The following is a 56,032-nucleotide window of genomic DNA, read 5'->3' as shown; positions in this document are numbered from 1 at the left end:
CAGCACTTCCTGCGGCACGAAGCCGGCATTCTTGAGGATGCGGTTGGCCATCCTCTGCTCGGGCGACTGGAAGGGTTCGTCGTCGAACACGAGCGGCTTGCCCGCCCCCGGCAGGCGATCGAAGTCGCCGCGCCTGATCGCGTCGGCGATGCGCTGCTCGGCAAGGATGTCGAAGATCGAGGCCATGTCGGTCGCCCGTTGGTCACGCCGCGGCACGGCGGCGGCGCTCCCTCCGATGATAGCCGACCGGCACCTCCCGTCAGGGCAGGATGAAGCTGCTCGGCTCCTGCACGCTGCGCGCCGCGTCGTGCCCCGCCGCGATGCGGAAGGTGATCGGACGCACGCCCGACAGCGGCGTGCCGGCGGGCGCGGACAGGGTCAGCGACACCGGGCGCACGCTGCCCGCCGCCACCGCGAACGTGCGCTCGCCGACGACCTCGATGCCCGGCACGCCGCTGACTTCGACGACGAACTCGCGCGCGGCGTCGTCGAGGTTCTTCAGCTTCAGCGTATAGGCGTTCTCGATCCGTCCGGCGGAGGTCTCGCGCAGCAGGGCGCCGCGGTCGCGCAGCACGTCGACCTGCAGCAGCGAACGCTGGCCCAACGACCACACCCCGAACGCGACGACCGCCAGCACCAGGCAGCCATACACGGCGAGGCGCGTCCTCCCGCCCGCCGCCGCCCCGGCCAGTTCGCGCTCCGACGCGAAGCGGATCAGGCCCGTCGGCGTGCCAACGCGCGTCATCACCGTGTCGCAGGCATCGATGCACAGGCCGCAGTTGATGCAGCCGAGCTGCAGCCCTTCGCGGATGTCGACGCCGGTCGGACACACTTCCACGCAGATGCCGCAGTCGATGCAGTCGCCGCCGCCCTCGGCCCGGCCGCGCGCCTGCCGCGGTTCGCCGCGGCGGAGGTCGTAGCTGACGGTCGCGGTGTTGCGGTCGAACATCACGCCCTGGAAGCGCGAGTACGGGCACATGTGCTGGCACACGGCCTCGCGTGCGAAGCCCGCCTGCACGTACAGGAAGAGGCCGTAGAAGATCAGCCAGAAGCTCTCCCACGGGCCGGTGGCGCCGACGGCGAGCGCCGGCAGCAGCTCGCGGATCGGTGTGAAGTAGCCGACGAAGGTGATCGCCGTCCACGCCGCGATCAGCAGCCACAGGCCGTGCTTGACGCCCTTGAGCGCAAACTTGCGAACGCCCGGCGGGCTTTGGTCGAGCCGCAGGCGGTCGAGGTGGTCGCCCTCGACCTTGGCCTCGACCCACGTGAAGATCGTCGTGTACACCGTCTGCGGACAGGCGAAGCCGCAGAACAGACGCCCCGCGAGCGCGGTGACGAGGAACAGCGCCGTCGCCGCGAGGATCAGCGCCAGCGCGAGCAGCAGCGCGTCCTGCGGCCACAGCACGAGGCCGAAGAGGTAGAACTTCTCGTGCTCGATGTCGAAGAGAACGGCCTGCCGCAGCACGCCGCTACCTTCCCACGTGAGCCAGCAGCCGCCGTAGAAGACGATCTGCGTGAGCCACACCATCGTCCAGCGCAGCGTGTTGAAGCGGCCCGCGACGGCCCGCGCGTGGATCTTCCCCTTCCTGCGGTACAACTCCAGCTTCGCCTCACGCACCTTGCTGACGGACTTGCCCATTCCTGCCTTCCTCCGGATGCGGGCCGGGGGAGACAATCTCCCCGGTCGACGCCGGAGGCGAGTACATCACCGGGCGACCGACAGGAACAGTTCCAGAAAAGCACATTTCAGACAGGAACAGATTTCATCCCGCTCAGGAAACAGGCGCTGATCTGTGCCGATCCGAAACACGATCGGCTGTATCTGTGATCACCGGCCGGATCGGATGACAATGAGCAGATTGCACAATGGGCGCACAGCCATGACGACGATTGCGATTCCCGCTCCCCCGCCACGGCAGGACGCCGCGCTGGCCGGGCGGGTCCCCGGCAACAGCGGCATCTGGGTAGGCATCAGCTGCGAATTCGTCGAGTTCGCCGTGCTCTTCATTGTCTATTTCGTCGCCCGCGCGCACTTTCCCGACGCCTTCGAGCACGGGTCGGAGCGCCTGTCGCGGGTCTCCGGCACCGTCATCACCTTGCTGATGGTGACGAGCAGCTTCTTCATTGCCGCGTCGGTCGTGACGATGCGCGCCGGCCAGCGCCGGCGCTCGCTGTGGTGGCTCGTCGCCGGGCTGGTCGTGGCGCTCGGCTACCCGGTCGCGAAGTTCCTCGAGATCCGCTGGAACCTCGCGCACGGCATCGACGGCGAGGCAGGCATCTTCTTCACCGTCTACTACTACCTGACGATCAACCACCTGGTGCATGCGACCTGGGGCATCCTCGGCATGCTGTGGGTGCTCGCGCGCCACGTCGCCGGCGCGTATTCGGCCGAGGAGCACAGCGGACTGGAGGCGCTGGCGAGCTACTGGCACGCCACCGACATCATCTGGCTGGTCCTCTTCCCCTTCTTCTACGTGCTGGCGTAAACGATGAGCCCGACCGAGCAAAAACCCGCCACCGCGCTGGCCCCGCTGACCGCGGCATGGCTGATCCTCGTCGCGCTGACCCTGCTGAGCCTCGGCCTTGGAAAGTGGTTCCACGGCGCCGCGTGGCTGCCTGTCGTGGTCGCGGCCATCGTGTGGGCGAAGGGCATGCTCATTGCACAGCGCTTCATCGAGGCCGAACTCGCCCATCCCTTCATCCGCCGCGTGGTGAAGGGCTTCGTCGCCTTCGCGCCGCTCGCGCTGGTGCTGATCGCCTTCTTCGGGCGCGAGTTCGCACGCTGGGCGACCTTATAGCTGCTGTGCGATGAGCCGGCCCAGCGTCGCCATCGCCGCCTGCTGGCGCTCCGAATCGGGGTGACCGAAGTTGAGTCGCAGCCAGTGGCCGAATTCGCGCTTCGCCGAGAAGATCGGCCCCGGCGCGATGCTGATGCCGTGCGCGAGCGCCTGCTGGTGCAGCAGCAGCGTGTCGACCTGGCGCGGCAGCTCCAGCCACACGAAATAGCCCCCCTGCGGCCGCGCGAGCCGCGTGCCGGGCGGGAAATGCCGCTCGATCGCGGCGGTCAGCGCGACCTCCTGTTCGGCCAGCTTGCGCCGCAACTGGCGCAGGTGGTTCTCGTAGCCGCCGTGCTTCAGGTAGTCCGCCAGCGCGATCTGCACCGGCACCGTCGTCGCGAGACTGGTCGCGAGCTTCAGGCGCTGGATGCGGCCGGCGTAGCGCCCCGCCGCGACCCAGCCGACGCGGTAGCCGGGCGCGAGGCATTTCGAGAACGAGGACACGTGCATCACCAGGCCGTCCGCATCCACCGCCTTCGTGCATAGCGGCGCCTGCCGGCCGAAGTACAGCTCGGCATACACGTCGTCCTCGATCAGCGGCACCTCGAAGCGACGCAGCAACTCGACGAGGTCCTTGCGGCGCTCGTCCGGCACGAGGCTGCCGGTCGGGTTGGCGAAGTTCAGCATCACGAGGCAGGCCTTCACCGGATGGTGGCGCAGCGCGTCCTCCAGCGCCGGCAGGCTCACGCCTTCGCGCGGGTGGGTCGGGATCTCGATGACCTTGAGCCCCAGGCGCTCGCTCGCCTGCAGTCCGGCATAGAAGGTCGGCGATTCGATCGCGATCAGGTCGCCGGGGCGCGTGACGGCCTGCAGGCACAGGTTGAGTCCCTCCATCGCGCCCGAGGTGATGACGATCTCCTGCGGCGACACCGGCGCACCGTGCGCGAGGTAGCGCAGCGCGAGCTGCCGGCGCAGCTCCTCGTTGCCCGGCGGCAGGTCGGTCACCGTCGCGAGCGGATCGAGCCGGCGTGCGGCATTCGCGAGGAAGCGCCCGAGCCTGTCGAGCGGATACAGGTAGGGGCTGGGGAAGCTCGACCCCAGCGGCACGATCGCGGGGTCGCGCACGCTGTCGAGGATCTGGAAGATGAAGTCGCTGACCTCGAGCTGCGTCGAACCGCCGAGCGGGCGCGTCATGTCCGGCTCGGGCAGGTTGCGGCCGAGGCGCGCGCGTACGAAGTAACCCGACTTCGGCCGCGCCTCGATCAGGCCGCGCCCTTCCAGCAGGTAATAGGCCTGCGTGACGGTGATCGGGCTGACCTTGTGCGTGCGGCAGGCCTGGCGCACCGACGGCAGCCGGTCGCCGGCGCGCAGCACGCCGTCGGCGATGAGCTTTTCCGTCTGCTCGGCGAGGTCCTGGTAGCGGCTCATGGGGACGATGTTAGCAGGGGCACATCGCCCGCGGCCGGCGCCGAAAGCGGGCCGAAAGGGCGCCCCCGTATCGTTCGTGCCACCGGATCCCGCCGGCGCCCCCTGTCGCGCGATGCCGTTCTTGGCGACAATGGCCGCCTTCAGCCTCATCATCCGTGCCAGATAAGGAGAACGAGCAGTGCTCGAAACCCTGATGACCGCCACCTTCTGGGTGTCGGTATTGCAGATCATCGCGATCGACATCCTGCTCGGCGGCGACAACGCCGTCGTGATCGCGCTCGCCTGTCGCAAGCTGCCCGAGCACCAGCGCAACAAGGGCATCGCGTGGGGCGTCGTCGGCGCGATCGCGCTGCGCATCGTGCTGATCTTCTTTGCGCTGCAGCTGCTGGCGCTGCCCTTCCTGAAAGTCGTCGGCGCGCTGCTGCTGCTGTGGATCGGCGTCAAGCTGATGCAGCCCGAGGACGACGACGGCCACGGCAACATCGAGGGCTCGACGCATCTGCTCGGCGCGATCAAGACCATCGTCGTCGCCGACGCGGTGATGAGCCTCGACAACGTGATCGCGGTCGCGGGTGCGGCCAAGGGTGACCTCGGCTTGGTCGTCTTCGGCATCGTCGTGAGCATCCCGATCATCGTGTGGGGCAGCAAGTTCGTGCTGAAGCTGATGGATCGCTTCCCGGTCGTGATCACGCTGGGCGCGGCGTTGCTCGGCTGGATCGCCGGTGGCATGCTGGTCGGTGACGTGGTCATGAAACCCTATGTGGAAGGGCTGCCGGGCTGGCTGCACTACGTGACCTCGGTCGCGGGCGCAGCGTTCGTCGTCGGCGTGGGCGCGTGGCTCGCGCGACGCCGGGGCGGCGAAGCGGCGCCACTCGTCGAACTCGCGGTCGAAGAGACCGGCGACGCATCCCGACGCAACTGACCGTGCTGACAAGGAGATCGTGATGCTCAAGGTACTCGTACCCCTCGACGGCTCGGACAACGCCAACCGCGCACTCGAACACCTCATGAAGCTGCGCGCGCTCGGCGGCGAGCTCGACATCCACCTGCTCAACGTGCAGATCCCCGTGGACGGCCACGCCCGCAGCTTCGTCAGCCACGACGACCTCGAGACCTGGCACCGCGAGGAAGGCCTCGCCGCATTGGCCAGCGCACGGGCGGCGCTCGACGCGGCCGGCATGCCCTACACGCACCACATCGCGATCGGCCATGTCGCCGACACCATCGTCCGCTACGCGAGCGAGCACCGCTTCGACAAGATCGTCATGGGCACGCACGGCCGCGGCGCGCTGCTGCAGGCCCTGCTTGGCTCCGTCGCCCATGCCGTGCTGGAGCGTTCGCCGGTCCCCGTGACCCTCGTGAAGCCCCTCCCGCCGGGCTGAGCCGCCGCCCCTCGCCCCCCCCACGCTGCGACCGCCGTCGCAGTGGTCTAGAGTGGGGTAGCAGCGCCGTGCCGCATCGCACGGCGACAAGCACAGGAGGGGACATCATGGCGGAACTCGACAAGGAAGCGGTCGTTGCGGCGCTGGACCGTATCCTCGAGGCGGAATTGGCCGGAGTCGTGCGCTACACGCATTATTCCTTCCTCGTATTCGGCTTCGGGCGCATCCCGATCGTGTCGTGGCTGAACACGCAGGCGGAAGAATCGCTGCAACACGCGCGCATGGCCGGCGAATGGATCACCACGCTGGGCGCTCACCCCTCGCTCGCGATCGGACCGCTGCTCGACTCGCACCAGCACGACATCGGCGCGATGCTGCGCGAATCGCTCGAATCGGAGCGCAGCGCCCTGAAGCTCTATGACGAACTGCTCGCCCTGGTCGCGGACCGCTCGGTGGCGCTCGAGGAATATGCGCGCCAGATGGTCCAGACCGAGGAACTGCATCTCGCGGAAGTCGACAAGATGCTGCGCAAGCCGGGCGACCTGTCGGCCTTCGCGCCGGCACGACCGACCTAGGATCCGGAGCCGCGCCCGGCATAGGGCGGCAAGGAACTGAGGCGCCCATCCTCGACCGGCCCGCCGACGGTGAAGTGGTAGAGGCTTTGCCATTCGCCGCCGGCGAGGCCCAGCAGCTCGTGCATCGTGTCGTCGAAGAAGCAGCCGATGCCGGTGCCGCGCAGCCCCGCCGCCTCGGCCTCCAGGTACAGCACGTGGCCGAGCATGCCGCATTCGCGGAAGAGCTGCGCGTAGCGCCATGGCTCGCGCGCGACGATCCCCGTGCGGGCGAGCATGCCGAGCGCGAAACACGAATCGGCCGCGATCTCCTGATGGCAGCTGACGAGCTGCGCCGTTTCACGCAGGTCGTAGGGGATCAGCAGGTAGAGCGGCAGGGGCGCCGGACCGGCCTTGTGCCACAGCCAGTCCGCGCGCATCGCCCCGCGCAGCCCGGCGAGCGCGGCCGGATCGCGCACCAGCACGTAGAGCCCCGGCTCCAGCCCGTCGACGCGATGCACGAAGAACGCCGGATGCACCTGCGGCGGCCACGGCCAGGCCGACCACGGCGGCACGTCCGCACGCGGCAGCAGCGCATCGAGCACGGCGAAGAAGGCATCGGCAGCCATCGTCGTCACGCCGTCGAAGGCGACCGCGCTGCGGCGCCGGCGCGCGAGCGTCGCGACCGGCAGGTCCAGCACCGGCGCGGCGGGCAGAGGCAGCGCCGCGGGTGCCGGCGCATCCGCCGCGGCCGTACGCGGCTTGCGCGCGGCAGCGTCGACGACGGCGATGTCCGGCCAGTCGACATGCGCCGAACTCAGGCGGTTGGCGCGTCCGTGCCAGTCGGCCTGCGCCGCGAACGCGAGCAGCGCATCGACATCGATCCCGTCCCCCGCCGCGCCGAGCTGCAGTAGCACCTCGGGCGCCTCGCGCTCGGCACCATCGCAGTCCGCTGCGCGATCGAGCCCCGCGAGGCGCGCGATATCGTCGTCGCCGACGCGGTCGAGCACCCGCGCCGGCCAGCCGAGCGCCGCGGCGGCAAGCGTCAGCGCGGCCACCGCATGACCGCAATCGTGCTGGCAGTAGCGCCACGCGCGCATGCCGTACTTCCACGCCTCGCGCCAGTGGATCGAGCTCAGCGCGACCAGCACCCCCTGCCCGCCGAAGGCTGCATCCCATCCCTCGCGCGGCGCCGCACGCTGCTCCAGCACGTGCTCGCGGCTCAGGTAATGGTGCACGCCCGCCGGGATGCCGGGCAGCGCCGGCGCGATCAGGTAGCCCTCGGTCGGATGCAGGTTGCCGCTCGACGGGTTGCAGCGCAGCGCCCAGCGTGCACCGCCGAACTCCTTCCATGCCGACAACGCGAGCGAGAGCTCGAACAGGATGCCCAGATGCGCGAGATCGAAGGGCGCGGGCGGCGGCAATTCGCCGCGGCGCAAGGCGGCGTAGCGCGTCGCGAGGCCGTCCGCCGCGAGCGGCAGGAGCGCGCGCGCGGCACCGTTCCAATGGCGCCACGGGTCCGGCTGGTTCGCCCAGTCGAGCCGTCCCGGCCCCGGCGCGTAGCGGTCCGGCCGATGCTTGCTATGCTCATGGTAGGCCCGCACGGCGGCGACCTTCCCGCTGTCCGTCGACACTGCTGCCGGCTCGTGCGCCATCCCGCCCCCCTCGCAGTTCATCGCGCCACCGCCTCAGCACAGGAGTCCGACAGCGATGAAAAGATCGATCCTCGTCTTCGTCCTCGGCGGCCTGCTCGGCACCGCCGCCGGCTTCGCGCTGGGCATCTTCGTCTATCCCTTCATCTTCCTCGCCGACATCACCGCCGCCGAGCGCATCGACGACCCGTCGGCGCTGCGCCTCGTCGCGCGCGGGACCTTCATCCACGCCAACCCCTCCGACCCGATCCACTACGGCCGCGGTGGCGTGCGCGTGTTTGACGGCCTCGTGCATCTGGAGGAAGACTTCCAGGTCGGCCCGGGGCCCAAGTTCCACGTCTACCTCGTGCCGGACACGCAGGTCACACCCGATAGCGACGTCGCAGCCAGCATGTTCATCGACCTCGGCCGGCTCAAGGCGTTCAAGGGCAGCCAGAACTACCCGATTCCGGCCGGTGTCGATCCGGGCGCCTACGGCAGCGTCGTCATCTGGTGCGAGCAGTTCGGCGTACTGATCTCGCCCGCCCGGCTGACGGCTCCCGGGGCGGGCGGCGCGGTGACGGGGCCAAAGAATTAAATCTTCTTCATCTTTGGCGATTAACCCCGTCCATATAACTTATTGGCTAGCCCATATAGCCCCGCGCGCTGCAGTGCAACAGTAGAATTCGCACCTCACATCCCCGAACCGAAAGACCTGACATGGCCGCCTTCATCACCGAAAAGATCGTCAGCGTGCATCACTGGAACGACACGCTGTTCTCCTTCACCACGACGCGCGACCGCGCGCTGCGCTACGAGAACGGCCAGTTCGTGATGATCGGCCTCGAGGTCGAGGGACGCCCGCTGATGCGCGCCTATTCGATCGCCAGCGCGAACTACGAGGAAAACCTCGAGTTCTTCAGCATCAAGGTGCCCGACGGCCCGCTCACCTCGCGCCTGCAGAAGGTGCAGCCCGGCGACGACATCCTGGTCTCCCGCAAGCCGACCGGCACACTGGTGCTGCACGACCTGCTGCCCGGCAAGCACCTGTACCTGTTCTCGACCGGCACCGGCCTCGCGCCGTTCATGAGCGTGATCCGCGACCTAGACGTGTATGACCGCTTCGAGAAGGTCATCCTCATCCACGGCGTGCGCCACGTCAGCGAGGTTGCCTACGAACACTACATCACGCACGAACTGCCGCAGCACGAATTCCTCGGCGAGGCGGTGCGCGACAAGCTGATCTACTACCCCACCGTGACGCGCGAGCCCTTCCGCAACCAGGGCCGCTTCACCGACCTGATCGAAAGCGGCAAGCTGTTCGAGGACATCGGCCTGCCCCCGCTCGACCCCGCCGTCGACCGCGTGATGATCTGCGGCAGCGCCGCGATGCTCAAGAGCTCGCGCGAGCTGCTCGACCGCCGCGGCTTCAAGATGTCGAAGCGCATCGGCGAGCCGGGCGACTACGTCATCGAGCACGCCTTCGTCGAAAAGTAGGACGGGGCTGCGGCGACACCACCGAAAGGGCGCCACGGCGCCCTTTGTATTTTCAACGCTGCACGCGGCCGTGCATCGCGTATTTGCACGCTTGTCATCCGCTCCGGGTAATCGCGCGTTATATTCCTGCACGCAGGTGCATGACCGTAGCGCTCGACAAAACCCCAAGGGAACACCGTCGGCGGCACGACGCACGACCCGCCGCGCGGTTCGACCCGGATCACAAGGAGATGCCCGTATGTCCCGCTTGATCACCGCCGTTCTCGCCACCCTGTTCGTCGCCGGCTCGGCCTTCGCCCAGGCCCCGGCCGCCGCGCCCGCGCCCGCAGCTACTCCCGCGGCCGCACCCGCCGGCGATTCGATGTGCGAATCCAAGGCCATCGACAAGAACGGCAAACCGCTCGTCGGCGCCGCCAAGTCGTCCTTCATGAAGAAGTGCCACACCGAGGCCGTAAACACCGAATGCTCGGCGAAGGCCCTCGACAAGAACGGCAAGCCGCTCGCCGGCGCGGCGAAGAACTCCTTCATGAAGAAGTGCCAGGCCGACATGAAGGCGGCCAAGTAACAAGACACGCGCTCCCGACCCGACCCCGACACGCTTGCTCCCTCCCCTTCAAGGGGAGGGTTGGGGTGGGGATGGGTTAAGCAGACGTCGTAGAAACCCATCCCCCTCCTAACCGGTAGTCTCGGCTTCGCCTCGCCGCTCCACAGGCGGCAAGCAGTGCTCGCCGAAACCCCTGTTCCGCCCCCCTTGAAGGGGGAGGAACGACGGCGGCGCGCACAAAGCCCCTGACGGCGTCGTGCTTGTTTCGTCTTCCCGAGCGACTATTCTGAGATATCTGAGGAGGGCGAGCGCATGGACCAGATCGTCTTGCTGATCGGAACGCGCAAGGGTGCGTTCCTCCTGCACAGCGACGCCGGGCGGCGCGAGTGGCGCCTCACCGGGCCGCATTTCCTCGGCTCCGCGGTGCACCACATGGTGCTCGACCCGCGCGACCGCCGCACCCTGCTGCTGGGCACCCGCCCGGGGCACCTGGGCCCCACGGTGTTCCGCTCGAGCGACCTCGGCGAACACTGGCAGGAGGCGACGAAACCGCCCGCCTTCGCGCCGTCCGCCGATACCAAGGCGGCGAGCGTGGACGTCGTCTTCTGGCTCGCCCCCGGTCACGCCTCCGAGCCGGGCGTGTGGTACGCCGGCACCGTGCCGCCGGGACTCTTCCGCTCGGAGGATGGCGGCGACACCTGGCAGGAAGTGCCGGGCTTCAACCACGAACTCCTGCCCAACCTGCGCGAGGTCATCGGCCCGATTCCGGGCGGCCCGCCGCTCCACTCGATCTGCATCGACCCGCGCGACGCGCGCCACCTGTACGTGTCGGTGTCCTCGGGCGGCACCTTCGAGAGCACCGACGCCGGCGCGAACTGGCGCGCACTCAACCGCGGCGTCGCCGCCGACTTCCTGCCCGACCCCGATGCCGACGTGGGCCACGATCCGCACCGCGTCGCGCTGCATCCGCTCGCCCCGGACCGCCTCTACCAGCAGAACCACTGCGGCATCTACCGCCTCGACCGCCCCGGCGACCGCTGGCAGCGCATCGGCCGCGCGATGCCCGCCGAGATCGGCGACATCGGCTTCCCGATCGTGCTCCATCCGCGCGACCCCGACACGCTGTGGGTGTTTCCGATGGACGGCACCGAGAACTGGCCGCGCACCTCGCCGGGCGGCAAACCCGCCGTGTATCGCAGCTGCGACGGTGGCGAAAGCTGGGAGCGCCAGGACAACGGCCTGCCGCGCGGCCACGCGTGGTGGACGGTGAAGCGCCAGGCCTTCTGCGCCGACGACGCCAAGCCGCTCGGGCTGTATTTCGGCACCACCTGCGGCGAGCTGTGGGGCAGCCACGACGAAGGCGACACCTGGCTGTGCCTCGCCGAGCACCTGCCGGAAATCTTCTCCGTCGAGTTCGCCGCACCCGCGCCATGAGCATCCGTGTCGTCGTCCCCGGCCAGCTCTTCAGCTACACCGACGGCCAGTCGCGCCTCGTCGCCGAAGGCGCGACCCTCGGCGAGGTGCTCGAAGACCTCGACCGCCGCCATCCCGGCCTGCGCTTCCGCGTCATCGACGAACACGGCGAGATCCGCCCGCACGTGCGCTTCTTCATCAACCACCAGCCCGCCCTCGCGTTGTCGCGCGCGCTCGCCGACGGCGACGAACTCCTCGTCGTCGGCGCGCTCAGCGGCGGCTAGCCTGCCCCCGGGCGATGACGAGTCCGGCGATCTTCATCAGCTACCGGCGGGACGACGCCAGCGGCGAGGCCGGCCGCATCTTCGATCGCCTCGTCGCGCAGTTCGGCCGTGAGCGCGTATTCCGCGACGTCGACGCGATTCCCGCGGGCGAGGACTTCGTCGAGGCGATCCGGCACCGGATCCGCCAGGCCGACGTGCTGCTGGTGCTGATCGGCCCGCGCTGGCTCACGGCGACCGACGCCGAGGGGCGCTGGCGCCTCGCCGACGACGGCGACTTCGTGCGCATCGAGATCCTCGGCGCGCTCAAGCGCGGCATGCGCGTGATCCCGGTGCTGCTGCAGGACGCCACGATGCCGCGCGCACAGGACCTGCCCGGCGGGCTCGCACCGCTCGCCCAGCGCAACGCCTTCGAGATCCGCAACACGAGCTTCGACCGCGACCTCGCCGAACTCCTCCGCATCCTCGCGCCGGGATGGCGCCACACCCTCTTCCGCCTGCTGCGCCAGCCCCCGCTGCAGGCGGCGGTCGCGCTCGTGGCGGCAATCCTCGTCGGCCTGTGGGCCTACCCGCTGGTCGTCGACACGCCCGACAAGGTGCGCGTGCGCATCAACCAGATGGGCCTCGCGTGGGATCCCGCGACCTTCGTCGAGCTCGCCGAAAGAAACGACGCCGACGCGGTCGCGCTGTACCTGCGCGCCGGCATGCCGGTCGACAGCCTGGATGCGGGCGAGGTCACCGCGCTGATGCGCGCGGCCGGCGCGGGCCACCTCGCGCTCGCGAAGCAGCTGGTGAAGGCCGGCGCTGACGTGGATCGCGCCCTGCCGTGGGCCGCCGGCTCCGGCCGCGCCGAGGTGCTGGAGGCGCTGCTCGCGCAGAAACCCTCGCACGAAGCCATCAACCGCGCGATGGTCGCCGCCGCCGACACGGATGCCGCAGTAATGAAGCGCCTGCTCGAACTCGGCGCGGAGGTCGACTACCGCGAGGGTAACCGCGATACGGCACTGGGCCGTGCCGCCGGCGCGCTGAAGCTCGACGCCGTGCGCGAACTGCTTGCGCGCGGCGCGAACCCCAATCCCGACAAGCCGGACGGTTGGCTGCCGCTGCACCGCGCGGTCGACGCGAGCCGGCGGGAGGGCGAGGACTTGCGGCGCCAGCTCGAGCTTCTGCAGCTCCTGCTCGACAAGGGGGCGCAACTCGAAGCGCGCACGCGCTCGATGTCCGACTGGCAGCCGACGCCGCTGCTGCTCGCGCTGCGCAAGCCGGCACCGGAGGTCGCCCTGTTCCTGATCGGGAAAGGGGCCGACGTGAATGCCGCGACCGCCGATCCGAGCGGCATCCGCGAGCATACGGCGCTGATGGCGGCCGCCGCGGGCGGCGATGTCGCGCTCGTCGATGCCCTGCTGGCGAAAGGCGCTGCGGTCGGCGCGCGCAACGGCCGCGGCGAGACCGCGCTGATGGCGGCCGCGGGCGGCGACGGCAGCGAGCAGGCGACGATTGTGCGCCGCCTGCTCGACGCCGGCGCCGAGCTCGACGCACGCAGCAACTCCGGCTCGACACCGCTGATCCGCGCCGCCGGCAGCGAGAACGAGGTACTGCCCCTGCTGCTGGAGCGCGGCGCGGACGTCGATGCCGCGACGAAAAACGGCTGGACCGCGCTGATGGTCGCCGCGCAGGTCGGCAACGACGACTATGTGCGCGCGCTGCTCGCCCGCGGCGCCAATCCGCGCGCCCTCAACGAGGACGGCGAGAGCGCCGCCAGCCTCGCGGCAAAGGGCGGCTACAACCGCGTGCTGCGGACCCTGGGCGCGCCGCCCGCACGCCCCGCACGCGCTCAGTAGCCGACCGTGAAGCGCCGCCGCGAGTGCGCCGGGCGTTCCAGCTCGTCGATCATCGCCACGGCGTAGTCCTCGACCGAGATGCGGCTCGCGCCCTGCGCATCGACGAGCAGCTGGTCGGTGCCGAGGCGGAAGCGGCCGGTGCGCTCGCCCGGCTCCAGGTAGGCCGAGGGGCTCAGCATCGTCCAGTCGAGTTCCGGCTCGGCGCGCAGCAGCGTCAGCGCCTCGCGCGCCCCTTCGGCGGTGCCCTTCCACTGCGGCGGGAATTCCGGCGTGTCGACGAGCTGCACGCCCGGCGCGACCTCGAGGCTGCCCGCGCCGCCCACCACCAGCAGACGTGGCACACGCGCCTGCTTCGCCGCGGCGATGATCGAGCGCATGCCCTGCACGTAGTAGCCATACACGTCGGCCTGCGCGTGGCCGCTGAAGGCGCTCACGACGGCGTCGTGGCCCTGCAGCCGGGGCGCGAGCGCGGCGCCGTCGAGCACGTCGGCCTTGACGGTTTCGAGGCCCGGCTGCGCCGCCAGCTTCGCGGGATTGGAGACGACGGCCGTGACGCGATGGCCGCGCGCGAGGGCTTCCTTCAGCAGGGCGGAACCGACGTAACCGGACGCGCCGATGAGAACGATGTTCATGGATGTCACCTATTTCGAGCGATGTGAGTGGAGGTCGATGTCTGCAACGGCGCCATCATCACACCACGGATTGTTTTCAAAAACGGTTCAGTCCAGAATTCACTGTTTTCGATTCAACGACAAAAAGGCATCGCATGGGTATCGCGGACCGCATCGACCTCAACGGATTGCTGATCTTCGCCGCCGTCGCCGAAGCCGGCGGTTTCACCGCCGCGGCCGACCGCCTGGGGATCGCCAAGGCCAAGGTCAGCATCGAGATCGGGCGCCTCGAGGCGCAGCTCGGGATCAGCCTGCTCAGCCGCACGACGCGCCGCGTCGCCCTCACCGAGGCCGGCCACACCCTGTACGCCGAATGCGTCCCGCGGCTGCGCGGCATCGAGGAAGCGCTCGTGCAGCTCGGCAGCCCGTCCGCGGAGCTGACCGGCACGCTGCGCATCGGCTGTACCGTCGATCACGCGGAGCAATCCCTCGGCCGCGTCGTCGCCGAGTTCGCCGCACGGCACCCGCAGCTGCACATCGACCTGCGCACCAGCGACCAGGTCGTCGATCTCGTCGAGGAAGGCCTGGACGTGAGCTTCCGCATGGGCTGGCTGCGCGACTCGTCGATGCGCGCGCTCAAGCTTGCCGATTTCGCGCAGTACATCGTCGCCGCCCCGGACTATCTTGCGCGCGCCGGACAGCCACAGCACCCGGAGGAGCTCGCGCGGCACGAATGGGTCGCCCTGACGCTGCTGCCGACGCCGCTGACCTGGAGTTTCACGCACGCCGACGGAGCGAACTGCAGCGTGCGCGTGCGGGGCCATCTGCGCGCCGATTCCGCTGCGGCGCTGCGGGCGCTGCTCGAAGGCGGTGCCGGCATTTCGGCGCTCGACCAGTTCAGCGCCAGGCCGGCCATCGACAGCGGCCGGCTGGTGCGCCTGCTGCCCGAATGGACACCGCCCGGCGGCGGCCTGTACGCGGTGTACGCGCCGGGCCGGCACCAGCCCGCGCACGCGCGCCAGTTTGTCGATTTCTACCGGCGCCGCTTGCAGCAACGGCTCGAGCAATGCTTCAGCACACCCCCTGCGACGGCGCGCGCGAACGGCGCAGACAGGCCCGAAACGTGACCGGCACGACGCGTAACTGCAATTGCAAATCACTTCGCCTTGACTATGTTGAACCATGTTCGTCCCGAGGATGCCGACATGGCCAGACAGATCTACGTGAACCTCCCGGTGCGCGACCTGCCGCGGACGCGTGAGTTCTTTTCCGCACTCGGCTTCACCTTCGAACCGAAGTTCAGCAACGACGATGCTGCGTGCATGGTGATCGCGGAGAACATTTTCGCGATGCTGCTCGTCGAACCCTTCTTCCGCGGCTTCACAAGGAAGACCATCTGCGACACCACGCAGAGCACCGAGGTGCTGATCTGCCTGTCGTGCGACAGCCGCAAGCACGTCAAGGACCTGGTCGCGAAGGCCGTTGCCGCGGGCGGCACGATCGCGCGCGAGGAAAAGGACCACGGCTTCATGTACGAACACGCCTTCGAGGACCTCGACGGCCACACCTGGGAGCTCGTCTACATGGAACCGGACGCCGTTCCCGCTTGAAGCGAGCGCTTTTTTGCGCCCCTGCGGCACGGGCGGCGAAGTCGCGCTAGAATTGCGGCCGCCCGCCCAATCGATGCGGTCGTCATCCGGCTCGCGGCCGTGGCGGGCAGCGATCAATGACCCAACCGACGCCTGCCCCCTCTCCCGTGTTGTCGCGCCCCCTGCTGCTGGGCATCGTGCTGTCGCTCGCTCTGCATCTCGCGGTGCTGATCGGCCCGCAGGTCGATCTACGCCCGCTGCCCGAGCTGCAGCGCCTCGACGTGACGCTCGTGCGCACGGCGCCGCAGATCGCGGTGAGCGAGTCGCCCCCGCCCGCGCCGCCGCCGGCGAAGAAGAAGCCGCCGCGTCCGCCGGCGGAGCCGAAGACGGCGCAGGCGAACATCACGGACAAGCCCGTCGAGCAGCCCGAGACCGCGGCGGAACCCGCTGCAGCCGAACCGCCGCCCGCCGCCGAGCCTGAGCCGGCACCCGAGCCGGTTGCCGAGGCCGCCCCCGCAAGCGCGACGGAGGCCGCAGAGTCCGTAACCGAATCGCCCGCCACCGCGGAAACCGCGCACGCAGCCGAAGCCACGGCCGTTGCCGGCAGCGGCGGGCAAGCCTGGCCGCGCGCCGGTCGCATCGCGTACATGGCACTGATGGGCGAGAAGCAGCTCCCCATGGGCAAGGCGACGCACCAGTGGGAAGTCGCCGACGACGGCAGCTACCGCCTCTCCGAGCTCGTGGAGCCGACCACCGTCGCCTCGATCCCGTGGTTCCGCCCCGGACGCAAGCTGCGCGAAAGCACCGGCCGGATCACCGAGAACGGCCTGCGCCCCGAGCGTTTCACCGAACGCGAGGACGGGCGCCCCGGCGAAGTCCTCGCCGAACTCGACCGCTCGGCGGGCGAATTCCGCAGTGCCGGCACCACCGACACCCTGCCCGACAACGCGCAGGACATCCTGTCGCTGCTCTATCAGCTCGGCTACCCCGGCGCCGCCGCCGCCGGCACGCTGCCCGTCACCGCGGGCGGCGCGCTGCGCAGCTTCCAGCTCGAGACGATCGGCGAAGAAACCGTGCACCTGCCCTTCGGCGAGGGCTGGCGCACCCGCCACGTCCGCGCACGCTACGGCAGCGCGCGCGAGATGACCGACGTCTGGCTCGCGACCGACCACTTCGGCCTGCCCGTGCTGATCCGCACGATCGACACGAAAGGCGTCGTCTACTACCTCGTCGCCACCGAGGTGATGGTCAGCCGCGACGCCCTGCCGTCCGCGCCACGCTGATCCCGGCGTCCCGCCCCGACGCGCGCGGACAGCGCCGCGCCGGCTTGCTTTCGCATGATCCTCGCCTACCATCAACGCATGCCGGGCGGGACTCCGCAGCATGCCTGACGGGTGGCCCCCGCACCGGCAAGCCACCCCGACGCGGAGGACATGCCATGCTGTTCATCACCAGCAGAATGCCGACCCACAACACCGAGCCCGAACTCAATCCCGACTTCGTCTTCGACCTCGGCAACAACGCCTCCAGCCGCGCCTTCTTCTGCTGCCGGCGCAAGAAGACGGACAGCTACGAGGAGATCGGCAGCAAGGCCCTGCTCAGCGCGATCAAGGAATCGAAGCACCGCCAGGTGCTGCTCTACATCCACGGCTTCTCGAACTTGCCCGAGACGGTGTTCAAGAACGCCGAGGAATTCCAGGCCCTGTGCAACAAGAAGAAGGCCGGCGAGGTGCTGGTCGTGCCGGTGATCTGGCCCTGCGACAACGACCTCGGCATCGTCAAGGACTACTGGGACGACCAGAAGGCCGCCGATCAGAGCGCGTTCGCGCTCGCGCGCATGTTCCAGAAGTTCATGGAATGGCGCGCCTCGCCCGAGTACAACCCGGAAGACGATCCCTGCCTCAAGCGCATCAACGTCCTCGCCCACTCGATGGGCAACCGCGTGCTGCGCGAGACGCTCGCCAACTGGTGCCGCTACGACCAGCCGCAAGGCCTGCCGCTGCTGTTCCGCGCCACCTTCCTGGTCGCGGCCGACATCGTCAACGAATCGCTGCACCGCGGCAAAGTGGGCGAATTGATCTCCCACGCGTCACGCAACGTCGTGGTCTACTACGCCTCGGACGACCTCGCGCTGCGTGCGAGCAAGGTCTCCAACCTGCGCAACGCCGAAGCCTCGCGCCGCCTCGGCCACACCGGGCCGGAGGACATGGATCTCACGCCGAACAACGTCTACGCGATCGACTGTGACGACGTGAACACGCGTTACGACCCGCCCAAGGGGCACTCCTACTTCCGCTCGGGGGACAAGAAGGGCGAGCCGGGCGTGGTCTTCGACCACATCTTCAACACCATGCTGACCGGCCGCGTATTCCCCAGCGACGAGTTCCGCAAGTCGAGCATCCTGACCCTGCAGCGGACCTAGGGAACCGCCTCCAGCGCCTCCACCAACGCGGGCCGCCGCAGCTCCCAGTCCGCGATCCACTCCGGCAGCTCGTGGGCCGGCATCGCGCGGGCGACGAACCAGCCCTGGGCGAAGTTGCAGCCATGCGCCCGCAGCAGGTCCCACTCCTCGCGGGTCTCGACGCCCTCCGCAACGGTCCGCAGCCCGAGGCTGCGGGCCAGGCGCAGATTCGCGTCGACGATCGCGCGCAACGCATGGTCCTCGCAGGCGCCATGCACGAAGCCGCGATCGATCTTGAGCTCGTTGAAGGGCATGTCGCGCAGCTGGATCAGCGAGGAGTGGCCGGTGCCGAAATCGTCGATCGACAGCAGGACGCGCTTGAGCCGCAGGCGCGTGACGATGTCGAGCGCCACGACGAAATTCTGCATCAGGCGGCTCTCCGTGACCTCCAGCACCAGCCGATCCGGCGGAAGGCCGGACGCGGCGACCTCGTGCATGACCATTTCCGGAAAATCGAGCGCTACGAGGTTGTCCATCGACACGTTCACGGCGACCTGCAGTCCGTAACCCGTCTCGTGCCAGCAGCGCGCGTCGTGCAGGGCCGTGTGCAGCACCGTCTGCGTGAGTTCGTCGATGAGCCCGCACTCCTCCGCGAGCGGAACGAACTCCTCCGGATAGAGCAGCCCCACGTCCGGGTGGTTCCAGCGCACCAGACTCTCGACCCCGACCACGCCCCCCGTCGCAAACGACACGGTCGGCTGGTAGTGGTTCAGCAGCTCGCCTGCCGCGATCGCCCGGCGCAGTTCCTCGGCATAGAAGGTGCGGGCGGGGCGGGGCGAGGCGGACACGCGCAGCGCGCACCGGTCGAGCACCGCGCGCAATTGCGCCGACGTGACCGGCTTGGGCAGGGCGCCGAGCACCCGCAGCTGGTGCGCCTGCGCGAGCCGCTCCGCGGTGTGCAGGATGCGCGGGTCCTCGCCGCTGATCAGCACGAGGCCGCCGCGGTAGCCGAATCCTGCGAGCTCGCGCATGAACTCGATGCCGTCGACGTCCGGCATGCGCAGGTCGACGAAGATCAACCCGATGTCCCCGTCGCCGCCCGCGATGCGGGCGAGTGCGTCGCGGGCCCGCGCATGACAGCGCACTTCGCCCGCCTGCAGGGCGCTCAGCTGGGCTGCGAGAATCTTGCAGAGGATGGGGTCGTCGTCCAGGATCAGGATTTTCATGCGCACTCGCGGGTCCTTCACGCCCCGCTTCCTTTCAGTCGTTCGTCGATCCGCGTCGCGACGGCAGCGGCCGCTGCATCGAACGCGTTGATGTGTCGGGTGATCATTGCCTTGTGACCGGCCCGCGCGGCAATCTCCAGCTCGGCGCACAGCTCGCCGAGCTGCTGCGCACCGACCGCACGCGACGAGGATTTCAGCTTGTGCGCGACCGCCGCGATGGTGCACGTGTCGTCGTGCGCCGCCGCCGTCCGCAACTCGGCGGAAAGATCGCGCAGCGCGGCCCGGTAGTCGCCCAGGAAATCGTCTACGACCGCGGGGCGGTTTCCGACCAGCGCCTCCAGCACGGCGACGTCGAAGATCGCTGCGGGCGCCTCGGTCGCCGCAACGGGAACCTCGTCCTGCGGCAGCCAGAGGCCCAGGGCCTCCTTCAGCAACTGCAGCTGGACCGGCTTGGTCAGGTACTCGTCCATGCCCGCATCGCGTGCGCGCGGCGCCTCGCCGCGCAGCGCGTTCGCGGTCAGCGCGAGAATGGGCATGCGCCCCCGCCCGTCCTCCTCCGCACGGATCGTCTGCGTCAGCACGTAGCCGTCCATGTTGGGCATGTGCAGGTCGGTCAGCAGCAGGGCATAACTGCCCTCGCGCCACATCTGCAGCGCCTGCACCCCGTCACCCGCGACCTCCGCCGCGTAGCCGAGCAGCGCAAGCTGCTGCAGGATGACCTTCTGGTTCACCGGGTCGTCCTCGGCGATCAGGATCAGCCTGCCGCGCGCGCGCGCGTCCGCGATCGTCGGCGGCACGGTCCTGGTCGCCTCGGACCGCGCGCCCCGCTCGGGCGGGGCCTCGGGCGACGCGCGCCCGGCGGCGACCGCGACCGCGCGCAGGAGCGTCCTGCGGCGCAACGCGTCGCCGTCGATGCTGACGGTGTCGGAGTCGAGCATGCGCACGCGGCGGCGGCGGCCGTGGGAGATACGCAGCCGGCGCAGTCCGGCTGGCCGCGCCCCGCCCGATTCCGACGACGCGCCGGCGTCCGCGGTGCACTCGACGAGTACGACGACGCCGTCGAGCCCCGTCGCCATGCGCCCGGCTGCATCCGCATCCGGAGCGACCTGCACGCGCGCGCCCGCATGCTCGAGATAGCTGCGCACGTCGGCGGCCTCCGGGCCGTGATCGTCGCGGCACACCAGGATGCAGTCGATGCCTTCCAGGCTGAGCAGCTCGCGCGGCTCTGCCGTCGCGGCGGCATCGAAGGGCAGCGTCACCGCGAACACCGAACCGCCCCCCGGCGTGCTCTCGACCGCGATCTCGCCCCCCAGCAGCTCCACCAGCCGCTTCGTGATCGCCAACCCCAGGCCGGTGCCGCCGAAGCGCCGCGTCGTCGACGCCTCGGCCTGCGTGAAGTGCTGGAACAGGTGCGCCAGCCGTTCGCGCGCAATGCCGATGCCGTTGTCCGACACCTCGAAGCACAGCCGCAGCGGCGCCGCCTGCGCGACGTGCGCCCGCACGCTCACATGGCCGCGCACTTCGGGACGTCCGGCGGAAAACTTGATGCCGTTGCCGACGAGGTTGTACAGGACCTGGCGCAGGCGCGTCTCGTCCGCCAGCACGTGCCCGGGAATGTCGGGCGCGACGAACACCGACAGGTCCACACCCTGGCGCGCGGCCACGGGCGCGAGCGAACTGCACAGGCTTTCGATGATGTCTTCGATGACGACCGGCGCAAGAGCGATCTCCATCCGGCCCGCCTCGATTTTGGAGAAATCGAGCACGTCGTCGAGGATGCCCAGCAGGCTGGTCGACGATTCGCGCACGGTCTTGACGAGATCGGCCTGCTGCTCGGTCAGTTCGGTGCGCGACAGCACGTCGACAAGGCCGATGACGCCGTTCATCGGCGTGCGGATCTCGTGGCTCATCGCCGCGAGGAAGGCGGACTTCGCGCGGCTCGCCTGCTCCGCATCCGAGCTCGCCTGCTGAAGTTCGGCATTCAGCTCGCGCAGGCGTTGCGCCGTCTGGTGCTGCGCGGTCATGTCGCGCGCCGACGCGAACACCAGCCCGTCCGGATGGCGCCGCGCCCGCCACTCGAGCCAGCGCCACGAGCCGTCCTTGCAGCGGTGACGGCACTCGAAACCGATCGTGTCGTCCGCGCCGATCGAGCGGAACTCCGCGCGCACGCGATCGACATCGTCCGGATGCACCAGCGCGAACAGCGGCTGCGCCAGGAGCTCCTCCGCACTCCAGCCCAGCGTGTGCGTGAACGCGGGGCTCACGCGCAGGAAGCAGCCATCGGTCGTGCCGATCGCGAGCAAGTCGAGGGCGAGCGTGAAGAAACGGTCGAGCAGATCCTCCGCCTGACGCCGCGCCGCGAGTTCGCGCTGCAGGTCGGACGTGCGCACCCCCACCTCGCGCTGCACCGCGGCCGCATGGCCGGCGGTGCTCAGCGCGACGAAGGCAACGAGGAACGCAGCCAGCACCGCGATGCCATTGAACACCTTCAGCTCGATCGACTGGTTGACGGGCGAGGCGCCGCCCAGCGGCGCCAGCTCGAGGCGCAGCGTACGTCCGCCGAAATCGACGTCGCGTGCCCACTGCCACGTGGTGCCGATCGGCATCTGTTCGAACAGCACCTTGCGCAACGCGCCGGGGGTCACGTCGGAAATGCGCAAGGCGAGCGCTCGCACACGCGCGGCATCGGCCAGCGGCGCGAACAGGCGCGCAATGTCGAAGGTGCCCACCACATAGCCGCGAATCTCGCGCCGACCGGGCAGATCCGCGTCGCTGCCCGTGCGAAAGACCGGCAGGAACGCGAGGAAGGCCGGCTTCGCCGTGCGCACCAGCACCACCTGCGCAGCGACATGCACGCCACCGCTGCTTCTGCTGTGCCCCATCTCGATGCGGCGCACCGGTTCGAACGCGTGATCGAGACCGAGGACCGCTGCATTCGGGTCCTGCGGCTCGCTGAACAGTACCGGGAAATATTCGGCGCGCTCGGCCGCCGGATGCAGCCGGCCGGTGTCGTCGGGTTCCACGATGCGGTAGCCGGGGAGGCCTTCCGCCGCAACGCTCGCCTCGAACTGGGCGCGCGCCTCCTGCGGCACGAGCGGCGCCCAATCGACGGCGAGCGTCGCAGGCTGGGTCGTTATCCACGACGTGTACCGGGCAAACTCGGCGCGCGTCACGTCCTCGCTCGCGGAGATGAAACGCTCGATCCCGCGCAGCGGCGCAAGCGCCCCCGCCACGGGAAGGAAACCGATTTCGTACGCCTCATCCATCCGCTGAGCGGTTGCCGCCTGCATCCGGCTGTGGCCCAGACTGACGATGCCGTGGTTGGCCATCACCAGCAGGATCGCCGTCACGAACAGGGGGAGAACGATACGCAGCCCAGCCGCACCCCGCGCCCACATCGGACGGTCGCGCAGCATGAAGATCAGCAGAGGCGGCGCAAACAGCAGCACGCCGAGCGTATCGCCCGCCCACCACGCCAGCCATTCGCCGAGGGCCACATCGACCGGCATCTGGCCGAACCCCACGCGCGACCACACGCCGATGGTCGACGAGACGACGCAGGCGAACGGACCGATCAGGAACAGGAAGCGGGCCAGATCGCGCGAGCGCGCGAGGTGCGGCAGATCCGGCAGCAGGCGGCGCACCAGCCACGCCCCGCCCACCGCCTGCAGCGCGGCTCCCGTCGCTCCGCTCGCCGCGGACATCGCGCCGACCATCGAGAGGTCCTGCATCAGGTCGATGAGGAAGGCGCCCAGCCACACTCCGGGCCAGCAGCGCACGCCGCACATCAGCATGGCCGCGAGCGCCACCCCGGCGGCCGGCCACACCGGCGAGGAGAAGGTGTGCGACGGCACGAGCAGGGTCGCCAGCAGGCCGAACGCGAAATACAGCGCCGCCAACACCCCGATCTTCATCGACAGCGACTGCGGCACCAGCGCCGCGACGAGGCCACCCGCCTCGTCCGGACCCTCCTGCGGCTCGGGGGCCGGCGCAACCGTCACTTCATCGGGAACCGTCATCGCGAAGCTTCTCCACCAGCCCTGCAGCGTGCCGCACGCGCCGTCCCCGCACCGCTGCAGTTCGACATACCCAGCCCCATGCCGCAGTCCAAAGCCTGCATTCGCTGCATCCGCGCGCGCGGCGCGATGTCCCTGCTCTGTCGAAAATCATACAAGCTTGCCGCCGCAATGTTTCGTGACTATCTCACGCCCTTTTTCCGAACACGGCCGCTGCGCGCAGGCCCCGCGGAAACCGCGCGCCGCCGCAACTCCGGACGGCGCTCAGCAGCTCGATACCGGCCGGGCCGCGCGCGGGCGCTGCCGGTCGAACGGCCAGAAATGGCGAAAGGGACGTGACGTGCCCAGCAGCCATGCTTCCGCCGCATCGAGCACGCCCTGCACCTGGACCGCAGAAAACGGCTTGAGCAGGTATCCGTCGGCCCTCGCGCACAGCGCGGCATCGATGTGCGAAAGCGCGTTGCGCCCCGATATCATGATCACCAGCGGGCGCATGCCGTCCGGCCCGGCCTTCAGCTCGGCGCACAGGTCCAGCCCGTCACGCGGCCCGGGCAGGGCGACATCGAGGAAGATCACCTGCGGTCGGAACGTGTCGATCACGGCTCGCGCTCCCTTCACGTCGCCGGCAACGCGGATCTGCGCAGGATGCTCGCGCAGCATCGCGCCCATGAGCTTGCACATGAGCGGGTCGTCGTCGACGACGAGGATCCGCCTTACTCCCTCCCCCTGTGCCTGCGCCGTTTCCGCTTCGTTCACGACCACCCCTTTCTCCCCGCTGCCACCCCGCCCCCGATCGAAGACGCCGCGGATCACCATTCCACATTGGCGCGAGGTATAGTTTACCTTACAAAGGTAAACATATATAGCGCGACGAGGCTGCACTCGCCGGAAAGCTCGCGTACCATCTTCCCAACATACCCACTCGGCGCGCGTGGACGATGAATGCCCAACACTATGTACTGATCATCGAGGACGACCCCTTCCACCGGGCGCTGTACACAAGCAAGCTCAAGGAGTTGGGCAGCGACATCCGCGTCCTGTCGTCGGAGAACGGCTATGCGGCACTGGTGGCGCTGTCCGAGCGCACCCCGGACCTGATCATCCTCGACCTGCGCATGCCCAAGTTCGACGGCGTCGCCTTTCTCGACGTCGTGAAATCCAAGCCCGAGTACGACGCGCTGCCCGTCCTCGTGATCAGCTCGGCACCGGGCGACTTCGCACGCGTCCGCAGCGCGTACAAGAACGTCTTCATGTTCGCCAAGCCCGTCCGTGCCGAGCTCTTCGAGCGCGCCGTGCGCTGGGGCCTGCGCCTGGGCGAGCCACCCAGGGCGCCGAGCACGACGGTCGAATCGCAGCACTCGCTCGTCGACTTCGAGCACATGAAGCTCTACATCGGTCCCGACCGGACGATCCAGCAGGCCGTCGCAGACGAGTTCTACAAGCTTGCAGCGGACCGCATCTCGAGCCTCGACAGGCTCGCGCACAATGGCGACCTGCGCGGGGTGCTGGACTTCTGCCACGCGATGGAAGGCGGCGCCGAAGCGATCGGCGCGCATGAGGTGCTGGGAACCATCGAGTCCCTGCGGGCGGCCGCACGCGCAGGCGACGACGAGGCGGTGCGGGGTCACGCACGGGATTTCGCCGAGGTGCTGCGGCGCTTCTGCGTCGACCTGGCGCGCGAGTTCTCCCTCGACGCCCATTGACGTGTCCTACCCGCGCGGACATGGACATTGACGCCCGCCCCCCCGAACGGTAACATTCCCTGAATCATACGCTCAGCAGGTAATCATTCCGCTTCACCTGCTGAACGAGGCTCGCCCCGGCGGCATACCCGCTCCCGGCCGGCGGGCCAAACAGACGTGCGCCCTTCCCAGGATGGCGGATCCTGCCGGGGCGGCGACGGAGAAAGCCGCATGGAACACGACGCGAAGCCACTGGAGCGCGCGGCGCAGGTGCCCGCGCCCGCGACGGTCCCCGCGCCCCTCACGCCGGCGCGCGGCGCGATCGGCAAACACGAACGCCACGACATGCGCCGCCGCAACCTGATCATGCTCACCGCGGCGCGCGGCGCGAAGATCGCGCTGACCCATGCAGCAAACCTCACCAGCAGCCGCGTCAGCCTGATGACGTCGGGCCGCAAGCCGGTGTCCGATCCGTTCGCGCAGGCGATCGAGCAGGCGCTCGGCCTGCCGCCGGGCTGGCTCGACGTGCCGCAGACGCGCGATGCGGTGCCGCATTGCGTGTGGGACGTGCTCGGCGCCCCGTCCGGCGCGGACATCGAGGCGAGTCCGACCGCCGACCGGCAACGAACGCTTCCCGGTGCGGGCCCGACCCGCAATGCGGACGCCGCCGCCATCACCGCGCTGCTTTCGCAGGCTACCGCGACACCGACGGCCCTGTTCGACAAACCGCATGCAACCGTCGGCCCGATCGCCGAGGCGCTCGCGCGGACCATCCTCAACCTGTCGCGCAGCGACAAACTGTCCGAGCGCAAGGCCTTCCAGCTGCTGGGCGCCCTCCTCAACGACGACGCCTGAGCGCCCCCGCCAACAAACGCCCCTCACCGATGCTGCTCAAACCCCTGCGCTCCCTGTTCGGCGCGCTCGCGCTCGCCGCCTGCCTGTCACCCGCGGCAGCCGAACCACCTCCCGTCCTGATCGGACTCGACGCCGAATTCGGACACAAGACCAGCACTTCCGCGCAGGCCATCCAGCAGGGCATCGAGATTGCGATCGACGAGATCAACGCCGCGGGCGGAGTGCTCGGCGGCCGTAAGCTCGCCCTCGTCACGCGCGACAACCGCTCGATCCCGGCGATCGGCGTGGACAACCTGCGCGAGCTGGCGGCAATGCCGGACGTCGTCGGCGTATTCGGCGGCAAGTTCAGCCCGGTCATCCTCGAATGGCTGCCGGTGGCCCAGGAGCTGGGCGTGCTGATCCTCGATCCGTGGGGCTCCGCCGATCCGATCACCGATCGCAAGTATCACCCGAGCTACAGTTTCCGCCTGTCGCTGAAAGATGCCTGGGCCGCGCCGGTGATGCTGAAATTCGCGCGCCAGCAACGCGGCGCGAGCCGCGTCGGCATCCTGCTACCCAACACCGGCTGGGGCCGCAGCAACCGCAACGCGCTCACGACGGCGTCGGGCGCGGCCGGCGTGAGCATCGTCGGCGAGCGCTGGTACAACTGGGGCGACCAGTCGCTGCTCGAGCAATACCGCGAACTGCGCGCAGCCGGGGCACAAGCGGTGGTCCTCGTCGCCAACGAGACCGAGGGCTCGCTGCTCGTGCGCGAGGTGGCGGCCCTGCCGCAGGGCGAGCGCCTGCCCATCATCAGCCACTGGGGCGTCACCGGCGGCGCCTTCGCCGAGATGGCCGGCAGCGCGCTCGACCAGGTCGATTTCGCGGTCGTGCAGACCTTCAGCTTCATCGGCCTCGATACCCCCATCGCGAAGCGCGTGCTTGCGGCGCTGAAGACACGCTACGGCGTCCCCGGCCCCGAGCAGGTGCGCGCGCCGGTGGGCGTCGCACACGCCTATGACCTGACCCATCTGCTCGCGCGCGCGATCGCGCGGGCCGGCTCGGCCGATCGTGCCAAGGTGCGCGACGCGCTGGAACAGCTACCCGCCTACAGGGGCCTCGTCCGCAACTACGAACGTCCGTTCACGCCCGATCGCCACGACGCGCTATCGCCGGAGCAGGTGTTCATGGCGCGCTACACGGCGCAGGACGTGCTCGTCCCGCTCGCACCGGCCTCCCCCGCGCGACCGGAAAGACACTGAGCCGCTGGTGGCGACACAGTCGGCGGGACTCGCCGCCCGCATCCGCAAGAGCGCATTCCTGCTGGCAATGTCGGTGCTCGTGCTGACCGGCATCGGCACGCTGTCGCTCCAGACCTACAACATCGGCCGCTCGATCCGGCAGTCCCAGACGACCACGCTGCAGGTGCTCGCCGGCAATTTCAACGCCAGCCTCGCCAGCATCACCGAAACGGCCGAGGACCTCAGCCGCAGCCCGCTGATCTGGACCGCCCTGACCGACACGACCGGACGCGAAGCCTACCTGCGCCCCTTTCTGCGGCAGTACAACAGCGGAAAGTTTTCCCGGCTCGCCCTCCTCGACTACCGCGGGCGTTTCATCGCCGGCTCGGCGGAGCTCATCGCCGAATTCCGGCCCGTCGCCGACGAGCTCGCAACGCGCGTGCTCGCGGCGAGCGGGGCCGAGCGCCGCCCGATCGCCGTCGACCAGGGCAACGCGATGCTGGTCGCCTACCCGGTCATCTTTCCCTACACCGAAGACGTGATCGGCGTGCTGTTCGGCCGCATCGACCTGTCGGCGCTGCTGGACGAGGCCAGCGGCACCCTCGACGAGCGCTTCAATCTCCTCCTCAAGCGCGCCGACGCCCCGGTGATCGCGAGCCGTGACACCGCCTCGCACCGCCCGGGCACCCAGCCGGTGACGCAGATGGTGCAGCCTGCGCGTCATCCCGATCTCTATCGCATCACGCTCGAGCTGTACCGCAACGACAATCCGTGGTTCAAGCCGCTGCGGGACATCGTCCTGCTGCTGATCGCGCTCGCGATACCGCTGATGTGGCTCGTCTGGGGCTTCTCGAACCGGCTCGCGAACCGCCTCACGGTGCGCCTCGACCGGCTCGCCGGCGCCGTCTCGACGCCCCTCGCCGACGGCGCGCCCGTGATCCCGGCCGACGACAGCCCCGACGAGATTGGTGCCCTGTCGCGTGCGCTGCGCGAAGCCCTCGACTCCCATCGCCGGCTCAGCGACAACCTCGAACGCGAAGTCGCCCTGCGCACCCAGGAACTGCAGGCAAGCCGCGATGCGCTGGCCGAGGCGCAGGCAGTCGGGCACATCGGCAGCTGGGCATACGACCTGCGCACGGACACGCTGGACTGGTCGGAAGAGACCTGCCGGATCTTCGGCCTTCCCCGCGACACGGCACCGCTCGCGAAGGACTTCTTCGGCGCGCTGCACGCCGACGATCGTCCCGGCGTCGAAGCGGCCTGGCGCGCCGCGCTCGACAAAGCGGACGACTTCCGCACGGAAAGCCGCATCATCGCGGCGGGCGAACTGCGCTGGGTGAACATCGAGGCGAGAGTCCGGCGCGATGCCGCGGGCAAGGCCATCGACGTCATCGGCATCGTGCAGGACATCACCGCGCTCAAGCACGCCAACACGCGCCTCGAGCAGGCACTGCACGCCGCGCAGGCCGCCAACCGCGCAAAGAGCCGCTTCCTCGCGACGATGAGCCACGAGATCCGCACGCCGATGAACGCGATCATCGGCATGACCCGGCTCACCCTCCAGACGCGGCTCGACGCACAACAGCGCGACTACCTCGACAAGATCAGCGGTGCCGCGGATGGTCTGCTGCAGGTCATCAACGACGTGCTCGACTTCTCCAAGATCGAGGCCGGCAGCATGGAGATCGGCGCCGCGCCGTTCAGCCTGCGCGAACTCTTCGCGAAAGTGGTCAACCAGCTCGATTTCCGTGCGCACGAAAACGGACTGGAACTGCACGTGAAGCTCGATGAACAGGGCCCGATGGACTACGTCGGCGACGCCCTGCGCATCGGACAGGTCCTGCTCAACCTCGCGAACAACGCAGTCAAGTTCACGCGTCACGGCGAAGTCAGCCTGGAACTGCGGCGTCTGAGCAGCGATCCCGGGGGCGACGTGCTGGAGTTCGTCGTGCGCGACACCGGCATCGGCATGACCCCGGCCCAGGTCGCGCGCCTGTTCCGGCCCTTCTCGCAGGTCGACGACGCGATCACCCGCCCATTCGGCGGCACCGGGCTGGGGCTGGCGATTTCGAAGCAGCTGGTCGAACTGATGCACGGTACGATCGGCGTCGAGAGCACCCCCGACACCGGCAGCTGCTTCCACTTCGCGCTGCGCCTGCGCCCGGCGGCCGAGGGCGCAGGGCAGGCGGCGCCCGCCTGCTGCACGGCCGGCGGCCCGATCAGCCTGCGCGGGCGCCGCGTCCTGCTCGTCGAAGACAATCCGCTCAACCAGCAGGTCGCCGGCGAATTCCTGCGCCGCCTCGGCATGACGACCGACATCGCGAACAACGGCGAAGAGGCGGTTTCGCGCGCGCTCGAACGCACCTACGATCTCGTGCTGATGGACCTGCACATGCCGGTTATGGACGGCTACGAAGCGACGCGACGGATCCGCCGCCACTTCGACCACGACGCGCTGCCCATCCTGGCCATGACGGCCGACGCCTTCAGCGATGCGCGCGAGCGCTGCCTGGAGGCGGGCATGAACGACCACGTCGCGAAGCCGATCGATTTCCGCACCCTGCCTGACGTGCTGGCGCGCTGGCTGGCCATCGCCGATGCCGCGGCCGATCATGTGCGGCCTGCGCCGCCCTTCGACCCATCGACTCCCGGCTCGCCGACGCCGGCCGCCCCATCCACCCCGGCCGTGCCGATCGCCCCTCCCGGCCTGGTGTCCGAGACGGACGTGGACGAAGCCCTGGCCCGCATCGGCGGGGATACCGGTCTCTACCGGGAGCTGGCCGCCATGTTCCTGGAGCAGTACCGCGACGGCTGCACGCGCCTGCAGCAGCTCGCGGCCGAAGGCGACCTCGACCAGCTGCGCTTCGAGGCGCATACGCTGAAGGGGGTGGCGGGCAATCTTGGACTGAATGCCCTGCAGGCGCATGCACTGCTGACGGAAGGGATGATCCGTGCAGGCGAAACGGATGGGATTCCGGAACAGGTACGGGCGCTCACGGACGCCCTCGACGACACGCTGCGGCAGCTGTCGGAGCGCCTCGCGGCCGATGCGCGCTGGCCGGCGGGTCAGCTCCGAATGACTTGATTCGCGGCGCCCTCCCCGGCGGCGGGCATGTCCTGCAGGACAGCGGGCGGCGTGACGTCACGGAAGGCGGTCACGACCCGGGCGATGCGTCCGTCCCGGCCTGACACCGGCAGCGCGTCCATGCGCAGCAGATGCAATTCGCCGCCAAGAAGGCAGCCGACAACGCCCCCCCTGACCGCACTGCCCAGGCACAGCGCCTTTACCGCCGGCAGTTCCGACAGGGCCAGGTGACCGCCGTCCGCATCGAGCAAGGCCCAGGTGTTGTCCAGCCCGAGACCGGCAAGGCCGTGAAATCCGAGGAGGCTGCGCGCCGTGTCGTTGGCGTATTCGATCTCACCATCGAGCGTATGCGACAGGATCCCCACCTCCAGCCCGGAGAGGAAATCGCCGTAACGCACGAGAGCGTCGATCGTGTATGGAAGGTCGGCTAGGTGCATGGGTAGTGATTCCTTGACGTCCCCGAGGCGGACGAATCCTGGCACGTTCGGACACTGTGTCAATTGCAGCCCATTCCAATCATGGCGCAAATGCGGAGACAGGTCACGTCGGCAAACGTTACATAAAGTTATCCAATCATTACCATATTTGCAACATGGACTATTACCTTCCGGCAAATTCTTTATGCAAGAGCCGGATTGCAGCTTTCCCTCAGCCTCATCATAAAAATTAATGATCACAGGAGCCGGGTCGCCACGAACCTCCTTTTCCCGAGGCACCTCTGACACTGCGCGGCGCCGGAACGTTTACCTGTGGTATCTTTACGAAAAATACGGTGACGACGATGTACTCACCCGCGCAACAGATATTCAACAGCCTGAGCGACGGCCTGATCGTGTTCGCGCGCAGCGGCCAGGTGCGTTTCGCCAACCGGGCGGCGGTCGAAGCGGTGGGCGTACACGCGGGTAATGACTCGCTGCCCGCTCCGATCCGTGCGGAGGTCGAGCGTGCCGTCGAAGGCCCGCTGCCTGCCGACCTCGACGTCGACGCGCTGCAACCGGGCTCCGGCGCAGTGGCGAGCGCGCCGCCGCTGGTGCGCGCGACGCTGCTGCCGAGCATGGGCGCCGACGAATACGTGATCCTGCTGCGGCGCCGTGACGAACAGACGGTGCTCGACCGCGCGCTGGGGACCCTCAGGGTGTTGCTGCAGGGCGAGCCTGCCTCGGCACTGGGCGAACTCGGCGCCGCGCTCGATCGCGTCGCCGCGGAGCTTGCGCGGACCGACCCGGATGCGGATCGGCTCGACCGCGACCGGCGCCAGGCGCTCGCGCGCGCCGCCGAACTGCGGGAACGCATCGAGCGCGCCGGAGCCGTGCTCGAACTGAGCCTCGCCGGCCCGCTCGCGGCACAGGATCGGGTCGATCTCGCACGCGTGGCACAGCGGGCGATGCAGCATATCGGCAAGCGCACCGGCGCGGCGCGCTGCCGCATCGCGTTGAGCGCGGCGCCGGGCGAACTGACCCCCGTGTATGGCAGCGAGAAGTGGCTCGAGCGCGGCCTCATCGAGCTTTTCGGCCACGCGATCGAATCCTGTCCGCACGCGACCGACATCGCGGTGAGCCTGCGTCAGCGCGGCGGAGTGATCGTGCTCGCGCTGCGCCCCAACCAGGCGGGCAGCCCGTTCTCGCGCCCGCGCGCCTACCGCCCGGCGCGCCTTGGCGCCTCGACGCTGCTCGACCCGGACGAAGACCGCGAACTGGGCCTGGAGATCGTGCGGCGCGTGATCGAGGCGCACGGCGGGACGATCGCGATGCAGCAGGACCTCTCCGGCCTGATCGGCATCTCGGTCGAGGTCCCGACCGGCGGCCCGCGCACGCAGGACGACAGCGCGCTGAAGGCCCAGCTCGAACGCTATGCCCGGGATCTCGTGCAGCTCGTGCGCGCGGGCGCGATGGGAAAACGCGATGAACAAGATCATCCTCGTCGTTGAAGACCAGCCCGACCTGCGCAAGCTCGTCAGCCTGACGCTGGACTACGGCGGGCACGAGGTCCACGAGGCCGACAACGGCGCCCAGGGCCTGCGCATGATCGAGGCGCTGCGCCCCGACCTCGTGCTGCTCGACGTGATGATGCCGGGCGAACTGGACGGCTATCAGGTGTGCGAGCGCGTGCGCGCGCAACCCGGGATCGCGGCGACGCCCATCGTATTCCTCACCTCGCGCAGCCAGCTGCAGGACCTCGAACTCGGCAAGCTCGCGGGCGCCAATGCCTACCTGACCAAGCCCTTCAGCCCGCTGCAACTGATCGAGACGGTCGAATCCATCCTCGCCGCGCCCCCCTGACGCCGCGGCAGCGCGCGCCTCAGTCGCGCGGCAGCAGGCGTCCGATCAGCGCCCGCATCTTCACCCAGTGCGACCCTTCCCAGAACACCCGCCGGCACACGTCGCAGGTGCTGAAGCGCGTGTGGCGCTCGCGCACGCCCTCCGGCAGCAGGTGTTCGATGCTGGCCTTGTCGACGGCATGCAGCGGGGCGTTGCACGCCAGGCACAGCGTGAAGGGCCGCGCGCTGCGGGCGAGATCCAGGCGCGCGAGGATCTCGGCGAACTGCAGTTCCGGCTTCAGCGCGTGCACGTAGCAGCCGTGCGTGATCGTGCGGCGCTTGAGCAGCTCGCGGTCGCGCGTCAGCACGATGCGCCCGTCGTGGGCGGCGATCGCCTCGATGTCCTCGTCGGCGAAGTTGTTGTCGTAGAGCGTGTCGAAACCCGTCATGCGCAGCAGGCGCGCAAGGCCGCCGAGGTGGGCGTCGGCGACGAAGCGCGTCGTGCGCAGCGGATGCTCGCGCACGCGCAGCAGCGGCGTGACGTCGAAGGTCTCGAAACGCGGATACACCGACACGCGGTCGCCGTCACGGAGCTGCCGGTCGAAGCCCACCGACTCGCCATTGACCAGCACCAGCTCGACCTCGGTGTGCGGCACCCCGAGCGCCTCGATCATGTGCTTGACCGTCGCGGCGCGCGCGCACGGCACCGTGATGTCGCGATAGCGGCGCGCCGGGGCGAGGAAATCGTTGAGTTCCTCGTAGAAGCGGAAACTCGCCGACACCATCGCCGCCCTCCCGATCAGGGCGCCGGACGCGCCCGGAAGCCGAAACGCGCCGGCACTGCCGCGCGCGCGACGGCCTGCAGCGGCAGATCCCGCCACCTCACCTGCGACGCCCCTCCCGAACCGCCCGCCATCACCGCGAGCAGCGCCTCGTCGTCGGCCACGCTGCCGTCGGTGCAGCGGCATTGCGCGAGGAAAGCCGCGAGGTCGCGGTCGTCGAGCAGACCGGCGCCGAGGTCCGTGTCCAGCAGCACGCTGCCGTCCTCGTCGAGGTACGCCGCCGCGACGGCCGCGACCCCGGCTCCGGTGTGCGTCGTGAGCCTGCCGTCGGGATGCAGGTGCAGCACCCAGGGGGCGTATTCGAGCGCCACATACACCCGCTGCGGTCCGTTATGCACGAGCCAGTTGCCCGCTTCGTCGCGGCCGTAGGCGGCGTTCAGAAAACCCGCCAGCCCCGCATGCACGACCGCCTCGCCCCGCAGCCGCCAGATGCCGCGACGGTCGAGCGACAGCCAGTCGTAGCAGGCGGGAACGTCGGGCCAGCGGGCGAGCGCGGCGGGATCGGGGCTGGTGGTCATTACGGCGGAACTCCGGCGGAAGTCTCAGGATAGCGCGCCGCGGCCGCGGGCAGAACCCGCCGGCGCATGCGCGCGACGCCGGAGTCTGGGACAATCCGGCGCGTGCCCGAATGCAGGAGCCCGCCATGCCGGAAGTGCTCGTCGTCCTCACCAACTGCCCCGACGCCGCCAGCGCCGAGGCGCTCGCCGCCCTGCTGGTCGAACGCCACCTGGCGGCGTGCGTGAACATCCTCGCCCCCTGCCGCTCGGTCTATCGCTGGCAGGACCGGATCGAGACCGCGGCCGAAGTCCCGCTCCTGATCAAGACCACGCCCGTGCGCTACGCGGAACTCGAGGCGGCGATCCGCGACAACCATCCCTACGAACTTCCCGAAATCGTCGCGGTCCCTGTCATGCGGGGCCTGTCCGGTTACCTCGACTGGGTCGCCGCCGAGACCGCACCACTACCCGACGACGCAGACGCAGCCCCGAGCGCTTCCTGAACAGGTGCACGACACATGTCTTGATCCATGTCGAAGGCCAGCCGCCGCATACGCCTTACAATCGCGCCCTACAATCGCGCCACCGCGCAACGCCGACCGCCCCCATGCACCGCCTCCTGTCCCTGATCGCCCTCCTCGCCAGCCTGTTCGCGCTGTCAGTCCCCGCCCACGCCGCCGCCGGTTCGCCGATGCGTCCCGAAGAAGCCTTCGTGCTCTCCGCGCAGGCGCTCGACCCGCAGACGGTCGAAGTCACCGTGAAGATCGCGGGCGACTACTACCTCTACGCCGACAAATTCCGCTTCCGCGCCGATCCCGACTCCGTCACCTTCGGCACGCCGCAGCGCCCGCCGGGCAAGGTCAAGAAGGATGACTTCTTCGGCGAGGTCGAAACCTATCGCAAGGAAGTGAAGGTCCTGCTGCCCGTCAACGCGCCGGCAGGCACGACCAAATTCCGCCTGCTCGGCAGCGTGCAGGGCTGCTGGGACGGCGGCATCTGCTACCCGCCCAACGAACAGACCGCCGACATCGACCTGCTCGCCAAGCCGGTCAAGACCGGCGGCAACTTCCTCGACGGCCTGCTCGGGCGCGACGACAAGCCCGTGCAGACGGCCGCGGCAGCCGCCGGCAGCGGCGTGTCGGGCGACGAGAGCGGACGCATCGCCGGCCTGCTGCGCGACGCCAGCGGCCCGCTGGTGCTGCTGAGCTTCTTCGGCTTCGGCCTGCTGCTCGCCTTTACCCCCTGCATGTTCCCGATGATCCCCATCCTGTCGGGCATCATCGTCGGCCACGGCCACGAGATCTCGCGCGGGCGCGCCTTCGTGCTGTCGCTGGTGTACGTGCTGGGCATGGCCGTCACCTACGCCGCGGCCGGCGTCGCCGCGGGCCTGTCCGGCACGATGCTGGCCGCCGCGCTGCAGAACGCCTGGGTGCTGGGCACCTTCGCGCTGGTGTTCGTGCTGCTGTCGCTGTCGATGTTCGGCTTCTACGAGCTGCAGCTGCCGTCGGCGCTGCAGAGCCGCCTCTCCTCCACCGCCAGCCACCAGCAGGGCGGCAGCCTCGGCGGGGTCGTCGTGATGGGCGTGCTCTCGGCGCTGATCGTCGGCCCCTGCGTCGCCGCCCCGCTCGCCGGCGCGCTGCTCTACATCGCGCAGACCGGCAACGCCGTGCTCGGCGGCGCAGCACTGTTCGCGATGGCGCTCGGCATGGGCGCCCCGCTGCTCATCGTCGGCGTTGCCGCCCGCTCGGTGCTGCCCAGGGCCGGCGCGTGGATGGAAGGGGTCAAGAAGGCCTTCGGCGTGATGCTGCTGGCCGTCGCCGTGTGGCTGCTCACCCCGGTCGTACCGCCGCTGCTGCCCATGCTCGCGTGGGCCGCGCTGCTGGTGTTCTCCGGCATCTTCCTGCACGCGCTCGACCCGCTGCCGCCGCACGCGAAAGGCTGGCAGCGCTTCTGGAAGGGCGTCGGCGTCGTGCTGCTGATCGGCGGCTCGGCGATGCTGATCGGCGCCCTCGCCGGCTCGCGCGACCCGCTGCAGCCGCTCGCGGTGCTGCGCGCGCAGGCCTCGACCGCCAACGCGGCCGAGCTGCCGCGCTTCGAGAAGGTCGCCTCGCTCGCCGAGCTCGACGCGCGCCTCGCCTCGGCCGACCGCCCGGTGATGCTCGACTTCTATGCCGACTGGTGCGTGTCGTGCAAGGAGATGGAGCGCTTCACCTTCACCGACCCGAACGTCGCCGCACGCATGGGCCGCATGCTGCTGCTGAAGGCCGACGTCACCGCCAACAACGACGACGACAAGGCGCTGCTCAAGCGCTTCAACCTGTTCGGACCGCCGGGCACGATCTTCTTCGACCGTGCCGGCAAGGAACGTGACGGCCTGCGCGTCGTCGGCTTCATGCCGGCGGCGGACTTCGGCGAAGTCCTCGACCGCGCGCTGCGCTGATCGGCATCCGCATGCGTAGGGCGGAAAAGCGCAGCGCCTTCCGCCGCATGGCAGCGTTGATCGACGGCCATGCGGCGGCGCAGTTGGCAAACTCGGCCTTCGGCTCATCCGCCCTACGGAAATTCGTGCGATCGCCCTGACGAACACGCCGCGAATCACCGTTTTCCGCCACGTTTCGCCTACAATCACTGTTCCCTAATCCGCCCTCCCACCCCAAATGTTCTCCGGAATCGTGGCCGCCTGCGGCCGAATCGAACGCATCGACCCGCTGCAGGACGGCGTCCGCCTGACGGTCAACGTGGCCGACCTCGACCTCTCCGACGTGCAGCTCGGCGACAGCATCGCCAACAGCGGTGTCTGCCTCACCGTCATCGCAGTGGACGCGCCGCGCGTACAGTTCGACGTGTCGCGCGAGACCCTGAACTGCACGGCGGGCCTCGATGAAACCGGCAACGAGGTCAATCTCGAGAAGGCGCTGCGCCTCGCGGACCGTCTCGGCGGCCACCTCGTCACCGGCCACGTCGACGGCGTCGGCGAAGTCGTGCGCTTCATCCCGGTGGGCGAGAGCCACGACCTCGTGATCCGCGCCCCGGCCGCGCTGGCCGGCTACATCGCGCGCAAGGGCTCGATCACCGTGAATGGCGTGAGCCTCACCGTGAATCGCGTCGAAGGCACCGAATTTTCGATCAACCTGATCCCGCACACCGTGGCGGTGACCAATCTCAAGCACCTCGAGGCGGGCAGCCGCGTGAACCTCGAGATCGACCTGATCGCCCGCTACTGCGAACGCCTGCTCGCGTGGCGCGAGGAATCCGCACAATGACCGCACTGTCCCCCATCACCGAAATCGTCGAGGAAATCCGCGCCGGCCGCATGGTCGTGCTGGTCGACGAGGAAGACCGCGAAAACGAGGGCGACCTCGTGCTCGCCGCCGAACACGTCACGCCCGAAGCGATCAACTTCATGGCCAGGTACGGCCGCGGCCTGATCTGCCTGACGCTGACCGAAGCGCGCTGCAAGCAGCTCGACCTGCAGCTGATGGTGCGCGACAACCGCTCGCCGCACGGCACCGCGTTCACGACCTCGATCGAGGCCGCCGAGGGCGTCACCACCGGCATCTCGGCGCACGACCGCTCGCGCACCGTCGAGGCCGCCGTCGCGCGCAACGCCAAGCCTTCCGACATCGTCCAGCCCGGTCACATCTTCCCGCTGATGGCGCAGAACGGCGGCGTGCTGATCCGCGCCGGCCACACCGAAGCCGGCTGCGACCTCGCCGCGCTGGCCGGGCTCGAACCCGCCGCGGTGATCTGCGAGATCCTCAAGGACGACGGCACCATGGCGCGCCTGCCCGATCTCGTCGAGTTCGCCAAGGAGCACGGCCTCAAGATCGGCGCGATCCGCGACCTGATCCAGTACCGCTCGTCGAACGAGCACCTGATCAAGCGTGTCGCCGAGAAGGACGTCGACACCCCGCACGGCCGCTTCCGCCTGTTCGCGTTCGAGGACAAGACCACCGGCGAGGTGCATTTCGCGATGTCCAAGGGCGACATCCGCCCCGAGCGCGAGACCCTCGTGCGCGTGCATGAGCCGATCTCGGTCGTCGACTTCCTCGACGCCGAAAGCGCCCGCCACACCTTCCCGGTCAACCAGTCGCTCGCCCGCCTCGCGCAGGCCGAGCAGGGCGTGATCGTACTGCTGTACCGCCCGCAATCGGGCAGCGAGCTGCTCGCGAGCCTGACCGGCAACGGCTACCAGCCGCCGAAATGGGACGCGCGCCTGTTCGGCGTCGGCGCCCAGATCCTGCGCGATCTCAAGGTCGGCAAGATGCGGCTGCTCTCCAGCCCGCGCAAGATTCCGAGCATGGCCGGCTTCGGCCTCGAGATCACGGGCTTCGTCGATCCGGCCTGAGGTGGTACCCTCGACGTTTTACCGTGCCGGAAGTCCTGTAGATTTCCGGCTTTTCCGCTTCCGAAAGAACCGAACATGGCCCGTTACGACAACATCCCCGAATTCGAGCCCGATCTGAGCGGCCACGGCCTGCGCATCGGCATCGTCATGAGCCGCTTCAACCAGGACGTGTGCGAAGGCCTGCTGTCCGCCTGCACCGCCGAGCTGCAGCGCCTCGGCGTCGCGCCCGACCTGATCCGCATCGCGACCGTCCCCGGCGCGCTGGAAGTTCCCCTCACGCTGCAGGCCATGGCGCGCAGCGGCCGCTACGACGCCCTGATCGCGCTGGGCGCGGTGATCCGCGGCGAGACCTACCACTTCGAGCTGGTGTCCAACGAGATGGGCGCGGGCATCAACCGCATCGGTCTCGACACCGGCATGCCGATCGCCAACGGCGTGCTCACGACCGAGGACGACGACCAGGCGCTCGCGCGGATGCAGGAAAAAGGCAGCGACTGCGCGCGCACCGCGGTCGAGATGGCCCGCCTGCTGCGGATGCTCAAATGAGCGGCAAGGCAGCACGGCGCCGCGCGCGCGAATTCGCCCTGCAGGGCATCTACCAGTGGCTGCTGTCGGGCAACTCGGTCCCCGTGATCGAGGAGCACGTCGCCCAGGTCACCGGCTTCGACAAGGCCGATCGCGAACTCTTCATCAGCCTGCTGCGCGGCACGCTCGCGAACGTCGCGTCGCTGCAGGAGGAGTTCGTCCCCTTCATCCACCGCTCCGTCGAGGAACTCTCGCCGGTCGAGCGCGCGATCCTGCTGCTCGCCACGCACGAGCTGAAGATCGCCCCCGACACGCCTTACCGCGTGATCATCAACGAGGCGATCGAGCTCGCGAAGAGCTACGGCGGCACCGAAGGCCACCGCTTCGTGAACGGCGTGCTCGACAAGCTCGCGGCCAAGCTGCGCGCGGTCGAGGTGAACGCCGCGAAGGACGCGAAGTCCTGAACGCCAGGCGCGGGCCGCGCTAACGCCGCGCCGATCCTGCACCTCCGTTCGCCCTGAGCCTGTCGAAGGGCAATTGCAGGCTTCGACAGGCTCAGCCCGAACGGTATTCATCGACGGGCCTGCGCGGCCCGTTTTTCATTTCTGCACCCGGCGTGCGCCGTGCACGCGCACCAATGCAGAAGGCCCGGGCGTGCATCGCTGCACGACCCGGGCCTTCCCGGTCACTGCGCCCCCGCTCGCGCGGGAGCCGGCATCACTCAGTCACGAAAAGCCGGACGCGGACGGCGGGCGCCTTCCGGACGGTCGCCGCCGAAACGGGCGCCGTCGCGCGAGCCTTCACGGCGGGGAGCGCGGTCGTCGCGCGGAAAGGCGCTGCGATCGCCGAAGCTGCGCGGCTCGCTGCGGCCGACGCCGGGGCGCTCCTCGCGCGGAGCGCTGCTGCGCTCGCCACCACGGTTGCTGCCCGGTCCTTCCGACGACCAGCCCTTGCCGGCGCCCGGACGCGCGTCGCGCGAATCGCGGCTCCACGACGAACCGCTGGACGGACGGCCGCTGCCGTAGCCCGGCTTGCCACCGCCACCGCCCGACGGGCGACGCGGCGAGGTCGGACGCAGCGTCGGCTCGAGACCGGCGATGGTGTGCACGTCGAGGCGTTTGCCGGTGAAGCGTTCGATTGCACGGATGATGCCCATCTCGCGCGGACCCGACATCGTGATCGCGATGCCGTCGCGACCGGCGCGGCCGGTACGCCCGATACGGTGCACGTAGTCCTCGACCTGGCGCGGCGGGTCGAAATTGATGACGTGGCTGATGCCGGCGACGTCGATGCCGCGTGCGGCGACGTCGGTCGCGACGAGCACGCCGATGCGGCCCTGGCGCAGCTTGTCGAGGGTGCGGTTACGCGCGGTCTGGTGCATGTCGCCATGCAATGCGGCGGCCGAAAAACCCTTTTCCTGCAGCGACAGCGACACTTCCTCGGCGCTGCGCTTGGTTGCGGTGAACACCACGGCCTGCTGCAGCCCTTCGTCACCGAGCAGCGATTCGAGCAGGCGCGTCTTGTGCACGAGGTTGTCGGCCATCATCAGGCGTTGTTCGATGTTGCCGCGGTTCTCGACCGTGGCGGCGATCTCGATGCGTTGCGGGTTGCGCTGCATCTTGCTCGCGAGGTTGCCGACGACGCCGTCCAGCGTCGCCGAGAACAGCAGGGTCTGGCGGCTGGAGGGGGTCGCGGCGACGATGGTCTCGATGTCCTCGACGAAGCCCATGTCGAGCATGCGGTCGGCTTCGTCCAGCACCAGGGTCTCGACGTCCGACAGCTTGATCTTGCGGCGCGTGAGGTGGTCGATGAGGCGGCCCGGGGTCGCGACGACGACGTCGACCGGGCGCTGCAGCTGCTTCACCTGGGCGAAGAAGGGCGCGCCGCCGACGAGGCAGGCGGTGTTGAGCCAGCGCAGGTTACGACCGTAGGTCTTCACGGCCTTCTCGACCTGCAGCGCGAGTTCGCGCGTCGGGGTCAGCACGAGGATACGCGGGCCGGCGCCGGGCGCGGGCTTGCGTTCGACGATGCGCGAGAGGCTGGGCAGCGTGAAGGCGGCGGTCTTGCCGCTGCCGGTATGCGACGACACCATCAGGTCGGCACCGGCGAGCGCAGCGGGAATCGCCTTGATCTGCACTTCGGTGGGGATGGTGTAGCCGGTGGTTTCGATGGCCTTCAGCAGCAGTTCGTTGAGGCCGAGTTCGTTGAACGTCATGGGTTCTTCCTGTGTTTCCGCCGCGACGGGTGGTCGCAACGGGATCCGGCCCGGTTTTCCGGGCCAATGAAAAGGCATCGCACCGTCCACGGAGGACGCGGTGGCGGCAAGCGCGCGATGGGCTTGGGCCGGTCGGATACCGTCGAAAGAGGACGACGGATGCGACCGCGCATCGGCACCAACCGGCATTCGCGATGCCTATCGATCAGGAGAACGAGAGGAGTTCGACGGGAGGGTCGGGGGCGATGGGGCTGTGGATACAGTCCCTCGGCTGGGTCCGCGGAATCCTGTCCCGCGAGTTAAGACCTGAAAATAAACCGACTGCTGCATTGCACAACGACGGCAATGGTAGCCGATTTTGCAATTCCGGGAAAGCACAAAATCAAAAGGCCCGACGCCTGCCGGCGTCGGGCCCTCTTCACTGCGGTGCGAGACGGCAGGATCAGCCGTTGACGGCGCCCTTCAGCGTCGCGCCGGCCGAGAACTTCGGCACGCGCGAAGCGGCGATCTTGATCGAGGCGCCGGTCTGCGGGTTGCGGCCGGTGCGCTCGGCGCGCTCGGACACTTCAAAGGAACCGAAGCCCGTGAACGACACTTTCTCGCCCGCGGCCATGCGCTCGGCGATGATGTCCAGCACGGCGGACAGGGCACGGTCGGCCTGAGCGCGCGAAACATCCAGACGGTCAGCCAGGGCTTCGACGAATTCACCTTTGTTCATGCTTTACCTCGATTGGTGTGTGAGTTGTTCGGTGCTGCACATCTAACGTGCCGGATTCTAGCATTGTCGCGGCTTGCGGGGCATTCGTCCGCGTCAACGATACAAATTCCAAAGCATGTTTCGATGCCATGGACACATTTTCGGATGCCTTGCGGCTGATCGGAAATCAGGGCAAACACCAAAGCCGGCGAAAACCGTCCGCCGGCCGTTCCCGCGCGAGCACCGTTTTCACCGCGAAAACCGGCGGAAAATTCGCGCCGGAGAGGCGTTTTCAGGCTCCGGACGCGGCGGCTGGGGCATGCAGGGCGACGAGAATCTCCATGAAGCGCCGCGCGACGCGTCCCGGCGGGGGCGTGCGCGCGATCGATGCCTGCCATTCGCACGAATAGCGCAGGGTTTCGGACGGAATGCGCACGATTTCGCCGCGCGCCTCGAAGGCCTGCGCGTAGTGGTCCGGCAGGAAGCCGACGTAGCGCCCGGAGCGGATCAGCAGCACGCTCGCCTCCTGCTCGAAGGCGCGCGCGGCGGGCTGCAGGCCCAGGCGCCAGAAGCTCTCCATGTTCGGCGAGTGGTAGCCGAGGCCGACGAAGGCGGCGCGGCGCAGTTCGTCGTCGGACGGCAGGCGCCCGCCGGCGAGCAGCGGATGGCGCGGCGAGGCGTAGAGCGGCAGGAATTCGTCGAACAGATGCACCGAGGTGAAGCTGTCGCTCGCGCGGTGGAAGGGATGGACGGCGACGTGGAAACGCCCATCGAGGAGACCCTTCTCGATCTCGCTGCTGCCGGCGACGAAGACGTTGAGCGTCACCGCGGGGGCCTCGGCGCCGAAGGCGGCGATCGCGTCGGCAAGGCGGCAGCCGGGGTTGGACACGATCTTGTCGAACATCACGAGGTTGAGTTCGCCGCGCATGCCGGCGTGCAGCTCGGCGACTTCGCTGCGGAAAGCTTCGATCTGCGCGAGCAGGCGCCGCGCCGCGTCGAGCACGACCCGGCCTTCCTCGGTCAGCGCGAAACCGGCGCGGCCGCGCTCGCACAGGCGCACGCCGAGGCGCACTTCGAGATCCTTGAGGTGACGGCTGATCACCGAGCGGCTGATGTTGAGACGCAGCTCGGCCGCCGCGAGGCCGCCGGATTCGGCGATGGCGATGAACACGCGCAGCAGGCGCAGGTCGGCTTCGGCGAGGCTGGCAAGGAGAGCTCGTGTCTTCATCGGCACATTGTTTCATTTATCCGAAACCTTGCGTACGCATCTTGTCGTTTTCTGCACGCAATAGTCTCCGTACGATGGTCGCGACCCCACAAGGAGCTCCGCATGTCCCACGACCAGGCCTTCTGGCTGCCCTTCACCGCGAACCGCGCGTTCTGGAAATCGCCCCGCGTGATCACCGGCGCGCGCGGCCACTACTACACGACCGACGACGGGCGGCAGCTGCTCGACGGCTTCTCGGGACTGTGGACCTGCGGCCTCGGCCACTGCCATCCGAAGATCGTCGCCGCGGTGCAGGAGCAGGTCGCCACCCTCGATTACGCGATGGGCTTCCAGGTCACCAACGACAAGGCGATCGCGCTCGCCCGCGAGGTCGCCGCGCTGGCCCCGGCCGGCATGGGCAAGGTGTTCTTCACGAACTCGGGGTCGGAGTCGGCCGACACGGCGCTGAAGATCGCGCTGGCCTACCACCGCGCGCGCGGCGAAGGCCAGCGCACGCGGTTGATCGGGCGCGAGCGCGGCTACCACGGCGTGAACTTCGGCGGCCTGTCGGTGGGCGGCATCCCCGGCAACCGCAAGGTGTTCAGCGCGACGCTGCTGCCAGGGGTCGATCACCTCCGCCATACCTATAGCGCTGCCGACATGGCCTTCTCGAAAGGGCAGCCGGCGTGGGGCGCGCAGCTCGCCGACGACCTCGAGCGCCTGTGCGCGCTGCATGACGCCTCCAACATCGCCGCGGTGATCGTGGAACCCGTCGCGGGCTCGACCGGCATCCTCGTCCCGCCGATCGGCTACCTGCAGCGCCTGCGCGAGATCTGCGACCGGCACGGCATCCTGCTGATCTTCGACGAGGTGATCACCGCCTTCGGCCGCGTCGGCGCGCCCTTTGCCGCGGCGCGCTTCGGCGTGACGCCGGACATCATCACGACCGCGAAGGGGCTCACCAACGGCGTCGTGCCGATGGGCGCGGTGATCGTGCGCGACGGCGTCTATGACGCGCTGATGCAGGGTCCCGAGCACGTCGTCGAACTCTTCCACGGCTACACCTACTCCGGCCACCCGCTCGCGGCCGCCGCGGGACTGGCGACGCTCGCCGCCTACTGCGAGGAGGACAGCTTCGCGCGCGCCCGTGCCGTGGAACCGATCTTCGAGGAAATGATCCATTCGCTGCGTGAGGAGGCGAAGGTCGTCGACATCCGCAACGTCGGCCTGATGGGCGGCATCGAACTCGCGCCACGCCCCGGTGCGGTGGGTGCGCGCGGCTTCGAGGTGTTCCTGAAGTGCTTCGAGGCCGGCGTGGTGATCCGCAACGGCGGCGACGTGCTGCAGTTCTCGCCCTTCCTCGATTCGACGCCCGACGAGCTGGGCCGTATTTTCGACACCGTGCGCCAGGCGCTGCGCACGGTCACCTGACACGACCTCAAAGAGAGAGACACCGCGAAATGGAAACCCTCGGACACTACATCGGCGGCACCCGCATCGCCGATCAGAACCGCAGCCAGCCCGTCTGCAACCCGGCCCTCGGCCACGCCGTGCGCCATGTCGCGATGGCGTCGAAGGCGACCGTCGAGCAGGCGATCGCCGCCGCCGCCGCGGCCTTCCCGGCATGGCGCAAGACGCCGCCGCTCAAGCGCGCACGCGTGCTGTTCAGGTTCAAGGAGCTGCTCGAGCGCAACGCCGACCGCGTCGTCGCGGCGATCGTCGAGGAGCACGGCAAGGTGTGGGAGGACGCGCACGGCGAGCTCGCGCGCGGCATCGAGGTCGTCGAGTACGCGTGCGGTGCGCCCGAGTTCCTGAAGGGCGAGCACAGCCGCGACGTCGGTCCGGACATCGATTCGTGGTCGGAATTTCCGCCGCTCGGCGTGGTCGCGGGGATCACGCCGTTCAATTTCCCGTCCATGGTGCCGATGTGGATGTTCCCGATGGCGATCGCCTGTGGCAACACCTTCGTGCTGAAGCCCTCGGAGAAGGATCCGTCGGCGTCGCTGCTGCTGGCCGAACTGCTGACCGAGGCCGGCCTGCCGGCGGGCGTGTTCAACGTCGTCAATGGCGACAAGGAGGCCGTCGATACGCTGCTGACCGACCCGCGCGTGCAGGCGGTGAGCTTCGTCGGCTCGACGCCGATCGCGGAATACATCTATGCGACCGGCACCGCGCACGGCAAGCGCGTGCAGGCGCTGGGCGGGGCGAAGAACCACGCGGTGGTGATGCCCGACGCGGACCTCGACAACGCGGTCAACGCCATCATGGGCGCGGCCTACGGCTCCTGCGGCGAGCGCTGCATGGCGATCTCGGTGGTCGTCGCGGTCGGCGACGCGGTGGGCGACGAACTGGTCGCGCACCTCAAGCCCAAGGTCGAGGAGCTCAGGATCGGCAACGGCAAGGAACGCGGGCTGGACATGGGGCCGCTGGTGACCGGGGCGCACCGTGACAAGGTCAGGAGCTACATCGACCTCGGCGCAGAGGAAGGGGCACAGCTCGTCGTCGACGGTCGCACGCTGAAGGTGCCCGGCCACGAGAAGGGCTTCTTCCTCGGCGGCACGCTGTTCGACCACGTGCAGCCGTCGATGCGCGTGTATCGCGAGGAGATCTTCGGGCCGGTGCTCGCGGTGGTGCGCGTGAGGAGCCTCGACGAGGCGATCCGCCTCATCGACGCACACGAGTTCGGCAACGGCACCTGCGTGTTCACGCGCGACGGCGCAGTCGCGCGGCATTTCACCGACACCGTGCAGGTCGGCATGGTGGGCGTGAACGTGCCGTTGCCGGTACCGGTGGCGTGCCAGAGCTTCGGCGGCTGGAAGCGCTCGCTGTTCGGCGACCTGTACGCCTACGGACCGGACGCGGTGCGCTTCTACACGCGGCGCAAGACGATGACGCAGCGCTGGGCGGTGGCCGGCATCGAGAAGGCGCAGTTCGCGTTCCCGAGCAACGGCTGACGCGCCGCAAAAGCACGGGCGGCGCCGGAATCGTTGCCGGCGCCGCCCGCATTTCTCGCAGCCGTGGTGCGCGTCAGCGGCGCTTGTAGCCGGTGACCATCGCGCGCACAAGGTTCTCGCGGTGGCGCACGCTTTCGAAGATCGCCGCCGCGACGTGCACGACGACCGCCAGCAGGGTGAAATTGACGGCGCCCTCGTGCAGTTCCTCGAGGACCTCGCTGCCCCAGCCCCAGTCGGTGGTCATCAGCCAGCCGGTGGCACCGATCAGCGCGACCATCGCCATCAGGAACAGGATCATCACCGCCGCGGCCGGGTTGTGGCCGAGGTGGCGCGGCTCGCGCCCCCGCAGCAGCTTGCCGACATAATCGCGCAGCACCGCGGCGCGCGGCACGAAGTCCGCGAAGCGCGCGTGCGGGCTGCCGACGAAGCCCCATGCAATACGGAAGGCGAGCAGGCCGAGGGCGACGTAGCCGGCCCAGCGGTGCGGCGCCTCGGCGTCCTCCGACGTTAGCCAGGCGGTCGCGAACATCGCCACCAGCCCCCAGTGGAACACGCGCACGGGAAGGTCCCAGACGCGGATACGTTCGCTGCTCATGGCCGACTCCCGCGCCGCGCGCCTCAGCCCTGCTTGGCCTTCACGACGCTGCCGTCGACCGGGTTGAAGTACACCTCGGCCTTCTTCCCTTCCTTGTCCTTGCCGTAGATCTCGTAGCAGTTGCCGGACGTGACCTTGAACTTGTCGATCGTATAGCCGTCGGTGGCGATCTTCTGCTTCATCACGTCTTCGGTGAGCCAGGACGACTTCGGCGCCTCGGTGCATTGCGGACCGGCGAACGCGGCGGTACCGATGCAGAGGGTCGTGGCAGCGGTGACGAGGTGACGAACTTTCATGCTTGAACTCCGGAAAAATTTGAACGGCATGTCGATATGACACGGCAGCCATTTTCGGGGTCGGCATGTGAACGTTCCGTGAACACGGGTTCAAGATTCCGTCCGGCAAGTGTTACAGCTCGCTTCACCGTGCCGCATCGCGCGCAGGGCGACAGTTCCGTCTTGCGGTCAATGCCGGGCGGAAGCTAGGCTTGGCTCATCACCGCCCCGCCGGAATGACAGGAGACCGACCATGACCGCCACCCTCCGCGCCCTGCAGGCCGACATCACGACCCTGCCCGTCGATGCCATCGTCAATGCCGCGAACGCCTCGCTGCTGGGTGGAGGCGGCGTGGACGGGGCCATCCACCGCGCGGCGGGCCCCGAACTGCTGGACGAATGCCGCGGACTGGGCGGCTGTCCGACCGGCGAGGCGAAGCTGACGCGGGGCTACCGCCTGCCGGCGCGCTTCGTGATCCACACCGTGGGCCCGGTGTGGCACGGCGGCACGCGCGGCGAGCCGGCGCTGCTGGCGTCGTGCTACCGGCGCGCGCTCGAAGTGGCGGCGGCGAACGGCGCGGCGACGGTGGCGTTTCCGGGCATCAGCACCGGCGTCTATGGCTACCCGAAGGACGCGGCGGCGCGCATCGCGGTGGCGACCGTGCGCGCGGGCGTCGCCGCCTTGCCGACGATCACCGAAGTGATCTTTTGCTGCTTCTCGGCGGGCGACCTCGCGCTGTACGAGGCGCTGCTCGGCGCCCCGGCCGCGTGAGGCGCGATCTGCCTACAGGATCTTCGGCTCGCCATGGCTCCCGCGACGCCCTTTCTTGCCGCCACGGCGCTCGACCGCGTCCTTGAGCAAGCTGACGAAGGCGATCACGAAGGGCAGCGCGAGCAGGAAGGCGAAGCTCGCGGGCAGGGTTTCGAACCACTGCAGGATTTCGTCGAACGTGCTCATGGCGATCTTCCTTACAGAACCTGGAAGGCGACGATCGCGACCAGGGTCGGCGGCAGCGCGGACAGCAGCAGGCCGATCGGGTGGATCGCCTCGTCGGGGAAATGCCCGCGCAGGATCGCGAAACCCGCCGGGTTGGGCGCGTTGGCGATGATCGTGAGGCCGCCGCCGGTCACCGCGCCGGCCACCAGCGCGTACTTGAATTCCGGCGACAGGCCCTGCACCAGCGAGCCGAGGTAGGTGAGCGCAGCGTTGTCGGTGAACGCGGTCAATGCGGTCGCGCCAAAGTACACGGTCGTCGCGTCCATGCCCGTGAGCACGGGCTGCAGCCACCATTGCTGCTGCCCGCCGAGCACCACCAGCCCCGCGAGGAAGAAGGCGACGAGCAGGCCTTCGCGCAGGATCAGGCGATCCTGATAGCGCTTGTAGGCGGTCGCGAAGCCGAGGAAGAACAGCAGCAGGCCCATGAACACCGCGGGGTGGTGGGCGAAGGCGACGACGCCGGCGAGGAACAGCAGGTGGATCACGACCATGAGCCCCGGCATGCGCTCGCCGCTCTTCGCAGCGCCGGTGTCGAGCGCGGCGAGTTCCGGGCGGAACACCGTCGTGACCACGATGGCGTTGAAGACGACCGCGATCAGCGCCTTCCAGCCGAAGGTCGCGATCATGAACCAGATGTCCCAGCCCCAGGTGCCGGCCACCATCAGCACCGGCGGCGCGGCGAAGGGCGTGAGGGTGCCCCCGATCGAGATGTTGACGAACAGCGTGCCGATCGTCGCGTACTTGAGGCGGTTGGAGATGCCGTGGGCGAAGAACTTGTCGCGCAGGATCAGCGCCGCGAGCGTCATCGCCGCCGGTTCGGTGATGAAGGAGCCGAGCAGCGGCACCAGCGCCATCGTGATGAAGTAGAACGCGACGTTCTGGTGCATCGGCAGCAAGTTCGCCGCCATGCGCACGAGCGCGAGCGCGAAGCGCAGGATCGGGCGGCTGCCGGCGATCACCATGATCGCGAACACGAACATCGGCTCGGTGAAGTTGCGGCTGTCGAGGTAGGCGATCGCGTCGGCGCGCCCGGCGAGCACGCCCATCGCGACGATCAGCACCATCGCCCAGAAGCCGAACACGACCTCGACTTCGCCGAGCAGGTGGAACACGCCGGCGTGCGCCGGGTGGTGGTGCGCCAGCTGCTCGAAGAACTTGGTCGAGAAGGTGTGGATGATGGCCAGTGCGAACAGGCCGGCCGCCACCATCTGTACGGGTGTCGCCTCGCTCATGGGTCGTGTGCTCCCTGGAGGAAGATCGCGCAGGAAAAGCCATGCACAACGGGAGCTTACCGACCGGGGGCGCAGCGGAGAATTGGACAGGTCGCGTACGCGGATCGGCGTATGCGCGGGCCCCGCTTGCGGGCGTCAGCCCTCGCGGCAGGCGGCGATCAGGGCGGCGAGCGACCCGGCGTCCATCTTCTGCATCACGCGCCCGCGGTGCACCTGCGCGGTGCGATGGCTGATGCCCAGGCGCGCGGCGATCTCGTGGTTCGACAGGCCCTGCACCATCAGGTCGCAGACTTCGCGCTCGCGCTCGGTCAGCGCGGCGAGCCGCCCGCTGACCGTATGTTCGCGCCGCACGGCGGCGAGGCGTTGGCGTTCGCGCCCGAAGGCCTGCTCGATCGCGGCGAAGAGGTCGGCATCGTCGAAGGGCTTCTCCAGGAAGTCGATCGCCGCCTGGCGGAAGGCCTGGCGTGCGGCGGCCGCATCGCCGTGCGCACTCATCACGACGAAGGGCAGCGGCATCCCGTTTTCGGCGGCGACGCGCTGCAGGTCGAGGCCGGACAGGCCGGGCATGCGGATGTCGGTCAGCACGCAGCCGGCCCACGCGTCGCCGCCCTCGCCGGCCGCGTGCAGGAAGGCGTCGGCGCTGTCGAACACGCGCGTCGCATAGCCGCGGATGCCCAGCAGCAACGACAGGGAGTCGCGCACGGAGGCGTCATCGTCGATCAGGAACACGCACAGGCGTTCGTCGCGCAGGCGTTCGTCGTTATCCATGCTCAGCTCTTCAGTCGGGGCAGCGTGAAATGGACGCGGCCGCCCGGCCCCGCCTCCGCCACCAGTCGTCCGCCGTGCGACTCGACGATCGCGCGGCTCATCGGCAGGCCCACCCCCATGCCGTTGGCCTTGTCGGAGGCGAAGGGCTCGAACACGCTCGGCACCCGGGCCGGGGGGATACCGGGCCCGGTATCCTCGACGTCCACGCGCAATTCGTCCTCGTCCGCGCGCATCCGCAGGCTGATCGTGCCGTCCGGCAAGGCTGCCAGCGCGTCGACGGCATTCTGCAGCAGGTTGCGCAGCACGAGTTCGATCTGCACGCGATCGGCCAGCACCCGTGCGGGCGCCGCGGGCAGATCGAGGCGGAAGTGGATGCGGCCCGCATGGTTGCGGAAGGCTTCCACCATCGCGACGGCGACGGCGCCGACATCGACCGGCTCGCGCCCTTCGACGCCGCCCTTGAAGAGATCGCGCAGGCGGCGGATCACGTCGCCGGCACGGCGCGCTTCGGCCGAGATGCGGTCGAGCGTGTCGGGCAGGCTCGCGTGCGCGGCCGGCGAACCGGATTCCAGGATCAGCCGGCAGGCGCGCGCATAGTTGTTCAGCGCCGTCAGCGGCTGGTTGAGTTCGTGCGTGATCGCCGCGGCCATCTCGCCGGCAGCAGCGAGCTTGAGGGTGCGGCGCAGGTCGTCGGAGATGCGCTGGCGCTCGTCCACCGTCACGGCAACGAAAAAGCCCGTCATCGCGAGCGCCAGCAGCAACGCCTGCAGTTCGAACACGCCCAGCGAGCTGATGCCGGACGCCTCCATGACGATGATCACGCCGACCTGCAGCAGGATCATCGCCGGTGCCGTGCCGGCCATGCCGTGGCGCGCGGCGATCCACACCAGCGGCAGGAAGAGGACGTAGAAATAATTGAAGCGCTGGGCGTCCGGCAGCGCAAACACGACCCACAGGCTCGCGAGGATCGCGCCCAGCTGCAGCAGCGCCTCGCGGTTGCGCAGCAGCAGCGCGACCTGCGCACGGCGCGAGGCGTCGAGCATCATCAGGATCAGCGGCAGGGATACGACGATGCCCACCGTGTCGCCGATCCAGAAGCGCAGCCACGCTTCGGCCATGCCGCCGGAAGTGCCGCCCAGCAGCACGAGCGCGGCGACGTAGGCCGCGCCGATGAGCAGGCTGCCGCCGGCGACGACGCCAAACAGGCGCAACACGTCGCTGCGCTGGCGCAGCGACACCGCGACGTGGAACCGCCCCTGCAGCGTCGCTGCGATCGCCGCGTAGCCGAGCGAGAGCACCAGCGCGATGAGCAAGGCCGCGATGGGCGACGCGACGTCGCGGATCGTCATCTCCGCGACCACGACCGTCACGAGCACCGCCCACATCCAGCGCCAGCCGAGCACCATCAGGAAGGCGATCGCGAGGCTGGGCTGCGGGTTCCACGGCGTGACCTTGAAGTCCGCCATCGGGTACAGGTAGCTCGCGCGGTCGAGCAGCAGGTAGGCGATGCCGAAGGCCAGCGCCAACAGCCACGGCCGCCGCACCGCACCGACGGCCGGCGCGGGCACGGAAGCCCGGCCGAAAAGCGACGGGAGCATGTCAGGCCCGGCCGATCAGTTCGGCCAGCGCACGCACCGTCGGGCCCGGCGCACCGCTGCGGTGGATCAGCACCGTGCGCGCCAGCGCGAACTCGGGCGGCAGCACATGGATCGACACGCTGTCCTCGACCGGCAGCATCGCCAGCAGGCTGCGCGGCACCAGCGCCACGCCCATGCCGGAAGCGACGCAGCCGATCATCGCGTGGTAGGACGAGAGCTCGACGACGCGCTCGGGCACGACCTCGCCCGACGCGAGCCACGCCTGCAGGCGCTGGCGATAGGCGCAGCCGGGTTCGAAGGTGAGCAGCGTGCGCGCGCGCAGGTCGCGTGGCGACGCGATCGGAGGATGGCCCGCGGGCGCGACGAGCACGAGTTCCTCGTCGAAGGCCGGCACGCTGGCGACGCGCGCGTCCTCGACCGGGCCGCTGACGAGCGCGCATTCGAGCCGGCCGTCGATGACCTCGGCGATCAGCGGGCCGGTCGGGCCGGTGCGCAGCTCCAGCTGCACCTCCGGGTACTGCGCGTGGAAGCGCGCGAGCAGCGCCGGCAGGCGTGCCGCGGCGGTGCTCTCCATCGAGCCGAAGCGCAGCCGGCCGCGCGGCGTGCCGTCGCTGACTGCGGCACGCGCCTCGTCGGCGAGCGCGAGCAGGCGGTCGGCGTAGTCGAGCAGCACGCGCCCGGAGGGCGACACGATCAGGCGCCGCCCCTCGCGGATGAAGAGCTCTACGCCCAGCTTGTCCTCGAGCTGACGGATGCGCGTCGTGACGTTGGACTGCACGCGATGCAGCTTCTCGGCCGCGCGCGTGATGCCGCCCTCGCGCACGACGGTGCGAAAGATGGTCAGGTCGTCGAGATCCATCGTTCTCTCTCAGGAATGCTTCGAATCAGAATTATTCATTTTACGCGAACATTGTCCAGCCTTATCGTGGCAGCCGTACCAACAGCACTCGGGAGCAAACGATGAGCACCGGACGGGACCAGACCATCGGCTACCTCGCCGCCGCCGGCACCGTGGCGATCTGGACGGGCTTCATCCTCGTCTCGCGCCTCGGCGGCAAGAGCGCGCTGACGGGCCACGACATCCTCGCGCTGCGCCTGGGCGTCGCGGCCTTCCTGCTGCTGCCTTTCGCGGGCAGCCTGCCGCGCGGGTCGTGGCGCGACGCGCGCCTGTGGACGCTGGGCATGGTCGGCGGCCTGCTGTACGGCGTGCTCGTATATGCGGGCTTCAAACTCGTGCCGGCCGCGCACGGCGGCATCCTGCTGCCCGGCATGCAGCCCTTCCTCGTCGCCGCCGTCGCGTGGCTGCTGACGCGCCAGCGCATGCCGCGCGAACGCGCCTTCGGGCTCGCCTTCATCGCGTTAGGAGTGGGTTTCGCCGCGCAGTCCTACCTGGCCGGCAGCGCGTGGTCGGCGGCGATGCTCGCGGGCGACGCGCTGATCCTGTCATCCGCGCTCGCATGGGCCTTCTACAGCGTGCTCGCGAAGCGCTGGGGCTTCCATCCGTGGCTGCTGACGCGCTTCGTCGCCTTCAGCTCGGCGCTGATCTACCTGCCGGTGTACCTGCTGTGGCTGCCCAAGCAGCTCGACGCGGTGCCGATGTCGACACTCGTGCTGCAGGGGCTGTACCAAGGGGTCGGTGCGACCATCGTCGCGATGCTGCTGTTCCTGAAGGCGGTCGAGAAACTCGGCGCCGAACGGGTCGGCGCGCTGATCGCGCTGGTGCCGGTGCTCGCCGGCGTCGCCGCGGCGCCGCTGCTCGACGAGGCCTTGTCCGGATGGCTGCTCGCGGGCCTGGTGTGCGTGTCGCTGGGGGCTTTCGTCGCCGCCCGCCCCATCGCGCGCCTGGTCCCGGCCGCCTGCCCGGCGACACGCTGAACCCGTCGGTGCACTGCGCTCGAGGGACGACGCGGGTGTGCATGCAGCTAGAATAGCCGCCTGCACACCCGCCGGAGCCGACGCGCTCGCGGGAAACCCTCTCCCGTACGAGCCGATGAAGAAGAAAGCCATTTCCGCGAGCCAGCTGGCACGACTCCACGAAGCGATCGCGCTGCAGAACCAGGGGCGCCTCGACGAGGCCGACGCGATCTACGCCGACTTCCTGCGCAAGGTGCCGAAACATCCGGACGCACTGCACCTGCGGGCCCTGATCTGCCACACGCGCGGCCGCCACGCGGATGCCGCGCGCTTCGCAGAAGCGGCGATCGCCGCGGCGCCCGACGTCGCCAATTTCCACAACACCGCGGGCGAAGCGTGGCGCCTGCTCGGCGACCGCGCGCGGGCGCGCAAGCATTTCGGCGCCGCCGTGCGCCTCGCGCCCGGTCTCGCGATGGCCCACCACAACCTGTCGCTGGTGCTCGACGCGGAGGGCCTCGCGGCGGAGGCGCTCGCGGCCTCGCAGCGCGCCGTCGCGCTGAACCCGCGCTACGTCGAGGCGCTGGCGCAGAGCCTGGAGATCGCGCGCCGGCTGGGCGACCACGCCGCCGCACAAGCCGCACTGGCGCAGTTGCGGACCTGCGACGGCGAACTCGCGCACGACGCGGTCGCCCGCTTCCACACCATGACGGCGCGCGACCACGTGGAGGCGCTGCGCTTCGACGACGGCATCGCCGAGGCGGAAAAGGCGATCGCTGCGAGCCCGTGCTTCTGGGGCGGCTGGACGCTGCTCGGCGAGACCTGCAACGAAGTCGGCAACCACGCCCGCGCCGAACTGTGCGGCACGATCGCCGCGAACCTCGCGCCGGACAACGAGAACGCCCGGCTGAATCTCGCGCACCTGCTGAAGGAACAGCAACGCCTCGACGAGGCCGAAAGCCATTACCGCGCGTGGCTCGCCCGCCAGCCCGGCAACGCCGAAGCGCGCTTCGGCCTCGCCGGTGCGCTGCTGATGCGCGGCCACTACCGCGAAGGCTGGCCGCTGTTCGAAGCACGCTGGGAACTCCCCCGCCACGGCGGCGCGAAATTCTCCGGCGCCCCGCAATGGACGGGCGAGGCGGTGGGCCGCCTGCTGCTCTACGCCGAACAGGGCCTGGGCGACACGCTGCAGATGCTGCGCTTCCTCCCCGACGCGATCCGCCGTGCCGGCGGCGCGGTGACGCTGCTCGTGCCGCCGCCGCTCGCCCGCATCGCCCGGCGCGCGAGCGGCGCGGAAGGGATCGCGATCGTCACCGCGCTGCCCGATGGCGCGGTGTTCGACGCGGCCTGCGGTCTGATGAGCCTGCCGGGCATCGCCGCCGTGACCATGCCCGCCGAGGCCGCGGCGCCTGCACCCTATCTCGGACACGACCCGGCGCGCGCCGCACATTTCGCCGCGCGCCTCGCCGGCCTCCCCGGGCGCAAGCTGGGCATCGTCTGGCTGGGCGGTCAGGCCGGCTCGGCGAACCGGCGCCGGCGGCTGCCCGAAGCGGCCCTGCTGCCCCTGCTGACGCTGCCGGGGTGGACGCCCGTGTCGCTGCAGTTCGGCATCGCGAAGCCGGAAATCGCCGGCCACCCCCTCGTCGACCTCGCGGACGACATCGCCGACTTCGAAGACCTCGCGGCGGCGATGAAGGCCGTCGACGCCGTCGTCTCGCTCGACTCCGGCCCGGCCCACCTCGCCGGCGCACTGGGCGTGCCGACCTGGATCCTCGTTCCCTGGCTGCACGACTGGCGCTGGGGCCTGGGCGGCGAGCGCAGCGACTGGTACCCCTCGGCCACCCTCGTCCGCCAGGCGGTCGGCGGGAGCTGGGACGCACCGATTGCCGGGCTCGTCGCACTGCTGTCGGGCCACGCGGATGCATCGCCCGACGACGCTCCGGGCGCGGAGGGCGACCGGGTCATCCTCCGCAACGAGTTCCCCCTCGTGCGCGCCCGCTGCCGCGACGGCATCGTCACGATGCCGCTGTTCGATCGCTACATCACGCTGTCGCTGCTGCTGTACGGCGAATACTCGCCGCGAGAGGCCGCACTGCTCTCGTCCTGGCTGCGGCCGGGCGACACGGCCGTCGACGTCGGCGCCAACCTTGGCACGCTCACGCTGGCGATGGCGCGCGCGGTGGGCAATACCGGCCGCGTGATCGCCTTCGAGCCGCAGACATCGATCCACGCCTGTCTGCAGCAGACCCTCGCCGACAGCGGCATCGGCCATGTCGAGCTGCATCGCCGCGCGGTCGGCGCGACCGCGGGGCATGCATTCGTGCCGCGGCTGGATCTCGCCCGGCCCGCGAACTTCGGCGGTGTGAGCATCGCTGACGCAGACGAGGGCGACGGCGAGGAGGTCGAACTCGCGCGCCTCGACGACCTGGATCTGCCTTCCTGCCGCCTGCTGAAGATCGACGTGGAAGGCCGCGAACTCAACGTGCTGCGCGGCGCAAGCGGCCTGATCGCGCGCTGCCGTCCGGTGATCGTGGTCGAATGCGACCGCCCCGACCGTCTCGCGCCCTTGCTGGCCTTCCTGCGCGAGCAGGGCTATCGCGCGTTCCGCCACGAACCGCCGCTCTTCGACGCGACCAACTTCCGCAACTGCCCGCACGACGCCTTCCCGCGCATCGTCTCGGGCAACCTGCTCGCGCTGACGGAAGGCGACGAGCCCCCCGCCGACGCGCGCCCGGCCTGATCTCAGGTCGACAACATGGCCTGGTGCTTGCCGCCCAGCCCGAGATACGCCTCGATCACGCGCGGATCATCGGCGAGCTGTTTGGCCGGGCCTTCCATCGAGATCTCGCCGGTCTCCAGCACGTACGCGTAGTCGGCGACCTGCAGCGCCGCGCGCGCGTTCTGCTCGACCAGCAGGATCGACACCCCGCGCCGGCGCAGCTCGCTGATGATGCGGAAGATCTCGCGCACGATCAGCGGCGCGAGACCCAGGCTCGGTTCGTCGAGCATCAGGAGCTTCGGCTTGGCCATCAGCGCACGGCCCACCGCGAGCATCTGGCGCTCGCCGCCGGACAAGGTGCCGGCCATCTGCGCCTTGCGCTCCTCGAGGCGCGGGAAGAGCTGATACACCTCCTTCATCGTCTC

General features: G+C 69.3%; 54 protein-coding genes (1 of these 54 cut by a window edge). 32 read left to right on the top strand and 22 right to left on the bottom strand.

Going from position 1 to position 56,032, the window contains the following annotated elements; translation table 11 throughout:
• Together BW991_RS20290 and ccoG are read right to left on the bottom strand one after the other, a co-directional pair.
• Nucleotides 1–186 carry the 5' portion of a DnaJ family domain-containing protein gene (locus tag BW991_RS20290; protein ID WP_076603937.1) on the bottom strand. It extends 150 nt beyond the left edge of the window, so the window shows 186 of its 336 coding nt (coding positions 1–186); its start codon is at nt 184–186; the stop codon falls past the left edge of the window.
• Between the two features lie 73 nt (nt 187–259).
• Complete coding sequence (gene ccoG, locus BW991_RS20285; protein WP_076603936.1) at nt 260–1,639, bottom strand: cytochrome c oxidase accessory protein CcoG; 1,380 nt, start codon at nt 1,637–1,639, stop codon at nt 260–262.
• Between the two features lie 241 nt (nt 1,640–1,880).
• On the opposite strand from ccoG, the gene BW991_RS20280 reads away from it, so the two are divergent.
• Together BW991_RS20280 and BW991_RS20275 are read left to right on the top strand one after the other, a co-directional pair.
• Nucleotides 1,881–2,486, top strand: coding sequence for a cytochrome c oxidase subunit 3 family protein (locus BW991_RS20280; protein WP_076603935.1), 606 nt, complete (start codon nt 1,881–1,883; stop codon nt 2,484–2,486).
• 3 nt (nt 2,487–2,489) lie between these two features.
• Nucleotides 2,490–2,798, top strand: a complete 309-nt coding sequence (locus tag BW991_RS20275; RefSeq protein ID WP_076603934.1) for a hypothetical protein — start codon at nt 2,490–2,492, stop codon at nt 2,796–2,798.
• On the opposite strand, the gene BW991_RS20270 is transcribed toward BW991_RS20275, so the two are convergent.
• Nucleotides 2,793–4,205 (bottom strand): aminotransferase-like domain-containing protein, encoded by a 1,413-nt coding sequence (locus tag BW991_RS20270; protein WP_076603933.1) that lies wholly within the window; start codon nt 4,203–4,205, stop codon nt 2,793–2,795. The genes BW991_RS20275 and BW991_RS20270 overlap by 6 nt on opposite strands.
• Before the next feature lie 178 nt (nt 4,206–4,383).
• Here BW991_RS20270 and BW991_RS20265 point away from each other — a divergent pair, with 178 nt between their 5' ends.
• From BW991_RS20265 to BW991_RS20255, 3 genes are all read left to right on the top strand, one after another.
• Nucleotides 4,384–5,127: a TerC family protein gene (locus tag BW991_RS20265; RefSeq protein WP_076603932.1), complete on the top strand. Its 744-nt coding sequence runs from the start codon at nt 4,384–4,386 to the stop codon at nt 5,125–5,127.
• A 22-nt stretch (nt 5,128–5,149) separates the two neighbouring features.
• Nucleotides 5,150–5,587, top strand: coding sequence for a universal stress protein (locus tag BW991_RS20260; protein WP_076603931.1), 438 nt, complete (start codon nt 5,150–5,152; stop codon nt 5,585–5,587).
• A gap of 107 nt (nt 5,588–5,694) precedes the next feature.
• A complete protein-coding gene (locus BW991_RS20255; RefSeq protein WP_076603930.1) occupies nt 5,695–6,162 on the top strand; it encodes a ferritin-like domain-containing protein in 468 nt (155 codons plus the stop codon).
• On the opposite strand, the gene BW991_RS20250 is transcribed toward BW991_RS20255, so the two are convergent.
• Entirely contained in the window at nt 6,159–7,793 is a 1,635-nt protein-coding gene (locus BW991_RS20250) for a nitroreductase family protein (protein ID WP_076603929.1), read from the bottom strand. The two genes, BW991_RS20255 and BW991_RS20250, sit on opposite strands and share 4 nt — an antisense overlap.
• A 55-nt stretch (nt 7,794–7,848) precedes the next feature.
• Here BW991_RS20250 and BW991_RS20245 point away from each other — a divergent pair, with 55 nt between their 5' ends.
• The 6 genes from BW991_RS20245 to BW991_RS20220 all read left to right on the top strand — a co-directional run bounded on the left by BW991_RS20245 (nt 7,849) and on the right by BW991_RS20220 (nt 13,345).
• Nucleotides 7,849–8,367: a DM13 domain-containing protein gene (locus BW991_RS20245; protein WP_076603928.1), complete on the top strand. Its 519-nt coding sequence runs from the start codon at nt 7,849–7,851 to the stop codon at nt 8,365–8,367.
• Between the two features lie 122 nt (nt 8,368–8,489).
• A complete protein-coding gene (locus BW991_RS20240) occupies nt 8,490–9,266 on the top strand; it encodes a ferredoxin--NADP reductase (protein ID WP_076603927.1) in 777 nt (258 codons plus the stop codon).
• A gap of 238 nt (nt 9,267–9,504) precedes the next feature.
• Nucleotides 9,505–9,831: a hypothetical protein gene (locus BW991_RS20235; protein ID WP_076603926.1), complete on the top strand. Its 327-nt coding sequence runs from the start codon at nt 9,505–9,507 to the stop codon at nt 9,829–9,831.
• Between the two features lie 291 nt (nt 9,832–10,122).
• On the top strand, nt 10,123–11,244 hold the full coding sequence (locus tag BW991_RS20230) for a WD40/YVTN/BNR-like repeat-containing protein (RefSeq protein WP_076603925.1): 1,122 nt from the start codon (nt 10,123–10,125) through the stop codon (nt 11,242–11,244).
• On the top strand, nt 11,241–11,507 hold the full coding sequence (locus tag BW991_RS20225) for a MoaD/ThiS family protein (protein ID WP_076603924.1): 267 nt from the start codon (nt 11,241–11,243) through the stop codon (nt 11,505–11,507). The genes BW991_RS20230 and BW991_RS20225 overlap by 4 nt, the downstream gene beginning before the upstream one ends.
• 14 nt (nt 11,508–11,521) lie before the next feature.
• Nucleotides 11,522–13,345 carry an ankyrin repeat domain-containing protein gene (locus BW991_RS20220; protein ID WP_076603923.1) on the top strand — a complete coding sequence of 608 codons (1,824 nt, stop codon included), beginning with the start codon at nt 11,522–11,524 and terminating at the stop codon, nt 13,343–13,345.
• Here BW991_RS20220 and BW991_RS20215 read toward each other — a convergent pair.
• Nucleotides 13,339–13,977, bottom strand: a complete 639-nt coding sequence (locus tag BW991_RS20215; RefSeq protein ID WP_076603922.1) for an NAD(P)-dependent oxidoreductase — start codon at nt 13,975–13,977, stop codon at nt 13,339–13,341. The genes BW991_RS20220 and BW991_RS20215 overlap by 7 nt on opposite strands.
• Before the next feature lie 134 nt (nt 13,978–14,111).
• On the opposite strand from BW991_RS20215, the gene BW991_RS20210 reads away from it, so the two are divergent.
• The 4 genes from BW991_RS20210 (at nt 14,112) to BW991_RS20195 (ending at nt 17,967) form a co-directional block, all read left to right on the top strand.
• On the top strand, nt 14,112–15,083 hold the full coding sequence (locus BW991_RS20210; protein WP_076603921.1) for a LysR family transcriptional regulator: 972 nt from the start codon (nt 14,112–14,114) through the stop codon (nt 15,081–15,083).
• A gap of 78 nt (nt 15,084–15,161) precedes the next feature.
• Nucleotides 15,162–15,566 carry a VOC family protein gene (locus BW991_RS20205; protein ID WP_076603920.1) on the top strand — a complete coding sequence of 135 codons (405 nt, stop codon included), beginning with the start codon at nt 15,162–15,164 and terminating at the stop codon, nt 15,564–15,566.
• Nucleotides 15,567–15,682: 116 nt separating this feature from the next.
• Nucleotides 15,683–16,828 carry a DUF3108 domain-containing protein gene (locus tag BW991_RS20200; RefSeq protein WP_076603919.1) on the top strand — a complete coding sequence of 382 codons (1,146 nt, stop codon included), beginning with the start codon at nt 15,683–15,685 and terminating at the stop codon, nt 16,826–16,828.
• A 155-nt stretch (nt 16,829–16,983) separates the two neighbouring features.
• Nucleotides 16,984–17,967, top strand: coding sequence for an alpha/beta hydrolase (locus BW991_RS20195; RefSeq protein WP_076603918.1), 984 nt, complete (start codon nt 16,984–16,986; stop codon nt 17,965–17,967).
• On the opposite strand, the gene BW991_RS20190 is transcribed toward BW991_RS20195, so the two are convergent.
• From BW991_RS20190 to BW991_RS20180, 3 genes are all read right to left on the bottom strand, one after another.
• Complete coding sequence (locus tag BW991_RS20190) at nt 17,964–19,172, bottom strand: EAL domain-containing response regulator (protein ID WP_076603971.1); 1,209 nt, start codon at nt 19,170–19,172, stop codon at nt 17,964–17,966. The genes BW991_RS20195 and BW991_RS20190 overlap by 4 nt on opposite strands.
• Nucleotides 19,173–19,189: 17 nt before the next feature.
• Nucleotides 19,190–23,191 (bottom strand): CHASE domain-containing protein, encoded by a 4,002-nt coding sequence (locus tag BW991_RS20185; RefSeq protein ID WP_076603917.1) that lies wholly within the window; start codon nt 23,189–23,191, stop codon nt 19,190–19,192.
• Between the two features lie 261 nt (nt 23,192–23,452).
• Complete coding sequence (locus tag BW991_RS20180) at nt 23,453–24,004, bottom strand: response regulator (protein ID WP_084205170.1); 552 nt, start codon at nt 24,002–24,004, stop codon at nt 23,453–23,455.
• A 122-nt stretch (nt 24,005–24,126) separates the two neighbouring features.
• Between BW991_RS20180 and BW991_RS20175 the strand changes: the two genes are divergently transcribed.
• The 4 genes from BW991_RS20175 (at nt 24,127) to BW991_RS20160 (ending at nt 30,030) form a co-directional block, all read left to right on the top strand.
• Nucleotides 24,127–24,891, top strand: coding sequence for a response regulator (locus BW991_RS20175; protein WP_076603915.1), 765 nt, complete (start codon nt 24,127–24,129; stop codon nt 24,889–24,891).
• Between the two features lie 210 nt (nt 24,892–25,101).
• Entirely contained in the window at nt 25,102–25,725 is a 624-nt protein-coding gene (locus BW991_RS20170) for a hypothetical protein (RefSeq protein ID WP_076603914.1), read from the top strand.
• 29 nt (nt 25,726–25,754) lie between these two features.
• The gene (locus BW991_RS20165) at nt 25,755–26,966 is read left to right on the top strand and encodes an ABC transporter substrate-binding protein (RefSeq protein WP_076603913.1); all 1,212 of its coding nucleotides are present in this window, start codon (nt 25,755–25,757) and stop codon (nt 26,964–26,966) included.
• Between the two features lie 7 nt (nt 26,967–26,973).
• A complete protein-coding gene (locus tag BW991_RS20160) occupies nt 26,974–30,030 on the top strand; it encodes a hybrid sensor histidine kinase/response regulator (protein WP_076603912.1) in 3,057 nt (1,018 codons plus the stop codon).
• On the opposite strand, the gene BW991_RS20155 is transcribed toward BW991_RS20160, so the two are convergent.
• On the bottom strand, nt 30,012–30,467 hold the full coding sequence (locus BW991_RS20155) for a PAS domain-containing protein (protein WP_076603911.1): 456 nt from the start codon (nt 30,465–30,467) through the stop codon (nt 30,012–30,014). The two genes, BW991_RS20160 and BW991_RS20155, sit on opposite strands and share 19 nt — an antisense overlap.
• 335 nt (nt 30,468–30,802) lie before the next feature.
• On the opposite strand from BW991_RS20155, the gene BW991_RS20150 reads away from it, so the two are divergent.
• Nucleotides 30,803–31,957, top strand: coding sequence for a PAS domain-containing protein (locus BW991_RS20150; RefSeq protein WP_076603910.1), 1,155 nt, complete (start codon nt 30,803–30,805; stop codon nt 31,955–31,957).
• On the top strand, nt 31,932–32,309 hold the full coding sequence (locus BW991_RS20145; RefSeq protein ID WP_076603909.1) for a response regulator transcription factor: 378 nt from the start codon (nt 31,932–31,934) through the stop codon (nt 32,307–32,309). The genes BW991_RS20150 and BW991_RS20145 overlap by 26 nt, the downstream gene beginning before the upstream one ends.
• 19 nt (nt 32,310–32,328) lie before the next feature.
• Here the strand turns inward: BW991_RS20145 and BW991_RS20140 are convergent, their stop codons facing one another.
• Together BW991_RS20140 and BW991_RS20135 are read right to left on the bottom strand one after the other, a co-directional pair.
• Nucleotides 32,329–33,072 carry a Mut7-C RNAse domain-containing protein gene (locus tag BW991_RS20140; protein ID WP_076603908.1) on the bottom strand — a complete coding sequence of 248 codons (744 nt, stop codon included), beginning with the start codon at nt 33,070–33,072 and terminating at the stop codon, nt 32,329–32,331.
• A gap of 14 nt (nt 33,073–33,086) precedes the next feature.
• Nucleotides 33,087–33,647 carry a DUF2946 family protein gene (locus BW991_RS20135; RefSeq protein ID WP_076603907.1) on the bottom strand — a complete coding sequence of 187 codons (561 nt, stop codon included), beginning with the start codon at nt 33,645–33,647 and terminating at the stop codon, nt 33,087–33,089.
• Nucleotides 33,648–33,772: 125 nt separating this feature from the next.
• Between BW991_RS20135 and cutA the strand changes: the two genes are divergently transcribed.
• From cutA to nusB, 6 genes are all read left to right on the top strand, one after another.
• Nucleotides 33,773–34,129 (top strand): divalent-cation tolerance protein CutA, encoded by a 357-nt coding sequence (cutA, locus tag BW991_RS20130; protein ID WP_084205174.1) that lies wholly within the window; start codon nt 33,773–33,775, stop codon nt 34,127–34,129.
• A gap of 104 nt (nt 34,130–34,233) precedes the next feature.
• On the top strand, nt 34,234–36,066 hold the full coding sequence (dsbD, locus tag BW991_RS20125; protein WP_076603905.1) for a protein-disulfide reductase DsbD: 1,833 nt from the start codon (nt 34,234–34,236) through the stop codon (nt 36,064–36,066).
• Nucleotides 36,067–36,283: 217 nt separating this feature from the next.
• Nucleotides 36,284–36,889, top strand: coding sequence for a riboflavin synthase (locus tag BW991_RS20120; RefSeq protein ID WP_076603904.1), 606 nt, complete (start codon nt 36,284–36,286; stop codon nt 36,887–36,889).
• Nucleotides 36,886–37,974, top strand: a complete 1,089-nt coding sequence (ribBA, locus tag BW991_RS20115) for a bifunctional 3,4-dihydroxy-2-butanone-4-phosphate synthase/GTP cyclohydrolase II (protein WP_076603903.1) — start codon at nt 36,886–36,888, stop codon at nt 37,972–37,974. Before BW991_RS20120 ends, ribBA begins: the two co-directional genes overlap by 4 nt.
• 75 nt (nt 37,975–38,049) lie before the next feature.
• Complete coding sequence (gene ribH, locus BW991_RS20110) at nt 38,050–38,520, top strand: 6,7-dimethyl-8-ribityllumazine synthase (RefSeq protein ID WP_076603902.1); 471 nt, start codon at nt 38,050–38,052, stop codon at nt 38,518–38,520.
• On the top strand, nt 38,517–38,963 hold the full coding sequence (gene nusB / locus BW991_RS20105; RefSeq protein ID WP_076603901.1) for a transcription antitermination factor NusB: 447 nt from the start codon (nt 38,517–38,519) through the stop codon (nt 38,961–38,963). Before ribH ends, nusB begins: the two co-directional genes overlap by 4 nt.
• A gap of 257 nt (nt 38,964–39,220) precedes the next feature.
• Here the strand turns inward: nusB and BW991_RS20100 are convergent, their stop codons facing one another.
• The 3 genes from BW991_RS20100 to BW991_RS20090 all read right to left on the bottom strand — a co-directional run bounded on the left by BW991_RS20100 (nt 39,221) and on the right by BW991_RS20090 (nt 42,639).
• Nucleotides 39,221–40,714: a DEAD/DEAH box helicase gene (locus tag BW991_RS20100; protein ID WP_076603900.1), complete on the bottom strand. Its 1,494-nt coding sequence runs from the start codon at nt 40,712–40,714 to the stop codon at nt 39,221–39,223.
• Nucleotides 40,715–41,156: 442 nt separating this feature from the next.
• Entirely contained in the window at nt 41,157–41,432 is a 276-nt protein-coding gene (locus BW991_RS20095) for an HU family DNA-binding protein (protein WP_050414315.1), read from the bottom strand.
• Between the two features lie 271 nt (nt 41,433–41,703).
• Nucleotides 41,704–42,639: a LysR family transcriptional regulator gene (locus BW991_RS20090; RefSeq protein ID WP_076603899.1), complete on the bottom strand. Its 936-nt coding sequence runs from the start codon at nt 42,637–42,639 to the stop codon at nt 41,704–41,706.
• Between the two features lie 102 nt (nt 42,640–42,741).
• On the opposite strand from BW991_RS20090, the gene aptA reads away from it, so the two are divergent.
• Both aptA and BW991_RS20080 read left to right on the top strand, forming a co-directional pair.
• Entirely contained in the window at nt 42,742–44,049 is a 1,308-nt protein-coding gene (aptA, locus tag BW991_RS20085; protein WP_076603898.1) for an omega-aminotransferase AptA, read from the top strand.
• A gap of 29 nt (nt 44,050–44,078) precedes the next feature.
• Nucleotides 44,079–45,572 carry a CoA-acylating methylmalonate-semialdehyde dehydrogenase gene (locus tag BW991_RS20080; RefSeq protein WP_076603897.1) on the top strand — a complete coding sequence of 498 codons (1,494 nt, stop codon included), beginning with the start codon at nt 44,079–44,081 and terminating at the stop codon, nt 45,570–45,572.
• A 73-nt stretch (nt 45,573–45,645) separates the two neighbouring features.
• Here BW991_RS20080 and BW991_RS20075 read toward each other — a convergent pair whose 3' ends face one another.
• Entirely contained in the window at nt 45,646–46,167 is a 522-nt protein-coding gene (locus tag BW991_RS20075; protein WP_076603896.1) for a cytochrome b/b6 domain-containing protein, read from the bottom strand.
• Nucleotides 46,168–46,190: 23 nt separating this feature from the next.
• A complete protein-coding gene (locus BW991_RS20070; RefSeq protein ID WP_076603895.1) occupies nt 46,191–46,463 on the bottom strand; it encodes a PepSY domain-containing protein in 273 nt (90 codons plus the stop codon).
• Nucleotides 46,464–46,695: 232 nt separating this feature from the next.
• Between BW991_RS20070 and BW991_RS20065 the strand changes: the two genes are divergently transcribed.
• Nucleotides 46,696–47,214, top strand: a complete 519-nt coding sequence (locus tag BW991_RS20065) for an O-acetyl-ADP-ribose deacetylase (protein WP_076603894.1) — start codon at nt 46,696–46,698, stop codon at nt 47,212–47,214.
• A gap of 12 nt (nt 47,215–47,226) precedes the next feature.
• Here the strand turns inward: BW991_RS20065 and BW991_RS23945 are convergent, their stop codons facing one another.
• The 5 genes from BW991_RS23945 to BW991_RS20045 form a co-directional block, all read right to left on the bottom strand.
• Nucleotides 47,227–47,400 (bottom strand): hypothetical protein, encoded by a 174-nt coding sequence (locus tag BW991_RS23945; protein ID WP_170879140.1) that lies wholly within the window; start codon nt 47,398–47,400, stop codon nt 47,227–47,229.
• A gap of 11 nt (nt 47,401–47,411) precedes the next feature.
• Nucleotides 47,412–48,671: a putative Na+/H+ antiporter gene (locus BW991_RS20060; RefSeq protein ID WP_076603893.1), complete on the bottom strand. Its 1,260-nt coding sequence runs from the start codon at nt 48,669–48,671 to the stop codon at nt 47,412–47,414.
• Nucleotides 48,672–48,806: 135 nt separating this feature from the next.
• Nucleotides 48,807–49,439 (bottom strand): response regulator transcription factor, encoded by a 633-nt coding sequence (locus BW991_RS20055; RefSeq protein ID WP_076603892.1) that lies wholly within the window; start codon nt 49,437–49,439, stop codon nt 48,807–48,809.
• 2 nt (nt 49,440–49,441) lie between these two features.
• Nucleotides 49,442–51,037: an ATP-binding protein gene (locus tag BW991_RS20050; protein WP_076603891.1), complete on the bottom strand. Its 1,596-nt coding sequence runs from the start codon at nt 51,035–51,037 to the stop codon at nt 49,442–49,444.
• Nucleotide 51,038: 1 nt separating this feature from the next.
• Nucleotides 51,039–51,896: a LysR family transcriptional regulator gene (locus BW991_RS20045; RefSeq protein WP_076603890.1), complete on the bottom strand. Its 858-nt coding sequence runs from the start codon at nt 51,894–51,896 to the stop codon at nt 51,039–51,041.
• Between the two features lie 101 nt (nt 51,897–51,997).
• On the opposite strand from BW991_RS20045, the gene BW991_RS20040 reads away from it, so the two are divergent.
• The gene (locus BW991_RS20040; protein ID WP_076603889.1) at nt 51,998–52,912 is read left to right on the top strand and encodes a DMT family transporter; all 915 of its coding nucleotides are present in this window, start codon (nt 51,998–52,000) and stop codon (nt 52,910–52,912) included.
• Between the two features lie 115 nt (nt 52,913–53,027).
• On the top strand, nt 53,028–55,628 hold the full coding sequence (locus BW991_RS20035) for an FkbM family methyltransferase (RefSeq protein WP_076603888.1): 2,601 nt from the start codon (nt 53,028–53,030) through the stop codon (nt 55,626–55,628).
• Nucleotides 55,629–55,630: 2 nt separating this feature from the next.
• Here BW991_RS20035 and BW991_RS20030 read toward each other — a convergent pair.
• A partial coding sequence (locus BW991_RS20030) for an ABC transporter ATP-binding protein (RefSeq protein ID WP_139335967.1) occupies nt 55,631–56,032 on the bottom strand: 402 nt, incomplete at its 5' end.

The sequence above is a fragment of the Aromatoleum tolulyticum genome (assembly GCF_900156155.1).
GTDB classification, from domain to species: Bacteria; Pseudomonadota; Gammaproteobacteria; order Burkholderiales; family Rhodocyclaceae; genus Aromatoleum; species Aromatoleum tolulyticum.
The sequence above is the reverse complement of the archived record's forward strand: the minus strand, read 5'-3'. Positions and strand labels throughout refer to the sequence as shown.

Coding starts and splice junctions, on each gene's coding strand:
- ccoG (WP_076603936.1), bottom strand. CDS start 1,639: ATGGGCAAGTCCGTCAGCAAGGTGCGTGAGGCGAAGCTGGAGTTGTAC.
- BW991_RS20280 (WP_076603935.1), top strand. CDS start 1,881: ATGACGACGATTGCGATTCCCGCTCCCCCGCCACGGCAGGACGCCGCG.
- BW991_RS20275 (WP_076603934.1), top strand. CDS start 2,490: ATGAGCCCGACCGAGCAAAAACCCGCCACCGCGCTGGCCCCGCTGACC.
- BW991_RS20270 (WP_076603933.1), bottom strand. CDS start 4,205: ATGAGCCGCTACCAGGACCTCGCCGAGCAGACGGAAAAGCTCATCGCC.
- BW991_RS20260 (WP_076603931.1), top strand. CDS start 5,150: ATGCTCAAGGTACTCGTACCCCTCGACGGCTCGGACAACGCCAACCGC.
- BW991_RS20255 (WP_076603930.1), top strand. CDS start 5,695: ATGGCGGAACTCGACAAGGAAGCGGTCGTTGCGGCGCTGGACCGTATC.
- BW991_RS20250 (WP_076603929.1), bottom strand. CDS start 7,793: ATGGCGCACGAGCCGGCAGCAGTGTCGACGGACAGCGGGAAGGTCGCC.
- BW991_RS20245 (WP_076603928.1), top strand. CDS start 7,849: ATGAAAAGATCGATCCTCGTCTTCGTCCTCGGCGGCCTGCTCGGCACC.
- BW991_RS20240 (WP_076603927.1), top strand. CDS start 8,490: ATGGCCGCCTTCATCACCGAAAAGATCGTCAGCGTGCATCACTGGAAC.
- BW991_RS20235 (WP_076603926.1), top strand. CDS start 9,505: ATGTCCCGCTTGATCACCGCCGTTCTCGCCACCCTGTTCGTCGCCGGC.
- BW991_RS20230 (WP_076603925.1), top strand. CDS start 10,123: ATGGACCAGATCGTCTTGCTGATCGGAACGCGCAAGGGTGCGTTCCTC.
- BW991_RS20225 (WP_076603924.1), top strand. CDS start 11,241: ATGAGCATCCGTGTCGTCGTCCCCGGCCAGCTCTTCAGCTACACCGAC.
- BW991_RS20220 (WP_076603923.1), top strand. CDS start 11,522: ATGACGAGTCCGGCGATCTTCATCAGCTACCGGCGGGACGACGCCAGC.
- BW991_RS20215 (WP_076603922.1), bottom strand. CDS start 13,977: ATGAACATCGTTCTCATCGGCGCGTCCGGTTACGTCGGTTCCGCCCTG.
- BW991_RS20210 (WP_076603921.1), top strand. CDS start 14,112: ATGGGTATCGCGGACCGCATCGACCTCAACGGATTGCTGATCTTCGCC.
- BW991_RS20205 (WP_076603920.1), top strand. CDS start 15,162: ATGGCCAGACAGATCTACGTGAACCTCCCGGTGCGCGACCTGCCGCGG.
- BW991_RS20200 (WP_076603919.1), top strand. CDS start 15,683: ATGACCCAACCGACGCCTGCCCCCTCTCCCGTGTTGTCGCGCCCCCTG.
- BW991_RS20195 (WP_076603918.1), top strand. CDS start 16,984: ATGCTGTTCATCACCAGCAGAATGCCGACCCACAACACCGAGCCCGAA.
- BW991_RS20190 (WP_076603971.1), bottom strand. CDS start 19,172: ATGAAAATCCTGATCCTGGACGACGACCCCATCCTCTGCAAGATTCTC.
- BW991_RS20185 (WP_076603917.1), bottom strand. CDS start 23,191: ATGACGGTTCCCGATGAAGTGACGGTTGCGCCGGCCCCCGAGCCGCAG.
- BW991_RS20180 (WP_084205170.1), bottom strand. CDS start 24,004: ATGGTGATCCGCGGCGTCTTCGATCGGGGGCGGGGTGGCAGCGGGGAG.
- BW991_RS20175 (WP_076603915.1), top strand. CDS start 24,127: ATGAATGCCCAACACTATGTACTGATCATCGAGGACGACCCCTTCCAC.
- BW991_RS20170 (WP_076603914.1), top strand. CDS start 25,102: ATGGAACACGACGCGAAGCCACTGGAGCGCGCGGCGCAGGTGCCCGCG.
- BW991_RS20165 (WP_076603913.1), top strand. CDS start 25,755: ATGCTGCTCAAACCCCTGCGCTCCCTGTTCGGCGCGCTCGCGCTCGCC.
- BW991_RS20155 (WP_076603911.1), bottom strand. CDS start 30,467: ATGCACCTAGCCGACCTTCCATACACGATCGACGCTCTCGTGCGTTAC.
- BW991_RS20145 (WP_076603909.1), top strand. CDS start 31,932: ATGAACAAGATCATCCTCGTCGTTGAAGACCAGCCCGACCTGCGCAAG.
- BW991_RS20140 (WP_076603908.1), bottom strand. CDS start 33,072: ATGGTGTCGGCGAGTTTCCGCTTCTACGAGGAACTCAACGATTTCCTC.
- BW991_RS20135 (WP_076603907.1), bottom strand. CDS start 33,647: ATGACCACCAGCCCCGATCCCGCCGCGCTCGCCCGCTGGCCCGACGTT.
- cutA (WP_084205174.1), top strand. CDS start 33,773: ATGCCGGAAGTGCTCGTCGTCCTCACCAACTGCCCCGACGCCGCCAGC.
- dsbD (WP_076603905.1), top strand. CDS start 34,234: ATGCACCGCCTCCTGTCCCTGATCGCCCTCCTCGCCAGCCTGTTCGCG.
- BW991_RS20120 (WP_076603904.1), top strand. CDS start 36,284: ATGTTCTCCGGAATCGTGGCCGCCTGCGGCCGAATCGAACGCATCGAC.
- ribBA (WP_076603903.1), top strand. CDS start 36,886: ATGACCGCACTGTCCCCCATCACCGAAATCGTCGAGGAAATCCGCGCC.
- ribH (WP_076603902.1), top strand. CDS start 38,050: ATGGCCCGTTACGACAACATCCCCGAATTCGAGCCCGATCTGAGCGGC.
- nusB (WP_076603901.1), top strand. CDS start 38,517: ATGAGCGGCAAGGCAGCACGGCGCCGCGCGCGCGAATTCGCCCTGCAG.
- BW991_RS20100 (WP_076603900.1), bottom strand. CDS start 40,714: ATGACGTTCAACGAACTCGGCCTCAACGAACTGCTGCTGAAGGCCATC.
- BW991_RS20095 (WP_050414315.1), bottom strand. CDS start 41,432: ATGAACAAAGGTGAATTCGTCGAAGCCCTGGCTGACCGTCTGGATGTT.
- BW991_RS20090 (WP_076603899.1), bottom strand. CDS start 42,639: ATGAAGACACGAGCTCTCCTTGCCAGCCTCGCCGAAGCCGACCTGCGC.
- aptA (WP_076603898.1), top strand. CDS start 42,742: ATGTCCCACGACCAGGCCTTCTGGCTGCCCTTCACCGCGAACCGCGCG.
- BW991_RS20080 (WP_076603897.1), top strand. CDS start 44,079: ATGGAAACCCTCGGACACTACATCGGCGGCACCCGCATCGCCGATCAG.
- BW991_RS20075 (WP_076603896.1), bottom strand. CDS start 46,167: ATGAGCAGCGAACGTATCCGCGTCTGGGACCTTCCCGTGCGCGTGTTC.
- BW991_RS20070 (WP_076603895.1), bottom strand. CDS start 46,463: ATGAAAGTTCGTCACCTCGTCACCGCTGCCACGACCCTCTGCATCGGT.
- BW991_RS20065 (WP_076603894.1), top strand. CDS start 46,696: ATGACCGCCACCCTCCGCGCCCTGCAGGCCGACATCACGACCCTGCCC.
- BW991_RS23945 (WP_170879140.1), bottom strand. CDS start 47,400: ATGAGCACGTTCGACGAAATCCTGCAGTGGTTCGAAACCCTGCCCGCG.
- BW991_RS20060 (WP_076603893.1), bottom strand. CDS start 48,671: ATGAGCGAGGCGACACCCGTACAGATGGTGGCGGCCGGCCTGTTCGCA.
- BW991_RS20055 (WP_076603892.1), bottom strand. CDS start 49,439: ATGGATAACGACGAACGCCTGCGCGACGAACGCCTGTGCGTGTTCCTG.
- BW991_RS20050 (WP_076603891.1), bottom strand. CDS start 51,037: ATGCTCCCGTCGCTTTTCGGCCGGGCTTCCGTGCCCGCGCCGGCCGTC.
- BW991_RS20045 (WP_076603890.1), bottom strand. CDS start 51,896: ATGGATCTCGACGACCTGACCATCTTTCGCACCGTCGTGCGCGAGGGC.
- BW991_RS20040 (WP_076603889.1), top strand. CDS start 51,998: ATGAGCACCGGACGGGACCAGACCATCGGCTACCTCGCCGCCGCCGGC.
- BW991_RS20035 (WP_076603888.1), top strand. CDS start 53,028: ATGAAGAAGAAAGCCATTTCCGCGAGCCAGCTGGCACGACTCCACGAA.